Source organism: Arenibacter algicola (assembly GCF_018860365.1).
GTDB classification, from domain to species: domain Bacteria; phylum Bacteroidota; class Bacteroidia; order Flavobacteriales; family Flavobacteriaceae; genus Arenibacter; species Arenibacter algicola_B.
Genome location: NZ_JAHKPO010000022.1, coordinates 1 through 57,671 on the forward strand (window position 1 = coordinate 1; position 57,671 = coordinate 57,671).

Annotated in this window: 38 protein-coding genes (1 of these 38 running past the window's edge); 19 read left to right on the forward strand and 19 right to left on the reverse strand. The window is 39.9% G+C overall.

Annotation, left to right across the window (positions count from 1 at the left end):
• Positions 1 to 187: 187 nt before the first annotated feature.
• The 6 genes from KO529_RS17335 (at position 188) to KO529_RS17360 (ending at position 12,230) form a co-directional block, all read left to right on the forward strand.
• On the forward strand, positions 188 to 2,620 hold the full coding sequence (locus KO529_RS17335; protein WP_215949131.1) for an ABC transporter permease: 2,433 nt from the start codon (positions 188 to 190) through the stop codon (positions 2,618 to 2,620).
• A gap of 75 nt (positions 2,621 to 2,695) precedes the next feature.
• Entirely contained in the window at positions 2,696 to 5,098 is a 2,403-nt protein-coding gene (locus tag KO529_RS17340) for an ABC transporter permease (protein ID WP_215949132.1), read from the forward strand.
• Positions 5,099 to 5,245: 147 nt separating this feature from the next.
• Entirely contained in the window at positions 5,246 to 7,606 is a 2,361-nt protein-coding gene (locus KO529_RS17345; protein WP_215949133.1) for an ABC transporter permease, read from the forward strand.
• A gap of 122 nt (positions 7,607 to 7,728) precedes the next feature.
• On the forward strand, positions 7,729 to 10,146 hold the full coding sequence (locus KO529_RS17350) for an ABC transporter permease (RefSeq protein ID WP_215949134.1): 2,418 nt from the start codon (positions 7,729 to 7,731) through the stop codon (positions 10,144 to 10,146).
• Positions 10,147 to 10,198: 52 nt separating this feature from the next.
• Positions 10,199 to 10,861, forward strand: coding sequence for an ABC transporter ATP-binding protein (locus KO529_RS17355; RefSeq protein WP_111624969.1), 663 nt, complete (start codon positions 10,199 to 10,201; stop codon positions 10,859 to 10,861).
• 148 nt (positions 10,862 to 11,009) lie between these two features.
• On the forward strand, positions 11,010 to 12,230 hold the full coding sequence (locus KO529_RS17360; protein ID WP_215949135.1) for a hypothetical protein: 1,221 nt from the start codon (positions 11,010 to 11,012) through the stop codon (positions 12,228 to 12,230).
• A gap of 797 nt (positions 12,231 to 13,027) precedes the next feature.
• Here KO529_RS17360 and KO529_RS17365 read toward each other — a convergent pair.
• The 7 genes from KO529_RS17365 to KO529_RS17395 form a co-directional block, all read right to left on the reverse strand.
• The gene (locus KO529_RS17365; RefSeq protein ID WP_215949136.1) at positions 13,028 to 13,639 is read right to left on the reverse strand and encodes a gamma-glutamylcyclotransferase; all 612 of its coding nucleotides are present in this window, start codon (positions 13,637 to 13,639) and stop codon (positions 13,028 to 13,030) included.
• A 157-nt stretch (positions 13,640 to 13,796) separates the two neighbouring features.
• Complete coding sequence (locus KO529_RS17370; protein WP_215949137.1) at positions 13,797 to 14,252, reverse strand: SRPBCC family protein; 456 nt, start codon at positions 14,250 to 14,252, stop codon at positions 13,797 to 13,799.
• A 240-nt stretch (positions 14,253 to 14,492) separates the two neighbouring features.
• On the reverse strand, positions 14,493 to 15,035 hold the full coding sequence (locus KO529_RS17375; protein WP_215949138.1) for a cupin domain-containing protein: 543 nt from the start codon (positions 15,033 to 15,035) through the stop codon (positions 14,493 to 14,495).
• Positions 15,036 to 15,122: 87 nt separating this feature from the next.
• Positions 15,123 to 15,926: an AraC family transcriptional regulator gene (locus KO529_RS17380; protein ID WP_215949139.1), complete on the reverse strand. Its 804-nt coding sequence runs from the start codon at positions 15,924 to 15,926 to the stop codon at positions 15,123 to 15,125.
• A gap of 177 nt (positions 15,927 to 16,103) precedes the next feature.
• Complete coding sequence (locus tag KO529_RS17385; protein ID WP_215949140.1) at positions 16,104 to 16,451, reverse strand: VOC family protein; 348 nt, start codon at positions 16,449 to 16,451, stop codon at positions 16,104 to 16,106.
• A gap of 106 nt (positions 16,452 to 16,557) precedes the next feature.
• Complete coding sequence (locus tag KO529_RS17390) at positions 16,558 to 18,024, reverse strand: pyridoxal phosphate-dependent decarboxylase family protein (RefSeq protein ID WP_247096403.1); 1,467 nt, start codon at positions 18,022 to 18,024, stop codon at positions 16,558 to 16,560.
• A 257-nt stretch (positions 18,025 to 18,281) separates the two neighbouring features.
• Positions 18,282 to 19,361 (reverse strand): hypothetical protein, encoded by a 1,080-nt coding sequence (locus tag KO529_RS17395; RefSeq protein WP_215949142.1) that lies wholly within the window; start codon positions 19,359 to 19,361, stop codon positions 18,282 to 18,284.
• A 343-nt stretch (positions 19,362 to 19,704) separates the two neighbouring features.
• Here KO529_RS17395 and KO529_RS17400 point away from each other — a divergent pair, with 343 nt between their 5' ends.
• Complete coding sequence (locus tag KO529_RS17400; RefSeq protein ID WP_215949143.1) at positions 19,705 to 19,986, forward strand: pyrimidine/purine nucleoside phosphorylase; 282 nt, start codon at positions 19,705 to 19,707, stop codon at positions 19,984 to 19,986.
• Positions 19,987 to 20,059: 73 nt separating this feature from the next.
• On the opposite strand, the gene KO529_RS17405 is transcribed toward KO529_RS17400, so the two are convergent.
• Positions 20,060 to 20,497, reverse strand: coding sequence for a VOC family protein (locus KO529_RS17405; protein WP_215949144.1), 438 nt, complete (start codon positions 20,495 to 20,497; stop codon positions 20,060 to 20,062).
• 469 nt (positions 20,498 to 20,966) lie between these two features.
• Here KO529_RS17405 and KO529_RS17410 point away from each other — a divergent pair, with 469 nt between their 5' ends.
• On the forward strand, positions 20,967 to 21,536 hold the full coding sequence (locus KO529_RS17410; protein WP_252734464.1) for a c-type cytochrome: 570 nt from the start codon (positions 20,967 to 20,969) through the stop codon (positions 21,534 to 21,536).
• A gap of 167 nt (positions 21,537 to 21,703) precedes the next feature.
• Here the strand turns inward: KO529_RS17410 and KO529_RS17415 are convergent, their stop codons facing one another.
• Positions 21,704 to 22,630 carry an NAD-dependent epimerase/dehydratase family protein gene (locus tag KO529_RS17415; protein WP_215949145.1) on the reverse strand — a complete coding sequence of 309 codons (927 nt, stop codon included), beginning with the start codon at positions 22,628 to 22,630 and terminating at the stop codon, positions 21,704 to 21,706.
• Positions 22,631 to 22,924: 294 nt separating this feature from the next.
• On the opposite strand from KO529_RS17415, the gene KO529_RS17420 reads away from it, so the two are divergent.
• Positions 22,925 to 24,283: a hypothetical protein gene (locus KO529_RS17420; RefSeq protein ID WP_215949146.1), complete on the forward strand. Its 1,359-nt coding sequence runs from the start codon at positions 22,925 to 22,927 to the stop codon at positions 24,281 to 24,283.
• Positions 24,284 to 24,346: 63 nt separating this feature from the next.
• Here the strand turns inward: KO529_RS17420 and KO529_RS17425 are convergent, their stop codons facing one another.
• Positions 24,347 to 26,224 carry a sulfatase family protein gene (locus KO529_RS17425; protein ID WP_215949147.1) on the reverse strand — a complete coding sequence of 626 codons (1,878 nt, stop codon included), beginning with the start codon at positions 26,222 to 26,224 and terminating at the stop codon, positions 24,347 to 24,349.
• A 292-nt stretch (positions 26,225 to 26,516) separates the two neighbouring features.
• Between KO529_RS17425 and KO529_RS17430 the strand changes: the two genes are divergently transcribed.
• The 6 genes from KO529_RS17430 to KO529_RS17455 all read left to right on the forward strand — a co-directional run bounded on the left by KO529_RS17430 (position 26,517) and on the right by KO529_RS17455 (position 35,887).
• Positions 26,517 to 27,365, forward strand: a complete 849-nt coding sequence (locus KO529_RS17430) for a ThuA domain-containing protein (protein ID WP_215949148.1) — start codon at positions 26,517 to 26,519, stop codon at positions 27,363 to 27,365.
• A gap of 216 nt (positions 27,366 to 27,581) precedes the next feature.
• The gene (locus KO529_RS17435; RefSeq protein WP_215949149.1) at positions 27,582 to 28,019 is read left to right on the forward strand and encodes a hypothetical protein; all 438 of its coding nucleotides are present in this window, start codon (positions 27,582 to 27,584) and stop codon (positions 28,017 to 28,019) included.
• Positions 28,020 to 28,173: 154 nt separating this feature from the next.
• Positions 28,174 to 29,256: an efflux RND transporter periplasmic adaptor subunit gene (locus KO529_RS17440; protein ID WP_215949150.1), complete on the forward strand. Its 1,083-nt coding sequence runs from the start codon at positions 28,174 to 28,176 to the stop codon at positions 29,254 to 29,256.
• 128 nt (positions 29,257 to 29,384) lie between these two features.
• Positions 29,385 to 32,630, forward strand: coding sequence for an efflux RND transporter permease subunit (locus KO529_RS17445; RefSeq protein WP_215949151.1), 3,246 nt, complete (start codon positions 29,385 to 29,387; stop codon positions 32,628 to 32,630).
• Between the two features lie 4 nt (positions 32,631 to 32,634).
• Positions 32,635 to 34,074: a TolC family protein gene (locus KO529_RS17450; protein ID WP_252734466.1), complete on the forward strand. Its 1,440-nt coding sequence runs from the start codon at positions 32,635 to 32,637 to the stop codon at positions 34,072 to 34,074.
• A gap of 202 nt (positions 34,075 to 34,276) precedes the next feature.
• Positions 34,277 to 35,887 carry a sulfatase family protein gene (locus tag KO529_RS17455; RefSeq protein WP_215949153.1) on the forward strand — a complete coding sequence of 537 codons (1,611 nt, stop codon included), beginning with the start codon at positions 34,277 to 34,279 and terminating at the stop codon, positions 35,885 to 35,887.
• Positions 35,888 to 36,638: 751 nt separating this feature from the next.
• On the opposite strand, the gene KO529_RS17460 is transcribed toward KO529_RS17455, so the two are convergent.
• Positions 36,639 to 38,099 carry a sulfatase gene (locus KO529_RS17460; protein WP_215949154.1) on the reverse strand — a complete coding sequence of 487 codons (1,461 nt, stop codon included), beginning with the start codon at positions 38,097 to 38,099 and terminating at the stop codon, positions 36,639 to 36,641.
• Between the two features lie 31 nt (positions 38,100 to 38,130).
• Positions 38,131 to 42,237 (reverse strand): two-component regulator propeller domain-containing protein, encoded by a 4,107-nt coding sequence (locus KO529_RS17465; RefSeq protein ID WP_215949155.1) that lies wholly within the window; start codon positions 42,235 to 42,237, stop codon positions 38,131 to 38,133.
• A gap of 293 nt (positions 42,238 to 42,530) precedes the next feature.
• Between KO529_RS17465 and KO529_RS17470 the strand changes: the two genes are divergently transcribed.
• The 4 genes from KO529_RS17470 (at position 42,531) to KO529_RS17485 (ending at position 50,412) form a co-directional block, all read left to right on the forward strand.
• Entirely contained in the window at positions 42,531 to 45,578 is a 3,048-nt protein-coding gene (locus KO529_RS17470; protein ID WP_215949156.1) for a SusC/RagA family TonB-linked outer membrane protein, read from the forward strand.
• A gap of 12 nt (positions 45,579 to 45,590) precedes the next feature.
• Entirely contained in the window at positions 45,591 to 47,150 is a 1,560-nt protein-coding gene (locus tag KO529_RS17475; protein ID WP_215949157.1) for a RagB/SusD family nutrient uptake outer membrane protein, read from the forward strand.
• Positions 47,137 to 48,708, forward strand: coding sequence for an arylsulfatase (locus KO529_RS17480; protein WP_215949158.1), 1,572 nt, complete (start codon positions 47,137 to 47,139; stop codon positions 48,706 to 48,708). The genes KO529_RS17475 and KO529_RS17480 overlap by 14 nt, the downstream gene beginning before the upstream one ends.
• Positions 48,709 to 48,867: 159 nt before the next feature.
• Complete coding sequence (locus tag KO529_RS17485; protein ID WP_215949159.1) at positions 48,868 to 50,412, forward strand: glycoside hydrolase; 1,545 nt, start codon at positions 48,868 to 48,870, stop codon at positions 50,410 to 50,412.
• A gap of 130 nt (positions 50,413 to 50,542) precedes the next feature.
• Here the strand turns inward: KO529_RS17485 and KO529_RS17490 are convergent, their stop codons facing one another.
• The 7 genes from KO529_RS17490 to KO529_RS17520 form a co-directional block, all read right to left on the reverse strand.
• Positions 50,543 to 50,686, reverse strand: a complete 144-nt coding sequence (locus KO529_RS17490) for a hypothetical protein (protein WP_215949160.1) — start codon at positions 50,684 to 50,686, stop codon at positions 50,543 to 50,545.
• Between the two features lie 266 nt (positions 50,687 to 50,952).
• Positions 50,953 to 51,621: a DNA-binding response regulator gene (locus tag KO529_RS17495; protein WP_215949161.1), complete on the reverse strand. Its 669-nt coding sequence runs from the start codon at positions 51,619 to 51,621 to the stop codon at positions 50,953 to 50,955.
• 8 nt (positions 51,622 to 51,629) lie between these two features.
• Positions 51,630 to 53,504: a sensor histidine kinase gene (locus tag KO529_RS17500; RefSeq protein ID WP_215949162.1), complete on the reverse strand. Its 1,875-nt coding sequence runs from the start codon at positions 53,502 to 53,504 to the stop codon at positions 51,630 to 51,632.
• 119 nt (positions 53,505 to 53,623) lie between these two features.
• A complete protein-coding gene (locus KO529_RS17505; protein WP_215949163.1) occupies positions 53,624 to 55,798 on the reverse strand; it encodes a xanthine dehydrogenase family protein molybdopterin-binding subunit in 2,175 nt (724 codons plus the stop codon).
• Between the two features lie 4 nt (positions 55,799 to 55,802).
• Entirely contained in the window at positions 55,803 to 56,279 is a 477-nt protein-coding gene (locus KO529_RS17510; RefSeq protein WP_215949164.1) for a (2Fe-2S)-binding protein, read from the reverse strand.
• Between the two features lie 285 nt (positions 56,280 to 56,564).
• Positions 56,565 to 57,167, reverse strand: coding sequence for a class I SAM-dependent methyltransferase (locus KO529_RS17515; protein ID WP_215949165.1), 603 nt, complete (start codon positions 57,165 to 57,167; stop codon positions 56,565 to 56,567).
• 107 nt (positions 57,168 to 57,274) lie between these two features.
• A protein-coding gene (locus KO529_RS17520; RefSeq protein WP_215949166.1) for an amidohydrolase family protein crosses the window boundary here: on the reverse strand, positions 57,275 to 57,671 show its final stretch. It continues 2,906 nt past the right edge of the window; only the last 397 of its 3,303 coding nucleotides appear in the window; the start codon falls outside the window, past its right edge; its stop codon occupies positions 57,275 to 57,277.

Genomic DNA, 57,671 nt, shown 5'->3' on the forward strand with positions numbered 1-57,671 from the left:
GTCCGCCTTTTTGCGGACCTTATTGTAGGTCTAGGCCAGGATTTGGAAGTGAAACCAATAAGGTTCGGACACCTGCATGGAAATTAAAACCTACAAGGTTTTGGAAACCTTGCAGGTTTATAAGAGAAAGGAGTTTATTCATCAATGAAATAAGTGTAGAACTTATTTCTCATCAAAAACACTAATCATGTTTAAAAATCACATCAAAATAGCTTGGAGAAGTCTTAAAAGACAGCCCTTTTTTACCTTCCTGAATACTTTCGGTCTGGCCATTGGAATGGCCGGTGGCTTGCTCATATCGCTATACATCTATGATGAGATGAATTTTGATACGATGTTCAAAGATGCCGACCGCATTTATAGAATTAATACGGATACAAAATTTGGGGGTACGGAGAGCAAATCCGCGGAAGTTTCAGCTCCGATGGCGGCTGCCATGGAGAACGATTTTTCACAGGTGGAACTCACAACTAGATTTAGGAATTTGGGCAGTATGCTCCTTAGAAAGAGTGATGCGGAAGCAAACGTAAAAGAACAAGGTTCAACCTTTGTAGATGCTACTTTTTTTGAGATGTTTGGTCTGGATCTATTGGAAGGGGATGTGAAAACCGCCCTAAAAGAACCCAATACCTTAGTCCTGACCAGATCGGCAGCCCTAAAGCATTTTGGATTAAAAGACGCTCTAGGTCAACAGTTATTGTTGAACAATACCGATACCTATACCGTCACCGGAGTAATAGAGGATATGCCAGAGCGGTCATTCCTTAGAAATCATAGCGTTTTTATGGCCATGGCGGGGAGTGAAGAGGCTAAAAACCAGGAATGGACAAGTCATAATTTCTTTACCTTTATTAAGCTGATACCCGGTGCAGATATTGCCGATTTTCAGGAGCCCTTACAGTCCATGCTAGGCACATACATAATGCCTTATGTACAGACATTTTTGCCTGGGGCAACAGAAGAACAGTTGGCCGCCTCCGGAAATTATCTGTACTATAGCACAATAGCCTTGAAGGATATTCATCTGTATTCCAACAAAGACCATGAACTTAGCTCAAATAGTAGTATTCAAAATGTCTATATTCTTTCATTTATAGGCTTGTTCCTGATCTTATTGGCCAGTGTTAATTTTATGAACCTATCCACGGCACAGTCCCTTAAAAGGGCAAAAGAAGTAGGTATTCGCAAAACATTGGGGTCGGACAAATCTGCCTTGATACGACAATTTTTGACGGAATCAGGTTTAATTTCCTTCATCTCATTATTGTTTGCCTTGGTAATAGCAATTATGGCTACACCTTACTTTAATGCCCTATCTGGCAAGTCCATTTCCATACCATTTACCGATCCATTTTTTTGGATGGCCTTATTTATTGGGTCAACAGTTCTGGCTCTTTTTTCAGGAATGTATCCTGCATTTTTTATGTCCCGTTTTGTGCCTGTTAAAGTGCTTAAAGGGGCTGGAACAACTAGTACAGGGGGTGGGAATATTAGAAGTTTCCTAGTGGTATTCCAATTTGCTATTTCAGTGTTTTTAATTGTAAGCACTTTGGTGGTTTTTATGCAATTGAAGTTTATTCAAAATAAAGATCTGGGATTTACAAAAGATCAGGTTTTAATTGTAGATGATGTTTATACATTGGGAGACAAAGCCACGGCGTTTAAGGAGGAAGTGGAACAACTGGGCCGAGTGGAAAGCGCAACATTGAGCAGCTTTTTACCAACACCTTCCAGCCGCAACAATACTTCCTTTTTTAAAGAAGGCGGGGCAACAGCAGAGAACTCCATCAACATGCAGATATGGAATGTAGATGACAATTACATTCCCACTTTAAATATGGAGATTTTGGAGGGTAGGAATTTTGATAGGCAGTTTGGTACCGACTCTACAGCAATGCTTATCAACGAATCCGCAGTGGCCATTTTGGGCGTACAACCCAAAGATGCTTTGGGTATGCGAATTATCCGCAATTTTGAAGATGGAACTTCCAATTATTTTACCATTATCGGTGTCATAAAAAATTTTAATTACGAGTCGCTACGGGAAGATATTGGCGCATTGAGTATGACCTTGGGCAGGTCTACAGGTTCCATGGCCATAAAATTGGAGGCAGGGGATTTTTCAAACTCCATTGCAAGTGTTGGAGGGGTATGGAATAAAATAGCTCCGGGGCAACCTTTCGCTTATCGGTTTATGGAGGACTCCTTTAATACCACTTATGAAGCCGAACAGCAATTAGGGCGCATTTTCGTGACCTTTACCATACTGTCCATCTTAATCGCTTGCCTTGGATTATTTGGACTAGCGGCCTTCAATGCCCAAAAACGAACCAAGGAGATTGGTATACGAAAAGTATTGGGGGCAAGTGTTGGCCAAATAAGCTATCGCCTTACGACCGACTTTTTAAAAATGGTAGGGGTTGCAATACTTATTTCGTTGCCCGTTGGTTGGTACCTAATGAACAAGTGGCTCGAAGATTTTACCTATCGGATAGAAATAGAATGGTGGGTGTTCGCCTTGGCGGCATTCTTGGCAATAGGGATAGCAATACTTACTGTAAGCTATCAAAGTATTAAGGCGGCTATAGTGAATCCTGTAAAAAGTTTACGAACGGAATAGTTGAGTGAACAGTGAGCAGTGGATAGTTAGGAATTAAAACGCATATCATCAATCAAATCAAAAAACGAATAAACCATGATTAAGAACTTTTTCAAAATCGCTTGGCGGAATCTTTGGAACAATAAGGGATATACTGCCATTAATGTAGGCGGATTGGCGTTGGGTATGGCCGTAACGCTCATCATAGGTCTTTGGATCCAGGATGAAATATCCCACAATGGTTATTTCTCCAAAAAGGATAAATTGGCACAAGTATTTCAGTCGCAAACTTTCAATGAAACCACAGGTACGGGGCCAGCTATACCCAGACCTTTGGAAAGGGCTTTAAGAGATGGTTATGCAGATAACTTCAAACATCTGGTTATGTCTTCCTGGAACATATCAAGATATTTAAAGTACAAGGACAAGAGCATTTCTAAAACGGGTAATTTTATGCAGTCTGAAGCTCCTGAAATGTTGGACCTAAAAATTTTAAAAGGGGAAAAAGACGGCTTACGGGAGTTGAATTCCGTAATGCTGTCCGAATCGGTCGCCTATGCACTTTTTGGGGAAGAGGAACCTATTGGTAAGACCTTACAGGTCAACAACCAATATGATGTAACGGTGAGTGCGGTATATGAGGATATTCCCTTTAATAATTCATTTCATGATGTCGAATTCTTAATGCCTTGGGACAAATTGATCGCGACCCAAGAATGGATGAAAAATGCTATCGACAATTGGGGGAACAACTCCTTTCAAATGTTCGTTCAGATTGCCGATAACATCACAATGGAAAAAGTTACCGAGGCTATTATAAATGTAAAAAAGGATCTGAATGAAGATACGGCAGAATTCAATCCACAAATATTTCTATTTCCCATGAAAGATTGGTACCTACGGGGCAATTTCGAAAACGGAAGGCAATCCGGGGGCAGAATAAAATATGTATGGCTCTTCGGAATAATTGGGGTGTTCGTATTGCTTTTGGCCTGTATAAATTTTATGAACTTGAGTACGGCCAGATCTGAAAAAAGAGCCAAAGAAGTTGGAATCCGAAAATCCATCGGATCTCAGAGAAATCATTTAATCAATCAATTTTTGTGTGAATCATTTTTGGTGGTATTGTTTGCCTTTTTTATGGCTGTGGTAATAGTGATTATGTCCTTAAACGGATTTAATGATCTTTCCAAAAAGGAAATTTCCTTTCCATGGACCAATGGAATTTTTTGGATCAGCTCTTTAGCATTTATTTTATTTACGGCCTTGTTGGCAGGTAGTTATCCTGCATTGTATTTATCCTCTTTTAAACCTGTTGATGTTTTAAAGGGGACGTTTAAATCTGGCAGGTATGCAGGGTTGCCCAGGAAAATCCTGGTGGTTCTACAATTTACGGTTTCGGTGGCTTTCATTATAGGTACCGTAATCGTTATGCAACAGATCAACCATGCAAAAAACCGCCCTGTTGGTTATAATAAGGAAGGACTTATTCAAATACCAACATTCAGTCAAGATTTTGAAGGTAAATACGATTTAATGCGAAGCGAATTTTTAAATTCAGCTGCCGTAATTGAAATGTCGGCGTCCAGCAGTCCAACTACGCGGATTTGGTCCAACCGTAGTGGCTTTGATTGGGAAGGCAAGCCGGAGGGTTTTCAGGAAGATTTGGCATGGACTGAAGTGACTCCCGAATACGTTAAGTCTTTGGGTATGAAAATTGTTGAAGGCCGTGATTTTTCAAGGGAATTCGCTACCGATTCCAACGCTGTGTTGATCAACAGGACGGCAGTGAAATATATGGGGATCAAGGATCCCATTGGCAAGTTTTTAAAAGACAATGACGAAGAAGAAGACCCGGGTCCACCTTTGAAAATTATTGGAGTAGTCGAAGATATGATTACGGAATCTCCTTACGAGCCAGTTAAGCAAGGGCTTTATGTTTTTGACAAACATGGCAATTCTAGCTATTATAACTTACGTCTAAATCCTAACCAAAGTGCGAGTCAGAATATAGCCATTATAGAAAGGGTATTTAAAGAACATTTTCCGGATCTTCCTTTTGAGTATGATTTTGTAGATGATGAATACGGGAAAAAATTTGCCTCGGAGGAACGGATTGGGACACTTTCCGGAGTTTTCACGGCCTTGGCAATTTTGATCAGCTGTCTTGGTTTATTTGGGCTAACCTCTTTTGTGGCCGAGCAGCGCACCAAAGAAATCGGGGTACGAAAAGTGTTGGGGGCCACTGTATTCAACGTTTGGAGTATGCTTTCAAAGGATTTTCTGAAACTGGTCACTATCTCTTGTTTTATTGCGGTGCCCATTGCCTACTATGTGATGAACGGATGGTTACAGGATTATCCCTATCACATGCTCCTTGAATGGTGGATTTTCGCCCTAGCGGTTTTCGGTGCCATGACAGTGACGGTTATTACGGTAAGTTTTCAAGCTATCAAGGCAGCGAATTCGAATCCGGTAAAGAGTTTGCGAACAGAGTGAAAAAGTGAAAAGTAGGCAGTAAACAGTGAACATTAACGTAGAACAAAGAAGAACTATCAATGTGCAATAATTACGAAAGACAATAAAATTTAAATCAAATATCAACCCAGTTTCACGCCTAAGCTGGGAGGACTAAAAACGAGATTCATGTTAAAAAACCATATTAAAATTGCATTTCGAAGTTTAGCAAAAAGAAAGGCCTTTGCACTGATCAATATTGTGGGACTTTCCTTAGGGCTATGGTGTACTTTATTGATCGCCCTGTGGATTTCCGACGAGTTGGATAAAGACGCATTTCACATAAAGGGTAACCAAATTAGTCAGGTAATGACCAATGTTGGCTCCGATGATGGATCTATCAGCACATGGGACGGTACCGGATATCCAGTCGCAGAGACTTTGATGGATCAACTCCCCGAGATAGAGACTGCTGTACGTAGAACAGGGCCAAGAGGGGGACTCTTAAAAATTGGGGAGAAGTCAATTGAAGCACAACTAATTGGAACCGATATCGGATTTTTCGAACTATTTAGTTTTCCCTTGAAAGAAGGAGAACCCAAAACCTGCTTAAAAGACCTAAAAAGTATCGTTCTATCTGAAGAAATGGTTACTATGTATTTTCCAGATGGGGAAGCTATGGGAAAAACAGTAGATCTAATGCTTTCCGAAATTTCCGAGCCCTATCTGGTTACAGGGATATTCAAGAAAATTCCGCGGCAATCCACTTTAAAATTCGATGCAGTTGTGCCGGTGGACAATTTCTTGCCGATGAACAATAAAAGTTGGGGCAATACATGGGTGAAGACTTATGTACTGCATGGAGAAGGGGCGGACCTTGATCTCCTGGGGAAAAAGTTGCAACATCTTCCTGAAGAAATGGGAGACGATAAATGGCGAACACTCTCATTACAACCCCTTAATGACCGATACCTTTATTCGAAATTTGAAAATGGTCAACCCATTGGTGGTCCAATTGATGATATTATTCTCTTTGCCATCATTGCCATTTTCACTTTACTCATTGCCTGTTTTAATTTTATAAACCTCACTACGGCCTTGGCCGTTAAGCGTTCCAAGGAGGTAGGGGTCAAAAAAGTCCTTGGCGCAGGGAGGGGCTCATTACTAGTACAATTTTTCACGGAATCGGCAGTTCAAGTGGGCATCTCCGTTGTGTTCGCAGTTTTGTTGGCGGCAGTTTCCATGCCTATGTTCAATGCAATTACTGAAAAGGAATTGATAATCGACTTTTCGGACGGTCAAATCTATGGCATTTTAGTGCTTATTTCATTGGCCACAATATTGTTTTCAGGGCTCTATCCTGCTTTTTCACTATCTTCTGTCAACGGGATAAATGCCCTGAACGAAAAACTAAAGGGTAATAAAGGCGAAAATTTTTTAAGGAAAGGCCTTGTCGTATTCCAGTTCTTTCTCTGCATGCTTATGATTACGGGAACCATGGTGATCTACCTGCAGCTTCAATATATAAAGAATAGAAATCTAGGCTTGGATAAGGAGAACATTGTTTATATGCCGATGAACCATGAAACGTATTTAAAATCAAAGACATTTAAGGCCGAGTTGGCAAATTTTTCGGGAATTAAAGAACTGAGTTCTGCTAGTAGTAATTTTATTGATTCTTGGGGTACCACCTCCGATCCGGTTTGGGAAGCACAGAGTCCTGATGATGGGCAACAATGGTTTACCATCCTTACAACCGATTTTGGCCTTATGGAAATGCTGAACATTCCTATTAAGGAGGGCCGGAGTTTTTCTCCTGAATATGCCACTGATACTTTGAATTATTTGGTCAATGAGGAAGCGGTAAAAGCCATGGGGATGAAAGATGCAATTGGGAAATCATTAAGTTTTTGGGGTGATGAAGGCGGGAAAATTGTTGGGGTGGTCAAGAACTTTCACTTTACCTCCCTGCATAACCCTATACAACCAATGATTATTCGTTGTAGGCCCGCAGAACCTGACCTTGTGTATATAAAAACCATGCCCGGGAGAACCAAGGAGGCCATCGCCCATATGGAAAAAGTACACGCCCAATTTAGTAGCTTACCATTTGCCTATCATTTCTTGGATGAAACTATTGGGAATGGATACAAACAAGAGCAAAAAACACAGCAATTAGTAGGTGCCTTTACAGCCTTGGCCATCTTTATTTCCTGTATAGGTCTATTTGGACTGGTAGCTTTCATGGCCAATCAGCGGGTCAAGGAAATTGCCGTTAGAAAAGTATTGGGAGCAAGTGTTTTTGGGCTGTTTAACCTGCTTTCAAAAGATTTTTTAAAGCTTGTAGGCATAGCCCTTTTAATTGCTGTTCCCGTTGCCTGGTATTATATGAATGAATGGATACAAGGCTTTGCCTATCATATGGCCATTAATTGGTGGCTGTTTGCTTTGGGGGGAATAATGCTATTGGGAGTAGCGCTAATAACAGTAAGTTATGAGACTATCAGGGCCGTTAGAACAGATCCTGCCAAAAGTTTAAGAACGGAGTGATTAAGTAAACAGTAAGCAGTTGCCAGTGAGCAGTGAACAATGGGCAATTAACAATGAATTGGGAGCGGTGTATGGTTAGGAGTTAAATCGCATATCATCAATTAAAACAAAACACGAGAATCATGTTTAAAAACTATCTAAAAATCGCTTGGCGGAGTATCAAAAAAGACAAACTCTTTACGGTAATAAAGATTGGCGGCTTTGCCATGGGTATTGCAGCCTGCCTTTTAATAGCCTTGTTCATTGGTGATGAACTCAGCTATGACCAACAGTACAAAAACAAAGATCGTATCTATCGAGTTGTTTTACAGGGTTTTATGGACGGTGAAATTAGAAAGAGCGTTCATTTTCAATTGCCTTTTGCAGATGCCCTACAATCCGATTTTCCAGAAATACAAAAGACTGGGAAAATAAATATGAGCGAACTTTTTGGCGCCGGGAAAAGAGGTTTAAGATTGGCTGGCGAATCCCAAAACAATTTTGAGGACGGATTTGTTTTTGCCAACCAGAACATTCTCGAAATTCTCGAGATTTCCTTGGAACAGGGAAACACCAATGAGGCCTTGTTACAACCCGGGAATATCGTGATTTCCAAATCCAAGGCAGATAAATATTTCCCTCATGGGGAGGCCTTGAGCAAGACCATTGTTTTGGACAATAATACCTCAAAGCCCTATACCATTACCGGGGTAATGCCAGATTTCCCCAAGAATTCCCACCTACAGTTTAATTTTCTGTTACCTATAGAGGATACCAACATGAGTTGGACCAACCAGAACTATTTTACATATGTTTTAGTGGATGAGAATACGGATATTCCAGCCTTGGAGAAAAAAATGTTTTCTATTATGGAAAATTATGTAATCCCCGCCCAAATGGCTCGTGGCCGTGCTCCGGATTTTATTGAAATTCTGAAGACGATAGAATATAAATTACAGCCTATAGGGGATATTCATTTAAGATCGGATCTTGCAATGGGTGATGGTCTAAAACATGGCGATATTCGTTTTGTTTGGCTCTTTGGAGCCATTGCAGGGTTTGTTTTATTGCTGGCCTGTATCAATTTCATCAACCTTTCTACCGCCAAATCGGCCAATAGGGCCAAAGAAGTTGGTTTACGCAAAACAGTGGGAGCGTTTAAGAGTAATTTGGTTGCGCAATTTCTTACCGAATCGGTGTTGTTCAGTATAATCTCTTTTATGTTGGGGCTTATGCTGGCCTGGGCCTTGTTGCCTGCCTTTAATTCCATTGCAGCAAAATCTATTTTATTTCCCAGGGAGGTGTGGTGGTTTGTACCGCTTATGGTAGCTTCTGCGCTGTTTATCGGAATCTTGGCGGGAATGTACCCTGCATTTTATCTCTCTGCCTTTAGACCTGTAAGTGTGCTGAAAGGGAGCATTAGTGTAGGTAGTAAAAGCGGGAAGCTGAGGAGTGGGCTGGTAGTGTTTCAGTTTGCCACATCGGTAATCCTGATTATCGGGACACTGATCATTTACAAGCAAATGGATTATATACAGCACAAAGAATTGGGTTATAACAAGGAGCAGGTGGTTGTTTTGGAAGGGGCCAATATCCTAGGAAACAAATCGGAGAGTTTTAAGGAACAACTCTTACAGCTTCAGCAGGTACAAACAGTAACAAAAAGTGATTATTTGCCGATAGAGGGCGCCAAAAGAAACGGAAATACCTTTAAAAAGACGGGGGAGGGTATTGAGGACCGTGGGGTTCCTGCACAGATTTGGCGCGTGGATTATGATTATATAAAAACTTTGGGAATTAAAGTCAAGGAGGGCCGTGATTTTTCACGGGAATTTGCCTCTGACTCCGTGAATTCGATGATTATCAATGATCAAATGGCCCATGAATTGGGTTATGAAAATCCCATTGGAAAACAGATAAATAACGGAATGGATTGGACGATTGTAGGGGTCGTAAAGGACTTTCATTTTAAATCCTTGAAAGAAGATATAGCCCCGCTTAGCCTGGTAATTGCCAATAATGATAGTGGTGCTATTTCAGTAAAGCTCAAGCCGGACAATTTTGGGGAGTCCTTGGCCTCTATTGAAGCAATTTGGAATAAAAATGTTCCCAATCAAGTTTTTTCTTATTCCTTTTTAGATCAACAATTCACCCAAATGCACGAAGATGTGGAACGCATGGGGAAAATATTCAACAGCTTTGCCTTGTTCGCAATTCTAGTGGCCTGTTTAGGTTTGTTTGCCCTTTCTGCCTTTATGGTGGAACAACGCAAAAAGGAAATTAGTATTCGATTGGTTTTGGGGGCTCCTTTTGAAAGTATCTATAAACTATTGACCCTGGATTTTCTAAAATTGATTCTTTTGGCCATACTTATAGCGATACCCATAGGATGGTATATGATGAACCGATGGTTGGAGGATTTTGCCTATAAAATTAATATTGGATGGGAAATATTCTTTGTCGCTGGCGGAATAGCTTTGATTATTGCCGTGGTGACAATTAGTTATCAGTCCATTGGGGCTGCGCTGACCAAACCCTTAAAAAGTTTACGGACGGAGTGAACAATACAGAGCAGGGGTTAAGGGGGGAGACATCAACTAAATAAAATACATTATGCTACTAAAACTTAACAACATATTTAAATGGGTAAACTCGGGAGGACAACGTGTCTTCCTGTTAAAGGATATTAATCTTAGTGTGGAAGAAGGGGAATTTATTTCTGTGATGGGGCCCTCCGGTTCTGGGAAATCCACCTTGCTCAATGTTATTGGGATGTTGGATAATTTTGATGAAGGGGAATACAGCTTTTTGGATGAGCCTGTTCATACCCTAAAAGAAAAACACCGTGCCAATTTGTACAAACAATATATAGGCTTTGTTTTTCAATCCTACCACTTGTTGGACGACCTTACCGTTCAGGAAAATCTGGAAATGCCATTACTTTATAAAAAAGTAGGCAGCTCTGAACGTAAATCCTTGGTGGCGGATACCTTGGACCGATTTAATATAGTTGGAAAGAAAGATTTGTTTCCGGCACAATTAAGTGGTGGACAACAACAATTGGTGGGGATTGCAAGGGCGTTGATCTCATCTCCAAAACTTATTTTGGCCGATGAACCTACAGGGAATTTAAACTCTAAACAAGGGGAGGAGATCATGGAACTTTTTAAGCAATTGAATAGTGAAGGTGTAACTATAATTCAGGTAACGCACTCAGAAAAAAATGCTACCTACGGTTCGCGAATCATAAATCTGTTGGACGGTAGAAAAATATAGAGGATAACATCCGAAATTTCATGAGAATTGACCAATGAAAATAATGGGGAGAATGGATTGACTTTTCCTTCCTTGGAACTAACAAATGGCTTTATAGGAACCAATTAATGTTTTGTTTACTTTTAGGCATTCCATTGGGGCGTATAATATGAAAAACTATTTGCAGTATTTTATTAGTTTTCTGTTTGTGCTGCTAATCTATGCTATTCATATGCTGCCGGTGTCGGACAGTATGCTGAATGAAAACAATACCAAACTATCCCATGTTTTTTTGGCTTCCCAAATTAGATATCATCAGGAATTTGCACCCTTTGCTAGGCGCCCATTAACGTCTTTGTTGATCGAAGGTTCGTCCGGTATTTTTGGGGTAACCTTGGGAGAATCTTTTGTGCTTGTTAATCTATTATTATTGTTTGTCAGTGGGATATTGATATATATCATCTCCCTAAAGCTTAATGCTACAAAAGGTCAGGCTATTTTTAACCAAGTGGCCTATTTTTTGACCTTTTCAATAATTTTTGCCTTTTTTCCTCCTGTATTCAGTTATGATGAGCCGCTACAGTATTGTTTGATCTTGCTAAGTATATTGGCTTTGATCCGTGAAAAGTGGCTGTATTATGTCCCCTTATTTTTGTTGGCAATTATTGCAAGGGAAAGTACTTTATTTCTTTTGCCCGGATTGGTCATTATTTTTTCAGGTTTTAGTTTAAAGTCCAAGAATATGTGGAATTTCGGGATTAAAAGAAAATTGCTACTGCTTTTTGCTCCTATGCCCTTATATGTTATTTATTTAGGAATATTCTTGTGGGCTACCGGTATTTGGAAAGAAACGTCCGAAGTGGCTGCCAACAGGCTAAGCTGTTATTTTCAGAATTTTGGCACTTATGCCAGTTCTCTAGAATCAATAGTCTCCTTTTTCTTGGTTTTAGGTCCCGGCCTATATTTTCTTTATATGAGCCATAAGTCCAAGATATTTTCTGCATTGGAAAAAAAGTACGTTCAGGCTTTTTTACTCGCCGTGGTAATTAATACACCTATTGTAATGGTTGCTACCTTGGCCAGGGAAGCCAGATTGTTTGCCTTGCCACTTATTTTTTTATGGCCTTTGGCCGGGCAATTGTTTGGAAAGGAATTAAGGCCTTTAATAAGACCCAACTTGTATTTGGATTGCTTTAGAGATTGGAGATATAGTATGTTATTACTGCTTTTGTCCTTAATAAGTTATGCGATTGCGTTTAGGTTGTATGTACCCAGTTTTCCATCCAAGGATAATTTTTTTAACGAGTATTTATTTGTAATGCTTTTGATTATGTCGGTGCACTTTGTACTCAGGGCCTTTTTACAGAAAAGTGCCGTTACTTCCCAATAGTATTTTCTCAATACGACATTGTTTAACGCCACCCTCTAGAATTGTATTATTTGAACTCTTGAAACGAGGATGCCATGGTTGAAAAAGTTTGTGCGGGTTTTGAAATTTGAAAGTGCGACTTATATTGTGTATGTTTGGAATGGAATCAATATACTTAATATCTGTATTGATATTGTTGAATAAAACTATGTTTTCTGTTCATTATGAGAAGCAGATTATTTAATTCAAGAACCAAATATACACTTGGGCCAGAGCCCAAGGATGTAACCTTCTTGCGCTTTTTTGCCAAGGTTTATCCTTCCAATTTTTCCATACGAAAATCGAAAATTATCTTCCCGAATTTTTGAGCACCCGCGAGTGTGCTAACATAATCCTATAGACCTTACTCATTTAAAAATAATAAATATTTGCCATGTGCTCTTGCATTTGGTATAGACTCGCATGTTAAGGTTTACTTTTTTAGGATTACCGTGTTAAATTTTAAAAATTAATAAATATTTAAAATATTATCATCATGGCTAGAGGTAAAACATTAAAAGCCCCAAAAGTAGATTTAAAGACAAAAAAGCAGGAGAAAATTAAGCAAAAATTGGAAGCCAAGCAGACTAGAAAGCGTAAATGATGCCGGCTGGTTAATTTGAAAGTATCCTGTTAATTCAGTTTCATTTGGTTCATAAAGAAGATGAACAAACCCCCTTTGAGGACTACTTCATAGGGGGTTATTATTTTAGGAAAAAAGAAATTAATTATCTGTTTAGCGCATTTGTTGTGCAATTATACTTAAACTATTCCCTAACCTACTTATGTATTACAGGAGCTACTAAATTGGGGTCATGGGGTAATGTGGATTGTTCAAATTGCAGTTTGTGTTCATTTCCCATGTTTTCATAGGATGCCAATACTAAATCTAAATAACCTTTTTCTATGATACTTTTGTCCTTGTCATTAATGGCATCGTACTCATATGCTGGCAGTGCCTTGTAGGCATAGACTGTGCCGTTTTCAACATCGAATTCTTCAATACGATCTGTGACATCAATTCTGGTATATCCCAGTTCAAATTGATCAAACAAGGCCAATTCCTCTTGGGTTAAGAAATACAGGATACAGTTTAATCGTATGTCCTTATTTTCTATAATATTTAAAAATATAGACTTTTCGTAAGGTATGGTGCTATTGTTTTTAAGACAAAAGGACTCATATTTTATATATTCTGCAGGGAAATTTGGATCGTTGTTGGGGGCTACAAAGTTCCAAGCGCGCTGCATACCCCTAAGATGTATCCAATAGATAGGATCCTGATATTTTCTTCCTAGGATTTCCTCAAGACTCTCCAAAGAGGATAACATACCGTAGCCGATCATTCCAACTTTGCCTTCTTGGATTTTTATAGCGGATTTTCCATTCATTTAATTACATCCTAAAAAAGTGATAGTAAAGAAAGTCAAAATTTATTAAGAGTAAAGACCATTTCTAGGAATCTTAACTAAGATTTTTATGCCAGATACCATCATGGCGACTTACCCCAAATTTAGCTTAATTCATTAAATAATTGATTTATACTTTTTAAAATATTTCATCCAAAGCCTTGGTCCTATAATCGAATATTTCGTTGAGCTTTGCTTTAATAATTAGTTTATTGGCTATACTCCCCAAGAAGCCCAGTGGAGGTTGGTAACTAACAATATCTGTCATTAAAGTTCCATTGGGTATGGAATCTATAATATGTTGATGATGCCATATCTTGTATGGTCCAACCCTTTGTTCGTCCACAAAATAGCTATTTTCCTTTAAGTGCGTAATTTCTGTGACCCATGTGGTTTTAATTCCGAACAAAGGTGAAACCTTGTAGCTTATAATCATTCCTGCATACATTTTGGAAGGAACGTCTGTTGTAGTGATATCAAAGCCCATATAATCCGGTGTAATTTTTTTTAGATTGGCGGGGTCAGAAATAAATTTCCATACCTTCTCAATGGGGGCATTGATTTCTTGCGTTTTTTTAAATTGATAAAATCCCATAGAATGTTTTTTGTAAAACTGGTTGTGTTGTTAGAAAACCACTTTGACTTTTATAGCCATTCTCATAAAGATTTGACTTATCAGTTTAAGAAGTATAGGTGATTTAATTGTATTAAAGATAAGGCCATCTTAATTCATTTCCCAATAATGGTCTTAGATATAGGATTTGAAAATATAGCACAAAAAAGCCTTCCCATTTTTTAGGGAAGGCTAATCACGATAAAATGGTATTTATGTAATTTACACGAAGGTAATACCTTGCTTTGCACATATTTGTGCTACTTTTTCAAAATCGGGAGGACCTTCTGGGAGTTCGGCCAGTTCTTGAAACATAAATTCTATGCCGGCAGGGAAGGCAGAAGTAATCATTTTGGCCATTTCCGTACCAACTACCTTCCAGGAATGTGGAATGTTTTTGGGTGCAAATGCCACATCGCCCTCATTTAAGACCGTAGTTTCCCCATCGACCATTATTTCGACCTGTCCTTTAATTACCCTAAATATTTCATCTTCCTTGGTATGGATGTGTGGAGGTATGCCTACTCCCGGTCCCACGTTATCTACCCATTCCACTATTTGGTTTCCTGTTTCGCTGCCCACTAGCTTATGAGTCTGTATATCACCGATTACATTTAAAACATTTCCTTCCTCGTCCTTGATAATTTTGGGTTCTGTTTTTATGGAATAGTCGCCTGCGGAGGACGACTGACATTGTACCATACCGGGCATCATCATCATGCCCAACCCTATTCCGGATGCTTTTAAAAATTTTTTCCTGTCCATAATATTGTTTTTAGAATCAGCAAATTAGGCCAATACCTAAAGCAAGGGAATGTGAAAAACAGGGTATATCCTTAGATTTTGCCGCTTTTAGCTTTCTCTAAGCATGGATGGGGTAATTCCAGTATGTTTTTTAAAAAAATAGCTGAAATAATCTGGAGAGGAGAAGCCGAGTTCGAAGCAGATTTCTTTGATGGTTTTATCCGTAAATTTCAACTGGTGACGAGAGTTCATTATTCTTTTTTCGGTTATAATGGCCTTTGCGTTAACACCAATGGTTTCCTTTATGCATTCATTTAAATAGTTGTCAGATACATTGAGCATCTCTGCATAGTCGCTCACCTTATGGTTCACGGAAAAGCGTTTGTCTACCAGTTTTTTAAATTTATAAACGAGTGCCTTTTTTGCGTTGTTTTCCGATATGACCGATTTAATATTGCATTGCCCGTCACAATAGACAAAAATGGTGTTTAATAAGGAAATTATGGCATCGTCCTTATGGTTAAGTTCTGATCCTATCAGCTCATCCAGCATTTCCAAAATAGACTGAATCCTTTTTTCTATGCCAGGGGAGAGATTTATTTTAGGAATTGCATCTGTGGTAAAAAGCCTTACTTCGTTAATGTGAAGTTTGCTCAACAAAGGATTATCCAATATTTCTTGTGACAAATACAAAATATAGCCAGAGGACGAGCCCGTATTTTCCTTTCTTAGTTTCCAATCGATACTAGGGTGAAGAAAGAAAAGTGAATTGGATACATTTCTGTACGGGACCTTGTCTATTTCAAGCCATTTTACTCCGTTTTTAATCCAGAAAAGCGCATAATACCCCTCGTTTTTTTTTGAGGTGGTTTTGTTTACTACTCGCGATATTTTTATGGCTTCTGGATCCATAGTCAAAGGTGCAGCCTACTATTATTTGGTGCCCATGAGGCTGCTACAAATTTTCGGAAGAAATATCCGATATATAAATATGCAAAAACTTTGGGGGAATAGCAAGGTTGGTATGAGATAAATGCTAAGAATCCTCCGTTTATGACAGGGTGATGGTAATATGGCGTTGATGGATTACTACTGATCGGACCAAACGGCAAGTTCGTTCCCTGAAGGGTCCTTAAAATGAAACCTGTGCCCTCCGGGGAAAGAGAAAATATCTTTTGAGATTTTCCCGCCCGCTTCGATAATTTTGTTTTTTATGAACTTAAGATTGGTATGAAACAAAACAACGAGTGCACCATTTACAATTTCATTATCAGTCTTTTCAAATCCACCTTCAAGTCCACTTTCTGAAAATGCGATATAGGTGGGACCATAATCTGTAAAGTTCCAATCAAAGGAGGATTCATAGAACCTCTTTGTTTCTTTCAAGTCTTTTGCCTTGAACTCTACATAGTTGATGTGGCTGTCTTTTGCTATCATTTGGGTAGGTTTTTTGATTACAAATTGAATGAGAGTTTAATCTTGTTCGTTATTATTCGGTTCCTATGTGAGAAGGGGCCCATACTCATTAAAACTCAATTTTAACTTATTTTGATCTTAATTTTTGATGCATTTGCTTTCCTTCCCTCACTATTATTTCAATGATTTCCTCAATATCTTTTTTTGAGGTCCTAAAATTTACAATACACCCACGTAAACAATATTTATGATTTACAATGGCGTTGGAGAGAAATACCTGGCCACCTAGTTGTAGGTTATCCAACAGAGCCTCATTTAGGGTGTTTAAATATTTTTCATTCCCCTCGGATTTATCTCCATAGCCAAAAGGTACATACCTTAAGGTGGTAATGCTTAAACTCTGGGTTACAGCTTCCAATTCCTCATGATTGTTTGCCAATTGGAAAAATAATTGGGATAACCCAATATCCTCACGGATCATTTTTAAATAACCATTTCTACCTACCTGTCTTAAGGCCATCCAAACTTTTAATGCTCTAAATCCACGTGAATTCTGAAGGCCATATTCATAAAAATTTAAAGCCGGACCATGGTCATTTTTACTAAAATTGTAATATTCGGGATGCGAACTATAAGTGTCAGTGAGATGTTTGGGATTTTTTACCAAAGTGCACCCTGCTTCCAACGGGCTATAAAGCCATTTGTGCGGATCTAGTGCTAAGGAATCTGCCTCTTTAATGCCTTGGAACACCTGGTTTAATTCTGGAACAATAGCGGCAGGTATGCCATAGGCCCCATCTATATGGAACCATAAATCATAGGTCTTGCATATAGATGCAATGCCATTTAGGTTATCTACAACCCCCGTACTTACATCCCCGGCCGTTCCAACGACCATAAAAGGTTGATGACCATCTTTCAGATCCTTTTTTATGGCTTGTTCCAAGAGATCGTTATCCATTTTATTGGTGGTGTCCGTTGGGATCCATCTGGTAGATTTAGACCCGTGGCCAAAAAGAATAGCCGCCTTTTCCACCCAGGTATGCGTTGTTTTTGAACAATAGATCATTAACTTTTTTGAAGCGCTGCCAAGACCATCTTCCTTGATGTTTTTAGGGGCCTTGGCAGTTCGTGCTGCTAAAAATGCAGTAAAATTGGCCATGTTGCCTCCACTTACCAATATTCCACCATAGTCTGGCGAGACCCCAATGAATTCGGCCAGCCATTGTACTGTTTGCTTTTCAATTTCTGTAGCCATGGGGCTCAAAATGTGCGCACCCACATTGGGGTTCACCGCAGCCGCCAATAAATCGGCAAGCATGCCGATAGGTGCAGGGGAGGAGGTAATATAGCCCATAAATTTTGGATGACCGTTGAGCAGGGAATGGTTCATCAATAATTCGGTTGCATTGGAAATGATATCTTCTACGGGACTACCATTGTCCGGGAAGGGAGAAATGCCCAGAATTTTTTGTAGTGCTTGGGGTCCCTCTCCCGGGGTAACAGGTTTTTCATCTATTGTATCCAGGAATCCGGCTATTCTGTCAATTAGCTGATAACCAATACTTTTAAACTCTTCTTTGGTTATTTCCATTGATGCATTGCGATTATCATCCATATCGTTGAAGAAATAAATTATTTGTCTACTTATTTTACGCTACCAATCATAGGGCAACTATTATTAACCAATTTAGATCACCCTGGTTGAAGGCATAGTATAGCAATTTGTCCGTGCCATTTTGTTATAAGCGGTGAAATTAATTTTTTGGTTCCATCTGTTATATTCTATGGTAGGGAAGGGAGTAAGAGGGATAATTTTGGCTTCATTCTTATTTCGGCAATTATCACTCCCTAATATCCTGTAATTTCTTTTAGTTTGTTGAAAAAAGCCTTCTTTCGATCAGAACTAATAGTCCAGTCTACAGGGACACTCTGAAAACCAGAGGTATAATCTTCCCCTTTCATTCTAAAATCGAAGTAACCCCATGAAGCGTACGATTCTGTGGCAGAGAGAAAATTATAGGACTCCTTGTCAAAATCAAAATGATCGTCCTCATTGAATAGAATAGGCTTTGGAGAATAACTTTCGGACTGTCTAACCAAAGTTACCATCTCCCTTATTCTTTTTGGATCTTTTACACCGTTCCCATGCAACAACACAAAATCTGAGGAAGCAATGACCTCGGAAGAGGGAATTTTATTTCCTGAATAACTGGTACTTACTAAAAGTTTATGGCCACTTATTTCTTGAACTCTCTTAATTAGTTCCGTTACGCGCTGTGGCTGCAAAATGGGGTGGTCATATTTAATATCACATTCGTTGTTTATCTCTATCAGTATGTTTTTATAGTTTTTCTCTAGAATCCAATTGGTCATATTATCAACGGCATTTAATACAGCCTGTTCATCTTTTAATTGTTCATCCTGACCAAAATAAAAATAACCAAGTATAACTACCATGCCCAGTTCATTGGATTTATCCAATATTTTTTCAAGTCTATTTAAGTAATCCTCTCTTAGGTTGCCCAAACTGTCAAATGTAGAGTTGATCCATCCATGATTGCCATAGCCCAATGGACTTCCGCCTTGTAGGTTAAGGGTAAAAGATAACAATCCATGGGCCTTCCAATCCTCCATGGCATTTACAAATTCTGAAGTGTTCCTCTCGGCGTCCCATTTGTCCGAATCCGGATATTTAAAATTATCCCGGGTGTCGCTATTAAGATCATCAAATATTCCTTGGACCATTCGTGAATTAAAAAGCAAACCTTCAATTTTATTGCCTTTCCAATATCTTTGTTTATAGGTTATTTGATCATTGATGTAGAACTGCTCACCTTGGATACTTACAGAAGTTGTTTTTGGTTTGTAGGTATAGGAGCATAGACAGATTGTAGTTAGTAGAAGTGCAATAGTTAAGGTGTATTTCATTCTTATTATTCTTTAGCTCAATACTTTATTCTATAGGATTGCTTGTTTAAATGTAGGGAATTTTTGTTTTGTTATGGAGGCCTTTAAATTTTATGGGCCTGCTTTTTGTAAGCTGTACACACTTTAATAACCAATTGGTCAACATTAATGTTTATTCCAACAACTTCAAAAATGGTCTTTGTAATGTACGGCCAATAATATTGTTCTAATTAAGGGCAGTATTTTTAAGGAGCGAAATTATTTAGGCTAAAACAGTAGTTTGGCGGGTTTAAAAATATAGCGGATATGGCTATTCTGAACTTCCTTTCTTTATATTTGTCAGCTATTTGATAAAAGAAAATTTATGATTTCGAGCAACGAATATTTTGATGGAACGGTAAAATCGTTAGGGTATACCTCGGCTACAGGTAAATCGACTATTGGGGTAATGGAACCAGGTGAGTATGAATTTGGAACATCGTCCAAGGAAAACATGATAGTGGTGGAAGGGGAATTAATTGCTTTGTTGCCCGGGGAATCCGAATGGAAATCATTTAAGGCCGGCAGCTCATTTAAAGTAGGGGCCAACACTTCTTTTAAGGTAAAGTCTGTAGGGCAAACCTCCTATTTGTGCCAATATGAATAGTTCGAAATTTCGAGTCTAGAATTTTTGGCAATTATTTCTTTGGTAAAGGGATAATGGACTTTGTTGGACAGTTTTACATAATTTGATTGAATTCCAATTTTTCACCATCCAGTCCGCGTATGGCAAAATATTTACAGCCTTTTTCCCAGAAATTGAGGAATACTGGTTTCTCTTCTACCATGGTAAATCCGGCAGCTTTAAGTTCGTTAAAGGCTTTGTCAACATCGCCCACGTCAAAAGCAATATGGTCTACATGACCATCTTTCCTCGATTTTAGTTCCAACATTTCGTTCTTGGTAACCTGATATAGTTCAATAATTACTCCTTTCTGCTCCATCATGGCCACAAGAATGGTGTCATTCTCGGTAGGAACATCTACTTGAGAGGACATAACCCTTTTAAAACCGAGGGATTCATAGAATTCCATAGAAGCCTTCAAATTGGAGACGGGTAAACCTAGGTGTTGCAGCCCGTTAAAATTGTCCTGGAGACATGTGGTTGATTGGTTCATGGCTTTTGTTTGTGGATTACTTTGGTAAGATAACAAATTAATCGGAGCCCTTCTGAAGGTTGAAAATAGGGTGTGGTCAATGGTTGAAAGATATTTCTCGTGTAAAAAGAATGGATTTTCCTGGAATTATATTAAAGTTACTTCTTGGACATTCTATAATCCCAATAAAAATCCAGGCTTTTTGCATTGTTGTACCTATGTGGCGGCTTGGATCCAAAATAAGGGTTTTGGCCTTTTTTACATATTTTTCATTGCTGGTCAGTAGCCTTAAGGATAGCATTGTCCTAACATACTTTGTCATATTTTAAAAATGGCTCCCGAATATTTCACATACTTATGTGATTGTCGGCAACGCACTTTCTGTCTTCCTTTGTCAAGTACGTTTTAATCTCATTCCATGGTTTTATGGGCATCGGATTAAAAACTAAATGTTCTTATATCCATAAAATAAAATCTAAATTAAAAGTTTATGAAAAAAACATTTTTTATGCTTGCCATCACCAGCTTAATGTTAAGTGCATGCGGCTCACCAAAACAAAAGGAAATAGCAAAAGCAGAATTACCTAAGTCCGGTGATCGGATTCAACGAGGGGAGTTTTTGGTTGCTACCTTGGGGTGCAACGATTGTCACTCCCCTAAAGTTATGACTCCAAGAGGTCCTGTGCCCGATCCCAATAGATTGCTGTCCGGTCATGATTCCAATGAAATTTTACCTAACTATGACCCCCAATCTGTAGGGGGCTATGTGCTGTTTAATATGAACGGAACCGCCGCAATTGGACCATGGGGCACTTCCTTTGCCGGTAATTTAACCCCAGATGCTACGGGAATTGGATTTTGGTCCGAGGAGCAATTTGTGAAGGCCATAAAAGAGGGGAAGTATAAAGGGCTGGATAATAGTAGGCCACTATTGCCCCCAATGCCCTGGGAAGGATATTCCAAATTGCCAGATGAGGACATAAAGGCAATATATGCCTATTTAAAGAGCATAAAGCCTGTAAAGAATATAGTGCCACAAGCCATTTTGCCTAGTATATAGGTTATTCTTCAATAGTTGTTTTTAAACATTATTTTGTATTGCAACGGTGCCATTCTCCAAATGTTAATAAAAAGGGAGCAAAGCATTTAAGTGAATGGCACTGTATTTTTTCATTACCAAAACTTGTCGAAAAGTGTAAAAATGGTGAACACCTCCTAGGGTTCTTTTTAATAATCGGAACTAACAATTTCTTTAATTCCTTCTAAATAGGGAGTGGTCCTAAAACTAAAATGACTGTCGAATTTATCCGAATTAAAGACATAGTCTCTGTCATACTGATACATCATTTCGGGCATTTCCCTCATAATAGGTATAAATAGGCCCATTATTTTTACAATTAATCTGCTGGCAACCTGTATTCCTGGTTTTACCTCCATTTCTTTTGCAATGGTCTCTATCCATTCCTTTCCGGTAAAAGGGTTACTTGCTGTTGGCAAATGCCAAACCTGATTGAACGCTTTGGCCGAATTGCCAAGCAAGGCGGTAGCTTTTGCCGCGTCAGGAGTATAGGTAAAGGAATGTTTAAAATTTAAAGAGGCTAGCCAATTTGCTTTTTTCCCGTTACTTAAAGGTTTAAATGCCATCTCTGTCAACATGCTCGAATTTTTAATATTTGGGCCATAAAAATCTGCAGAACGGGCAATCAAAGCTTCAAGTTGTCCTTCTTTGACTTTGTCCATGATCATTGCCGCTACTTCCGCACGAATTTTACCTTTCTGGCTTGGGGGATTAATGGGGGTTTCCTCATTCATTCCATTTAAATAATTGAGGTCGTACATGTATATATTGTCAAAAAACACCAATTTGCATTTATATTCTATACAGGCATCGATTACGTATTTTATGAATTTTGGCCAGTTCTGCTGCCAAACTTTAAGGTTATACGGAAATCCCACAGTGACATACACAATGCTCGAGCCTTGGACTGCTTCAAAAACCTTAGTTCTATCCAAAAGATCAGCGGAAAAAAGTTTGTCCGTATCATTTACCTTTTGCGGATTTCTACTAACCAACCTGATATCTGTAGTATAATCTTTTAAAGCCTTGGCCAGTTCAATGCCAATTGCCCCACCAGAGCCCAATATTGTTTGCATAACTGTTTTTTTTTTTTTTGATTTATGGGATATTTTAGATGTTTCCTTTGTTATTGGTTGCTATAGTTGTTTATTAGTTACAGCAATTTCTAGTTAATATTTTTTGACCGTCAAAATAGCTTAGTTAAAATTAACATTTTTCCCTATTCTTATACAGCTGTATTAAGTTTTAATCGACATATAATTAGTGATTTAGACCAGTCTTTTAGGTTTGCGACTTTGTCAATTTTAAAATCGTATTTTAGAAGTGCCTTTATATCTTAAGGGGGCAGTATATTAATTTTGAAACCCGTAATGAATTTTAAGAAGAAAGCGACATTAACCTTATTTTCCATTGCCATTACGGCATCTAGTATTGGGCAATCTGTATCTACACCAAAGAACCCAGTTTTAAGTGACGAGGATTTTAAATTTCTGGAAACTCTAACCGAAACCATCATTGATAGTTCCCGTATTTATCCAGGACAGAAGGTTGCTGATCAAATGGGTAACAACAATACAGGAATAGTTTTGGTTAAACCTGGGGGGAGGGGGAGTTATCCTGCTTTTTGGATTCGCGATTATGCCATGTCTTTGGAATCGGGATTTATTACAAAGGAGGAACAAAGAAATATGTTAATGTTGACTGCTTCTACCCAAGCCGATAGAACGTGGATTACCAAAAATGGGTCCATGATTCCTTTGGGTGCCATAGCAGATCATATTCGGATGGACGATAGTCTGCCCATATACTTTCCTGGAACGTATAGTTTCGAGGAACAGGGAACTCCGGTGTTTGGTATGACCCCGCCTTACGGGGATCAGTTTTTCTTTGTACATATGGCCCATTATTATGTGGGGACAACTACGGATCTGTCTATATTGGATAAGGAAATTAACGGGTTAAGGCTTATAGATCGGCTCGAAATAGCTTTTAACGTGCTACCATCCAGATTGGATAATCATATTGTTACTACCACGGACCATTTTAGGGGCATCGATTTTGGGTTTAGGGATGTTATGACCATTACAGGGGATCTTTGCTATCCGTCCATATTAAAATTTAAGGCTGCCTTGGAGCTTTCCGAATTGTATGAAAAACGAAACAATCAGGAAAAAGCGGAAAAATACCGTTTTATTGCAGCCAAGATAAAAGAGGCAATACCTTTATTGTTTATGGATAGCAGGGGAATGCTTAAAGCTTCGAATGACAAAGGAAGTCAAGCGGACGTTTGGTCTACGGCCTTAGCAATCTATTACAATATCTTGAGTAATGAGGAAACCGAAAAAACAAGTAGATTTCTGTCCCAAACCTATGAAAATGGCTATTTATCCTACAAAGGCAACATTAGGCATATATTAACAACGGATGACTTTAGCGATTCCACCGCTTGGGAATTTTCGCTGGCAAAGAAAAACACCTATCAGAACGGGGCCTATTGGGGAACGCCTACAGGATGGGTATGCTATGCCATAGCTAAAACTAATTTTAAACTTGCGCAGAAATTGGCCAAAGAATTCATAGATGATTTGCGTGAAAACGACTTTAGAAAAGGGTTGGAATACGGAGCTCCCTATGAATGTTTTCATCCTTCCGGACACAAACAAAACCCCTTGTATATGACCACAGTAAGTTGCCCCTTGGCTGCGTTTAGGGCAATTGAAAAACCTTGATGAAAACTAAATTATTTTCTTCAGTCCCTGATTTGCAAGATTGTATATTGATATTGGACTTTTCTATAGAATATTCAGGTATTTCAATCTCAGCTGTACTTCTGAATCTTCAGCAACCGTTTTGGCTATTTTATCCAATTGAATATTAAATTTATAGTTGTATTTGCCCGAATTCATTAGTACGATCGAATTTAAAATCAAAAGCGCCTCACTTGGTTTGTCCGACTCATATAAGGAATTTGTCATCACGGTTGAAGGGTCCAATTTCTTAACAATACCTAGAAATTCGGCTGCACGTACCCTATTTATTAACTCAGGGTCTGTAGAGGCCATTTCCCTTATCTGGGATTCCATTCCAATGGCTTGTGGCCCAAACGTGCTACAAGCAATAATTGCCCAATATCTGTCCCATGGATCGGATGACTTTAGGGCGGTGGTAAGGGAATTCTTGGCATTATCAAAATTCAATAGGTTTAAATCGGCAATCTCAGTATATTTTTGAATTTCTTTCTTGTGTTTTTTTCCAAATTCTACAGGGTTTCCAAACGCTTTCTCGATGAGGTAATGTTCCGGATAAAAGGAAAGGTCTGGCATTTCTTTTACCCAGGAAGCGAGTTTTTCTCGCATAGTAATAAGCGTAGTTGCATACGCTGGGTCATCTGCCAGATTTTTTGTTTCATAAGGGTCTGTATCAAGATCAAATAGCATTTCGGGAGAGCGTGCTTCAAAAAAGGCCGATTGTAGCTCGTTGAGTTTTCCATCGTTGTACAAGGACTGCCATTCCTGATAGGCCAATTGCTTGTATCGATAGTTGTTCATTAATCCGTCATAATTAAATGGCTGATAGCTCCTTATGTATTTATACTTCCCTTTTCGCACAGCCCGAACCATATCATATTTTTCATCAAATCTATCGGCATAACTATAAGTCTCATTACGGGAGTTCAATTCCTTACTCTCTATATCCTTGCCTAAAAAGGCGGTTCCATCTATTTCTTTGGGAATACTAATACCAGCAAGATTTAAAACGGTTGGAGCCAAATCTATAAAACTCACAAAACCATTTATGGTGCTACCTATCTGGTTTTTTACCAGATGTCTATAATTTTTGGGAACATGGACCACCATAGGCACATGTAATCCGGTTTCATAAAGATATCCCTTGCTTCCGGGCAATACGCCCCCATGATCTCCGAAGTAAAAAAGGAAGGTGTCATCCAGGCGACCATCTTCTTTTAGTTCCTTGATAATTTTCCCGACCTGGCGGTCCATCTCCCTGATTTTATCACGGTATAGAGCATTGGTGTATTTAAATAAGTCTGTGTCGGGATGATTGGGTTGAATTTTAAAGGAATTTATATCTGTTTCAGTAGCAATAGTATCCATGCCCTGAGCAGTGAAGTGCATGCTGGATTCATGGGAAACCCCAATATTAAAAACATGAAAAAATGGCTGATTTTCAGCCCTGTTTTTCCAGCTGGCCTTTTTTGAAGATTCGTTCCAAACACCATCACTTTTAATTATATTATAATCTTCCTTGCTATTGTTGGTGGTATAATAACCAGCCTGTCTTAAATAGGAAGGAAACATTTTGAGTGAATCGGGCATGGGTACAACGGCCATCTTTCTATGAAATTGGGCCCCGATACGAGGTCCGTAGCAACCAGATATTATTGCCGAACGTGCAACACTGCAGACCGGGGCATTGGAAAATGCCCTACTAAAGATCAAACCTTCCTTGGCCAGCGATTCAATATTCGGGGTAGGAATTCCATTGTCATCAAAAAGCTTTTGGTAGTGCTTAGAATTGTCCTCGGAGGTAATCCATACAATATTTGGGGGCAGCTCCTCCTTCGGTTTTGTTTGGCAACTAATAATAGTGATGGCGCACAGAAGAATTGCGCAAGTATTGAATATTATGCTATGGTTATTTTTAAACATTCGAGTATACGGTTTGAATTTATGGCAGGCTATTTTTGGCACATGATTGTTGTTAAAGTCCCCAAGATAGCAAATCTTCTATTTCCGTGTTGTTTTTTGGGTACGTTTACGAGCCTTGTATAACGTACTTTTACGCATTGAATTTTCTGCGTTCACTATGGTAAATAAGCCTAATTTTTTGGTAAAACTCACGTCAAGAAGATATTGACTCTTAATTATACCCGCAAAACCCTTATTTTTATTGAAACAGATGTAAAGTATTCTTAATTCGAAAGAATAATAATTGCCAATTATGAAAAGCAAAAGAACCCAAATTGTTTCAGCTATCTTTTTATCGTTATTGTTTTTATCCACCTTTCAGTTAATTTCTCAGGAGCACCTTGATGTTGACCATCAAAAGAAAATGCATGAGCGCAATGCGATGGGAGACGGAACTACATTGAAGGTTTTACTCTTTTCCGGTACAGGTTGGTTCCGCCATCCGGACATTCCCATCGTAAACGGGTGGATTGTGCGGCTAGGTGCCGAACACAATATGCAAATAGATGTAAGTGAAACTGGAAGTGATATATCCAAGGAAAAACTGGGCTACTATGATGTATTGCTGTTCAACAATGCAAATGTTCTTGATAAAGTTTTTAATGAAGAGCAACGCACTGCCATAGAGGAATGGTATAAAGCAGGGGGAGCTATTGTTGGTTTACATGCATTGTTGGTGCATCAGGAAAACTGGCCTTGGATAATGGAATTGGGAGGCTGTGATTTCAATAGTGATTCTGAATTTTTAAAAGCCAAAGTGTTGGTTGATCCAAAAGCTATGGATCATCCTGCGGTTAAGGGAATGGGTAAAGAGTTTTGGTACGAAGCAGATTGGACCAACCACACCAAGTCTGTTACAGGTCTGCCTGGCGTACAGGTTTTACTAAGGGTAGACGAATCAACATACGAACCGGTTAGAGAGTATTTCAAGACTAGAGGAGGCGTAGGAATGGGAAAGGATCATCCTATAGCTTGGACCAGGGTTTGGGGCGGAGGAAGATTCTTCTATACAGAATTGGGTCATGACATTCGCTCATTGAATACGGATTTTGGACGACAGCATCTTCTAGAAGGAATAAAATGGGTAGTTAAAAAAGAGTGACAAAACGGATTATGCATTATTGGATTGGAAAAGATGACTTGCCTTAGATTATTATGCTTAATTGTCAAAAGTTGGAATCCGAAATTATTATTAATTGATTTTCAGGATGAAAGACCTTCGTTTTTCATAAAAATAATATATCTCTTTTTAATTTTAACTAATTTTAACAACTACTATTTGTGGGTATAAAATTCAAGGTCTAGTTTTGATTCCCGTATGAATCGGGCATTAAAAAAATATATACTTCTTCTCTGTATCCTTTTAATAAATGGATTCAACACTATTTATGCCCATTCAAATCTTGAAGTAGACCCTTTCTTTTCAATTTTAAATTTAGCAGCTTCTGAAAGCTCTCCTTGCGAGGTTGAGGAAGAATTAGCCCCTATTGTTTTTGCGGATACTTCTGTATTTGAAGTTCAAAAACCACTCGTGGCGGAAGTTGCGGATATCGAGGAGGAGGAAGAGGAGAGCGATGAAATTGTTTTTTCTTCTGGAACAGATTTGAATTATAGCGGACTGGCAACTGGTATTTTACACGCCCAAATGTTGGAGACTCTGTCTTCCGATCTTGAAAATGACTCCGCTTACCTTAATGCCCACGCTTTTACCACTCCATATAAGCGGTATATTAAATTTCAAGTTTTCAGAATTTAGGAAATCTAGACAGGACCTTATTTCATTAAGGCCTGTTCCCCCTTTTTTAATACTGTTTTCAATCAAAAATGAGTAAGTCCTATACTATTATAAATGGACTTGCCAAGCATTTTATTTGCTAAAAACCAATTATTCATTTAAATAAATTAAAATTATGAGGAAGTCCCCCATGATTATTGGCGTGTGTATACTATTGAGCCAATTAAGCTGTAATTCCGAAAAACATGAAAAACGAGAGGAAACCAAATATCTCGTGACCAGTCCAATAAAGAAAGATACCGCGGTTGTTAAAGACTATGTCTGCCAAATACATAGCATTAGAAATATTGAGGTCCGTGCTTTGGAAAAGGGCTACTTACAAGAAATCTCGGTGGATGAAGGTCAATCCGTAAAAAAAGGCCAACAAATGTTCCACATTATGCCAAATGTTTATGAGGCGGAATTTCAAAAAGCCACGGCAGAAGCAAGGGTGGCCGAAATAGAATATGATAACACTAAATTATTGGCCGATGGCAATGTGGTTTCTGCAAATGAGCTGGCCATGGCAAAGGCTAATTTTGAAAAGGCCAAGGCGGAAGTGATGCTTGCCGAGACCCATCTTGGGTTTACTAATATCAAGGCTCCGTTTGATGGTATTATGGACCACCTTCATGTTAGGGAAGGTAGTCTTTTGGATGAAGGGGAATTGTTGACCACCTTGTCCGACAACAGTAAAATGTGGGTCTATTTCAATGTTCCTGAGGCGGAGTATCTGGACTATATTACTAATGTTGATAGAAACAGTAAGCAAGAGGTAGGCCTTTTGATGGCCAACAATAAGCGTTTTAATCAGACAGGGGTTGTTGAAACCATTGAAGGAGAATTTAGCCATGAGACCGGTAACATTGCTTTTAGGGCAACTTTTGACAACTCCGATCGCATATTGAGACATGGGGAAACAGGTAGCATAATTATGCAGGTGCCCTATACGAACGCCCTCATCATTCCACAAAAAGCCACCTTTGAGGTTTTGGATAAAAAATATGTTTTTGTAGTTGATGACAAGGATGTTATTCGACAGAAGGAAATAGCTATTGCCGGGGAACTACCTAATCTTTTTATCATAGAAAAGGGACTTTCCGAGAAAGATAGAATAATACTGGACGGCATTCGTATGGTAAAGGACGGGGACCATATCGAAACCGAATTTATTGAGCCTAAATCGGTTATAAACAACTTGTCTCTTTACGCCGAGTAAGTAAAACTTATAGGAAATTTAAAAATTAATTGCTCAAAGCATGGATTGTTTTCCCCTTCTAGATGTAAGGAGGACAATTAAAATTCCATGGGCAATTAAATTTTATACCTAACCTAATTTCACAAAAGATGTTCAAAAAATTTATAAAAAGACCGGTATTGGCCATAGTCATATCAGTCATGATCGTTTTTACTGGCCTTTTGGCCATTAAACAATTACCCATTTCGCAATTCCCCGAAATTGCACCTACTACCGTTAACATATTTATAGCGTACCCAGGTGCAAGCGCAGATGTATTGGTGAATTCCACGCTAATACCTTTGGAAACTGCCATTAACGGTGTTCAGGGAATGCGCTATCTGGCGTCCGATGCCACCAGTGCCGGTGAAGGCACCCTGCGTGTTATTTTTGAGCCGGGAACGGATCCCAATACGGCAGTAGTAATGGTAAAGACAAGGGTAGATCAGGTAATGCCGAACCTACCGGAATTGGTGCAAAAGGAAGGAGTAATTATAACTCCCGTACAACCCAGTATGTTGATGTACGTAAACCTGTTTGCCGAAGACGAGCATAACGATGAGAAGTTTCTATACAATTATGCCTATACCAAAATAATACCCGAAATACAACGTATCAACGGTATTGCCAGTGCGCAGATATTGGGTAGTAGAAAGTACGCCATGCGGGTGTGGTTAAAACCGGATCGTATGCGTGCCTACAATGTATCTGCCGAAGAAATCATGGAGGCCATGCAGGACCAGAGTATAATAGCCAGACCAGGGAGGATCGGGCAAAGTTCCGGAATTAAATCCCAGTCTTTGGAATATGTGCTTACCTACGTAGGGCGTTACAATCAACCGGAACAGTACAAGGATATTATAGTTCGCGCCAATGCGGAGGGAGAGACCATTACCTTGGGCGATTTGGCCGATGTAGAACTTGGAAGCGAGTTCTTCGATATTTATTCCAATTTGGATGGTCGCCCATCAGCATCCATTATCTTAAAACAGACTTTGGGCAGTAACGGTAAGGATGTTATTGACGAGGTTAAATCAAAATTACTGGAGCTTAAAGAAGACCTTCCTCCCGGATTGGATTATAAGATCAGCTATGACGTTGCCAACTTTTTGGATGCCTCAATCGAACAGGTACTACATACCCTTCGTGATGCCTTTATTTTGGTTGCCATAGTTGTTTTCCTTTTCTTGGGCGATTGGCGTTCTACTCTGATCCCTATCATCGCGGTGCCGGTATCATTGATCGGTGCTTTTTTCGTAATGCAGCTCTTCGGGCTGTCCATTAACCTTATTACTTTATTCGCCTTGGTACTTGCTATTGGTATCGTTGTGGATAATGCCATCGTTGTGGTGGAGGCGGTTCACGTAAAAATGGAGGAGGAGAATCTAACGCCCTATAAGGCCTCAACAGAGGTATTAAGTGAGATTGGAGGGGCAATTATTGCCATTACCTTGGTGATGGTATCCGTATTTATTCCTATTTCCTTTATGACCGGTCCGGTGGGGGTGTTTTACCGACAGTTTTCGATTACCATGGCCGGGTCCATCGTAATATCAGCCGTTGTAGCCCTTACCCTTACCCCGGTATTATGTGCTATAATGCTAAAGAACAATCATGGGAAGCCCAAAAGGAAATCGCCCGTGGATAAGTTTATTGCCTGGTTCAATAAGGGTTTTGAACGCCTTACGGGAACCTATGTAAAACTATTGGATAAAATCGTAACCAGAAGGATCGTCACCTTTGGTATCCTATTAGCTTTTTGCGCGGGGATATTTTTTACGAACGAATCGCTTCCGGCAGGATTTATTCCCAATGAGGATCAAGGGATGATATATGCCATTATACAGACGCCACCAGGAGCTACTTTGGAAAGGACCAATGATGTTGCCCGAAAATTACAGCAGATCTGTGAAGAAATGGATGGGGTTGAATCTGTTTCCTCATTGGCCGGTTATGAGATTATGACCGAAGGGCGTGGATCCAATGCCGGAACTTGCTTGATCAATTTGAAACCATGGTCCGAGCGTCATCATTCCGTACATGAGATTATGGAGGAATTGGAAGAGGAAACCCAAAATCTGGGGGCTAGGATAGAATATTTTGAGCCGCCGGCGGTGCCTGGTTTTGGTTCTTCGGGCGGATTTTCCATGCGTTTGTTGGATAAGACCAACTCTACGGATTATCATGGTTTTGGAAAGATAAACGATGATTTTATGGATGCTTTGGCCAAAAGGGAAGAATTAACAGGATTATTCTCTTTTTTCTCGGCCAACTATCCCCAATACGAACTTAAAATCAATAATAAGATTGCCATGCAAAAAGGGGTTTCTATAGGTAAGGCTATGGAAAACCTGAATATTTTGATCGGGAGTACCTATGAACAGGGCTTTATACTGTTCGGAAGGTTCTTTAAGGTCTACACCCAGTCGGCCCCTGAGTATAGGGCACTTCCATCGGATTTGGAAAAATTGTTCGTAAAAAATGAAGAAGGGGAAATGGTGCCGTATTCTGCCTTTATGACTATGGAAAAGCGTTTGGGCCCCAATGAGATTACCCGCTACAATTTGTATAATTCGGCCACGATCAATGGACTTCCTGCACCTGGGTACACTACTGGGGATGCTATCAACGCTATTAAAGAGGTGGCTGCCCAAACCCTGCCCAGAGGCTACGATATTGCTTGGGAAGGGCTTTCGTTCGATGAGGCCAAAAGAGGAAACGAATCCCTTTATATTTTTATCATTGTATTGATATTTGTGTATTTCGTACTGGCGGCCCAATATGAGAGCTTTTTATTGCCTTTTGCCGTTATTCTTTCGTTGCCCGTTGGTGTTTTCGGTTCTTTTGCGTTATTGAAAATGATGGGCTTGGCCAATGATGTTTATGCCCAGATAGGGGTAATTATGCTGGTTGGTCTATTGGGCAAGAACGCGGTACTTATTGTGGAGTTCGCCGTTCAAAAACATAGGCAGGGCGCCACAATTCTTGAAGCGGCCATAGAAGGTTCCCGTGCCCGTTTCAGACCTATTTTAATGACTTCATTCGCGTTTATCGCTGGTTTGATTCCCCTGGTCGTGGCTACCGGAGCTGGAGCCATTGGAAACAGGACCATCGGTGGGTCGGCCTTGGGCGGAATGCTCATAGGTACACTATTCGGGGTGTTGGTTATACCAGGACTTTATTACATTTTTGGCAGTATGGCAGAAGGAAGGAATCTGATCAAAGATGAGGCCAGTGAACCTTTTTCCGAAGAATTAATGCGTACCAGTGAGGGAGAAAGTAGGACTAGGGCCAAACTGAGGGAGATTACAAAACTTTTGAAAAAACTAACCAAAGGAAAAGATGATGAAAAATAAGAGAATGTTAACCATTAAAAGGATCAGGGTGTATGGGTTGGCTTTAATTGCTGTTGTAGCCGTATATTCCTGTGTTCCTTCAAAAACGCTGTTGGAAGAAAACTCAGAGGTGCCAGATCGGTACCAAAATCAATTGGAAGACAGTTTGAACAGTGCTAGTATCCAGTGGAAGGAATTTTTTTCAGATCCCCAGCTAAGTGCGTTGATAGATACGGCCTTGGTAAGGAATCAGGAACTGAATATTATACTTCAACAAGTGGAGATGGCCAATAATGAGATCAGGACCAGAAAAGGCGAATATCTGCCCTCTGTCAATATTCAGGCCGGAGCTGAAGTGGAAAAAGTGGGTGCTTATACCAGAAATGGTGCAGTGGAGGAGCATCTTGAAATTCGAGAGGGGGAGGAGTTCCCGGAACCTCTATCCAATTTTATGGTAGGAGCTTACGCTTCTTGGGAGGTGGATGTTTGGAAAAAGCTGCGAAATTCCAAAAAGGCTGCTGTTTTCGAATATCTCTCCTCTATTGAGGGAAAGAATTTTATGGTGACCAATCTGGTTTCCGAGGTAGCCGCTTCCTATTACGAGCTAGTGGCTTTGGATAGTCAGTTGGCAATTATTGAAGAAAACTTGGCCATTCAAACAAATGCCCTTGCCATGGTGAAGCTTCAGAAAACAGCGGCGAGGGCAACGGAGCTGGCCGTTCGAAGGTTTGAGGCAGAGGTGCTAAAGAATCAAAGTCAAAAATACGGCATACAACAGCAGATCGTAGAAACTGAGAATAAGATTAATTTTTTAATCGGTAGGTCGCCACAGCCTATTTTGAGGAATTCCGAAGGTTTTATAGATAAAGAGATTGCTGCCGTTAATCCTGGCATACCATCCCAATTGTTGCAGAACCGACCGGATATAAGGCAGGCAGAATATGAACTGGCTGCGGCCAAGTTGGATGTTAAAGTGGCCAAGGCCAATTTCTACCCTTCCCTAGGGATAAAGGCAGGTGTTGGATTGGAGGCCTTTAAACCGAAATTTCTAACTAGTACACCACAATCTTTGTTGTATAACGTAGTGGGGGATGTAGTGGCCCCGTTAATCAATAGAAATGCAATTAAGGCAGCTTATGGCAATGCCAACGCTAGGCAAATACAGGCAGTGTATGAGTATGAAAAGGCTATTTTAAATGCGTATATCGAGGTAGCAAATCAATTGTCAAATATTGATAATCTAAACAAGAGTTACGAATTAAAGGAGGGACAGGTACAAGCACTAAATGAGTCCATTGATATCTCTATAAGACTTTTTCAGTCGGCCAGGGCAGACTATATGGAGGTACTTTTGACCCAGCGGGATGCCCTCGAATCCAGTGAGGAACTTGTAGAGACCAAAAAGGACCAAATGTTGGCCAAGGTAGGTATGTATAGGTCCTTGGGAGGAGGTTGGGATAGATAAAGCTTATCCAAGGGTTGCCAATTATTTTGAAGGAAAGCCATTTTACATTCGTGTAGAATGGCTTTTCCTATTTTAAGGCTGATAAGACTTTTGGATTAAGTCCAAAATGAAGGGGCGCCTCAAATTTATTTGAGGATTATCCATAAACCTTATATATTTATTGTTCCCTATATTAGTAGCTTTATTAAAACCATCCAATTATATGAAAGTATTACCATTATTTTCCCTTGTTGCTCTTTGTCTAATATCAGTGTACAGTTGCGCTGAGAAAGAGGGGAAGAAGCCACAGAAACCCAATTTCCTGTTTATCATGTCCGATGATCATGCCTATCAGGCTATTAGTGCCTATAGCGATCATTTGATCCAAACCCCAAATATAGACCGTTTGGCCAAAGAAGGTATGTTGTTCAGAAATGCCAGTGTTACCAATTCTATCTGCGCACCTTCACGAGCCACCATTCTTACCGGGAAACATACCCACATTAATGGAAAAATAGACAATCACAATCCTTTCGATACTACTCAGGTTACCTTTCCGCAGATCTTTCAAAAGGCGGGTTACCAAACAGCCATGTTTGGGAAACTACATTTTGGGAACAATCCCAAGGGCGTGGACGAATTTATGATCCTTCCTGGGCAGGGACATTATATTAACCCGGATTTTATCACCCAAAAGGGAGATACCACTATTACCGGTTATGTAACGGATATTATTACGGACATGAGTTTGGAATGGTTGGATAAAAAACGGGATCCCAACAAGCCTTTCTTTTTAATGTATCTCCATAAGGCACCGCACAGACCATGGTGGCCAAGGGCGGATAAATTTAAGGAGTACACCCAAAAAACCTTTCCGCTACCAGAAACTTTATTTGACGATTACTCCAACAGGGGTACTGCTGCCAAAACTGCCGAAATGAATCTTTTATATCATATGGAGTATAGCCATGATAGCAAGATTTGGCCAGAAACCATAGAGGATATGGGCAATGTAGTACCTGTAGTACAAAATACCCAAGCCAATATTTATAACGAATTTAATCGTGCCAACGAAGCACAAAAGCAAGAATACAAGCCCATTATCGATGCTATTAATGAAGATTTTAGGGAAAAATGGCCTTCCATGACAGATAAGGAAAAAATGACTTGGAAATACCAGAGGTATATGCAGGACTATTTGGGAAGTATTTCCTCCGTAGACGACAATGTGGGAAGGGTATTGGATTATTTGGATAACAATGGCCTAGCCGAAAATACCATAGTAATCTACACCTCGGATCAAGGTTTTTATTTAGGGGAGCATGGTTGGTTCGACAAGCGTTTTATTTACGATGAGTCCTTTAAAACTCCATTGTTGATCCGTTGGCCCAATGAAATAAAACCGGGAACTACCGAGGAAGAAATGGTACAGAATCTGGATTTTGCCCAGACGTTTTTGGAGGCGGCACAAATCACAGCGCCGGAGGATATGCAGGGTGAAAGTTTAATGCCATTGTTAAAAGGTAAATCGGCCGAATGGAACCGCGAAGCTGTTTATTACCACTATTATGAATATCCCAGTGTGCATATGGTAAAACGCCACTATGGCATAGTGACCAAGGAATACAAACTTGCCCATTTCTATTATGACGTGGACGAATGGGAATTATATGATCGCAAGAAAGATCCCAAGGAATTGAACAATGTTTATGATGACCCGGCTTATGCAGAGATTGTGAAGGAACTGAAGGAAAAACTGGCCCAACTTAGGATAAAGTATAAGGATTCCAAAGAACTGGATGATAAGTATATTGAACAATCCAAGAAGTACTAAAGGATTTCATTATAATAAATAGGTGTCAAAAAAAAAGCGGGTATTATGCCCGCTTTTTTTTGTTGGATTTTTATCCAATGGGGACCTATTGCTGGAGTTTAAATTTGTAGTACGAGCCAACCTTAGTCGGCAAACAGGCTTTTCCAAGGGAAGCAGCGTATTATTAGCGGTAATTAAATTGAAAAGTCTATATGGATGACTAAAACACCGATAACAATAACTCCTTTCCCTAGTTAGGGAAGGTCGCTTCGAAAAAGGAGAAGTGGGAAGGGGTAGGAAGCACAAACCTTTCGGTAGAATGGCACAAATATGCTAACGCGAGTGTTTCCTCATTCCGTCCATTAGGGCAGGCACCTGTCGTTTCAGTGGTCACTTCGACAGAGTCCCTTTTTTCGGGACGACGAGAAGTCGCACAAGTAAGGTTTTAGTGAAGGTTTATTTGATCCCCTAGTTTGTAGAGTAGTATAGAGCACAGTTGATGTTTTTGATTGAGCTACTAGTGCGATTTCTCCTCCCTCTGGTCGATCGAAATGACCGGGATGGTCACCGCGACGGGGGGAGAAGCTGGAAGGGGTAAGAAGCCCTTGCTCGCGACAGCAGGAGTCACTTCGAAATGAGGTGCTTTTCGCACCGATTGAGAAGTCGCACTAGCTGGGTTTTTAATATTGGCATTTATAGAATTGGTAGTTCCAAGTTAAAACCTAAAAGCCCTATCAAACCTAGAATCTATACTAAGCTATTTTTAAGAATTTTATTGTCGACTTTTTTCTTGGATCATTTTTTGTTCAAAAGCAGCGTCATATTCATTGTTCTTTTGGCTTGGAACCAAGGCATTGGTTGCTTTGCGCCACTCCATTAATTTCTCAAGGAGTTCCAGTGTTTTATCAGGATTTTGTTCGGCAATATTATTTTCTTCACTTGGATCCGATATTAAATTGTAGAGTTCCAATGCGCCGTCTTCAAAATATTCATGTAATTTCCAGTCTCCCGAAATAATTACGGAACCTGGGCGGGTACGGAACAAGGGGTCGCGGCTACCGTCCTGTAAGCCCTGATATTCCTGAAGGTAGATGGGGAAATGAAAGAATAGGTCTCTTTTAACTTGGGATTTACCCGAAAATATAGGTTCAAGGTCAATACCGTCCATTAGCGGAGCTTTTTTATCCGGACTTGCTATATTTTGTAGGGTGGGGTAAAAGTCCATATTGCTTACACGGGCTGTAGCGCTGGAATTAGGTTTTATTTTTCCGGGCCATTTTATCAGTAATGGTACTCGGATTCCTCCTTCATAGTAAGAACCCTTCCCGGCACGTAAGGGGTTTTGTTCGGATATGGCCCTAATTCCTCCATTGTCCGAGGTAAATATTACTAAGGTATTTTTTTCCAGTCCGTTTGCCTTTAACGAGGAAAGTAGTTTGCCCACGTTTTCGTCCATGGAGGCCACCATAGCGGCATAATCCGGCCTGTTTTGTCCATTAGAACCTTTCTTGTCCTTAAATTTTTCAATCAGTTTCTCTTTTCCCATTATTGGGGTATGTACCGTATAGAATGGTAGGTAGAGGAAAAAGGTAGTATCCCTATATTTTTCTACAAAAGAGATGGCCTCTTTGGTAATACGGTCTGTTAAATATTCCCCATCAGGTCCATTGGTAATATGGTCTATCTTATAAGGGGAAAAGTACCCCCCTTTTCCAGGATTGCCCTTAGCGCTTCCACCAACATTAACATCTATCCCCTGTTCCTTTGGGTCATTGCCTACATGCCATTTCCCGAAACTTCCGGTGATATATCCGGCGGACTTCAGCATTTGTGGTAGTGTGTATATGGTGTCATTTAAGTGGTCCGTGTTTTTTATAGGGATAAGTTTTCGTGTCTTTGAATTTCCTCTGTCCGATGGGCTTACCGTATAAACGCCATGTCTCGGAGTATTAAGTCCGGATAGGAGGCAGGCACGGCTGGGTGCACAATTGGCAGCACCTGCGTATGCATTGTAAAATATCATACCCTCTTTGGCCAAAGCATCCAAATTGGGTGTTTCATAATACTCGCTACCCATAAATCCTAAATCCTTCCATCCCAAATCATCTACATTTATTAGAACTATATTGGGAAGTGCCTTGTTTTGATGGTTTTCTTTAGGGGATTTACAGGATAGGATGGAGCACATTATTGCCAAAACAATGGCTGGGAGGTATGGTCTTATTGGATTCATTTTTTTATGGCTAATTGGTATTTTATTTGATTTAAGATGCCTTTTCGACCTTCTCGGTTGAAAACTGCTTTGTATACTCTGTTGGACTTTTGCCGTACTCCTTACTAAAACATTTACTAAAGTATTTTTGATTGCTGAACCCGCACATATAGGCTACTTCTGAAACGTACATCTTGTTCTTCTTTAACAATTGTGCCGCCCTTTTTAAACGTATCTGTTTAATGAAGTTTACTGGTGTATCGTCCATAATGGATTGTACTTTTCTATATAGGTTGGCCCTGCTCATCCCCACTTCCGAGGCCAGGAACTCTACACTCAGTAAATTGTCATCCATAGAATCTTCTATAATTTGAACAAGCTTTTTAATAAACTTTTCATCATGGGAATCCACTTCAATTTCTTTAGGTTCTGTAGTGATTATTTTGCTATACTTTTCTTGGAGTTCTTTTCGGGTTATAAGTGCGTTTTTTACTTTCCATTTCACAAATTCTAAGCTAAATGGTTTTTCAATATAGTCCTCTGCCCCTAAACTGAGACATTCTATTTTTGTTTCTTCAGAATTTTTTGCTGTCAGCATAAAAATGGGAATAGTATTCACATCATTATTTTCTTTAACCCTTTTAAGCATGGACATGCCATCTTCTATGGGCATGAGTATGTCGCAAATAACCAGCTGGGGTTTATCTTTAATTATGGCGTTATAACCCTCTTGGCCATTGGAAGCTTCAAGTACATAGAAATCATGCTTCAATTCTTCCTTGACCATAAACCTCAGGTCATCATTATCCTCAACGAGTAGAATTTTGGGCTTATCTGACTTTATGGCTTGTGATTTCTCTTCAAATTCAGAGGAAACCTCCTCGATAACCTGAAATTCGGAATTATGAATAAAACTTTTTGTTAGTGGCTTGCCCGTATTAATTCTCTCTTTTTTATCGAAGGCATTTTTATTGATAGGGAGAAAAAAGGTAAACTCTGTGAATACGCCTTCTTCGCTTTCAACCCTAATGGCTCCGTGGTGCCTTTCAACAAGTTTTTGGACCAGTTCCATTCCAATTCCGGTACCAGGAATTTGATTACTATAGGCCTTTGTGGCCTGATAGTATCGGTCAAATATATGTGGAAGATCCTTTTTAGGGATTCCAATACCGTTATCCTTTACACTGCATTTAATGTATTTGCCATTTCCCCTTAGCTTTACCATAGAGAATAGATCATGGGTGTTGGCAAATTCAAGGGCAACATGTATTTCTCCTTTTTTAGGAGTGTATTTAAATGCATTTGATAAAAGATTAAAAAGGATTTTTTCCAAAATGTCTACATCGTACCAACCCCTAATTTCTTCTTTTTCGCAGTTGAAATCGTATTTTATTTCATAAATCCTGGCAAAATCGTTAAAGGCATTTTTTATAATGTCTATGTCCTTTACAATATCATTTTTTGAAATGTTCAATTTGAGTTTGCCTTCGTCAAATTTTCTGATGTCCATTATTTGATTGATCAGCCTATGCATTCTAAGGGTGTTGTTGTAGATGCGTTGGGAGGTAAGTGGACTTAAGGTAAAATTCTTTTCTTTGACCACTTTTTCTATTGTTCCTAGTATTAGAGCCAGGGGTGTGCGCAATTCATGGGAGATATCCGTGAAAAATACCATTTTCATACGGTTTATCTCATTGTCTTTTTCTCGGCTTATGGTCTCTGTGACTAAATTTTTCTTCAATGTATACCATCTTTGCACTAGTAAAAAGGTGATGTATATGCAAATAGCCAAAAGTACAATGTAAATGAAGTAAGCTAAGTTACTTCTCCAATAGGGAGGTGCAATCACGAAACTTAGTTCTGCTGGCGTAGTATTCCAAACCCCGTCGCTATTGGAGCTTTTTACCTTAAAGGTATATTTGCCAGGGGGCAGGTCATTATAATTGGCATTTCTGTTCGAAGCTTTGGTGTGGTGCCAAAAGTCATTGATGCCTTCCAACTTGTAGGTATATTCATTTTTATTTGGGGCGGTTAAATCTAAGGAAGAAAATTCAATGGCAATGTTATTGCTGTTGAAGGGCAGTTCCAGTTTTTTGGAAGGCCCTATGGTCTGTAGGGGCAATGAAAGGTTCTCCAAGGCGGATTCTGCAGATTCATTGCCAAGGATATTGAATTGGGTGATTATAGTATTAGGTAAAAGATCGGATTTCTGAAAATTTTTAGTGCGAACACTGTAAAATCCTCCTGGACAACCAAAATATAGTGTCCCGTTTTCGTCATTGCTATGGGAATTAAATATAAAATGACTTTCGGCCAAACCATCTTCAATCCCAAAATTCACGAATTTTTTTTCTTGGACATTGAAGCGGGAAATTCCCCTATGTGTACTGAGCCATAAATTCTGGGACATGTCCATTTCAATACTGGAAATGGTAGATGACACTAAGCCTTCCTTTTTGCCAAAGGAATTTATGGTTTCATCCTCGGCGTTGTAAAAATTTAATCCACCGCCCCTTGTTCCGATCCATAAGTTTCCTTGGCCCGTTTCCAGTAGGCTTAGAATGGCATTGGAAGAAAGGCCATCTTTATCATTAATGGTGGGATTGAACGTTTTTAATTCTTCATTAATCAGATCAACCTTAAAAAGTCCGTCTCCCCTGGTGCCGATCCATAAATTTTGCCTTCTGTCCAAGTGCATTACCGAAACGTTCTTTCCCATTAATAGGGAAATGGTCTTTTGTTTAAATTTGGAAATGTCGCTCCCGGAATGTACAATGTTGATTCCACCTCCCCAGAGTCCGACCCATATTTCATCTTTGTTTAGGGGGATAATGTCTTTAATGCCTTTTGAAAATTGTTGCAGGGTATCTACTCCTAAAGTTTGATTTGTTAGGGTGTAGTTGTTGGATTTTAAAAGTGCTCCGCCAAACCCGATTAAAAGTTCCTTGTTTTCATAATCTTTTTTTACAACAGTGTAATTTTCAGTGGTTCGAAGTAATAGTTCATTGGTGTTTAGTGTCTTGTTGAACCGGTAAAGCCCTTTTTGATTTATGGTCATTAAAAGCTCTCGGCTGTTTTCTTTTATTATTGATTGAGGGAAGAAATTGGTCAAATTTTCATCTATACCTGTATATTCGAAAATGGAAGTTCTTCCTATATATTTATTTACACCTTTGTTGGTGGCAATCCATAGGTTGTTATACCTATCAAGTGTCAAGGAGTTGATTCTACTTTGGGAAGATCTGTTTTGATTGTTGGAATTATTTATATTTTCAAATGAATATTCATTATTTTTCAGGGTTCCCTTTATTAAGCCGGAATGCGTTCCGATCCATAGTGTTGAGGTTGTCTCTTCCAAGACCAATGTGGTAATTTGGGGCAAAAGGGGTGTGTTACCTTGAAAATGGGTATAGGTTTCCAATATTTTTAATTTATTGTCGGCCTTACCATAACCTAGGAGAAAAAGGCCTTCTTTGGTACTTGCAATAAAAGTGTTGTTTTTTGTATTGATGAGCGTTTCGGTATTTTTTAGAAATCCAGACTCGATTAATTTATTATCCTTTCCTAAAGCAATTATGCCGTTGGGTGTGGCCAGCCAAATGCGCCCAAACTTGTCTTCTGCAAAATGATTGATTTGTTTATCGTTGGCCCAAATGCTATTATTTTGTTTGTAATTAAATTCGGTTTGAAATTGGATGTTTTCGACCTTTTCATTGGGAATTATTTTTACGATTCCAGTATTTCGCAAATTGGCCCAAATAGTGCCGTCCAAAGATTTTCCCAAAACTTTTGAGGTATTGTTTTTGTAATAGCCTTTGAACCAGTTTGTTTGTCTGTCGTAGAAAATTAAGTAGCTTTCACTTCCTATCCATAAGTTTCCAAGATCGTCTTCAACTATAGAATTTATAGTGTTGTTGGGAATCGAATGTTCATCAAAAACATCGAATTGATTTTCCATTAGAGTATGGCCATCATATCTGTATAGGCCACTATCTGTACCAAGCCAAAGAAAACCCAGGTGATCCTCAAATACTATGTTGGTCTTTTTGTTAAAGGGTACACCGTCTACATTTAGTTTTTGAAGGTTAGTGATATTCCCTTGGGCCAAACAGCTTAAGTGAATTAATAATGCAAAAAAGTAAAATGGTATGTACTTCATAGCTTGGAGCTGTTACCAGATATTAGCCGGGGGTTTTAATGAATAGGTCTGTATAAGACCATAATAATGTTAATAAATGTTAAAATTAAGGGTCCTTATTCCGAAATAAGGGGATCTAATGTCAAATATTAAGGGTAAATATGTTGCAAATTAGGCTATTCAGGCCTTTAAATCAAGGAAATGCAACATTATTGCACCAAATTGGGATTTATACTCCTATGTCCCATTTTATATTTACACCATGTCGATTGTTGTGGAATAATCGATCTAATTATTAACCAACAAACACCAATATGGAATTAAAAAGAATTTTATTACTTCTACTGTTTTTCAGTATAGTATCGCTTCAAGCTCAGCAAATTATAAGCGGAACGGTCGCCGATGAAACAGGTCAGCCCCTTCCTGGGGTGAATGTCTTGGTCAAAGGGACTACTACAGGAGCTGTTGCGGATTTTGATGGAAATTACTCCATTGCCGCGTCTGAAGGCGCTGTTTTGGAATTTAGGTATTTGGGCTTTATTGCTCAAAGTGTTCAGGTAGGAAAGTCTACTACTATTGATGTAGTGCTTCAGGAAGATGTTTCCCTTTTAGATGAGGTGGTGGTCATAGGCTATGGTACCTCTACCAAAAAAGATTTGGTATCTTCTGTGGCTTCTATCAAATCGGACGTCTTGGAAAACCAGCCCGTGGCTAGGGTAGACCAGGCCTTACAAGGTAGGGCTACTGGGGTGGAGGTTACCTCCAACAATGGAACACCGGGTACGGGTGCTACCATTCGTATTAGGGGTAATAGCTCCATTAACGGGAACAATGATCCGCTTTATGTTGTGGATGGATTTATAGCCGGTACTGGTTTTAATCTTAATACTATAAATGTCAACGATATCGAATCTGTTGAGATTTTAAAAGATGCCACTGCTCTTTCCATATACGGAACGAGGGGTGCCTCTGGGGTAATATTGATTACGACCAAAAATGGTAAGGGAATGGCTCCTGGTAAGCCAGTAATTGCCATTAATCATTACCAAAGTATACAGGAAACGGCCAACCGGATCAATATTCTGGGCGGACGGGATTTTATCGATTATAAAAATGAATCTTATCAGTTTGTACCGGGACCTGACGGTTTCGGGTTTACGGATACTTCCTTACCATTGGTGCTGGATCCTGAAAATACTACGACAACCGATTGGTTGGATTTAGTAGAGCAACCAGGTTCTATCTCCAATACCGATCTATCCATTACCGGTAATTCTGAAAATGCCAATTATTTTATATCTGGAAACTACTACAATCAAAAGGGATTGTTAAGGGGTTCTGGTTTGGAAAGAGTAAACTTTAGAACCAATGTGGATGTAAAGGTTTCCGATAGGCTTAAGACCGGGATCAGGACAAACTTGACCCATTACAAAATTGAAAACAATAAAGTAGATTATGGCAACATTGTTTCTAGCGTATTGCCTATACGACCTGTTTACCTTGAAGATGGAAGTTTCTCTTTTGAAAATCCTATAAGTGCTGGTCTGGAACGAAACCCGGAAGCGGATATACAACATAGAGTGGATCACGACTTGGTTACCCAAATCATTACGAATGCCTATGCTGAGTATGAATTGGCAAAAAACCTTTCTTTTAAATCTACTTTTGGTGCACAGTTAAACTATGTAAAGCAGAATAACTACTTGCCTGGGATTCTTCCCGAACGTGTAAATGGTGGTTTTGGTAGGATCAATACCAATTTCTCCAAGAGTTTATTGAATGAGAATACCTTAAATTATAACGTGGATTTGGGGAACCATTCCTTAAAAGTATTGGGAGGTTTTACTTGGCAGAAAGACAATAACGAAAGTACGTTTGCCGAAGCCGATAATTTTCCTAATGACGTAGTTTCGTTTAATAACTTGGCATTGGGTGATTCAGAAACAGCACTGGTTGGTTCCGGATATGGACAACGCACCCTGACTTCTTTCTTGGGTCGTGTCAACTATGGTTACAAAAGTAAATACTTGCTTACCTTGGTAGGACGTTATGATGGGTCCTCTGTATTTGAGACAGGTAATAAATATGCCTTTTTCCCTTCTGTGGGTGCAGCTTGGAACGTTGATGAAGAAGAGTTCATGGCAGATTCCAATCTAATCAACAGGTTTAAAATAAGAGGTAGTTATGGTATTGTGGGGGAACAAGGCGTTGCCGCTTACAATTCCATAGCCACTTATGCCAATACAACGACCGTCTTTAATGGTTCTCAGGTAAATGGAGTACTTGTTGGACAAGTTCCCAGTAGTGGTTTAACCTGGGAAACAACCAAGCAAATGGACATAGGTCTGGAACTTGGATTTTTGAACAATAGGATTTCCTTTGAAGCCGATTATTATAAAAAGACAACAGATGACCTACTATTGTCCGTGGCCTTATCTGGCCAGGTAGGAGCCAATTCAACTACCCAATTACAGAATTTAGGATCTGTAGAGAACAGGGGCTTCGAATTTGGTCTAAATACCATCAATGTACAGAATGATAATTTTACTTGGGAGTCCAATCTTAGTATATCTTCTAACAAGAGTGAGATATTGGAATTGGATGATCAGGAATATATCTCTTTGCAATCAACAGGAAATCAAGGAGGTAACTCTGCTAGGTTGATTGTTGGGGAGGCACTGCCAACCTTTGTAGGGGCTAGATACCTAGGTACCTATAAGACTGCTGAAGAGATTACGGCAGATGGTAGGGCGGGTCGCTCGTTTATTGGTGGTCCTAGATATGAAGATGTAAATGGTGATACCAATATTAATGACGAAGACTTTCAGGTACTTGGTAGTCCAATACCGGATTTTTACGGAGGATTTAGAAACACCTTTACCTATAAAAATCTATCCTTGGATGTATTTTTTCACGGAAGTTATGGTGCCGAAATCTGGAACGTACGAACACAGACAGCATACTATGGTAGGGGTGAACAAAATGTGGATCCTATCGTATTGCAACGTTGGATAGCAGGAGTAAATGAAACTTCCGATATCCCAAGGGCGGGACCATCCAATAGTCTATTTAATGTAAATAGTGATTTGAACATAGAAGATGGTTCTTATCTAAGATTAAAAACTATGTCTCTGAACTATAACATTCCTATGGAAGCAAAAGGGCTTGGAAGTGTATTCAGCTCAATGAATGTTTATGTAACCGGAACTAACCTTTTCCTTTGGTCAGACTTTACTTTGGGAGATCCAGAAGTAAATGCTTTTACAGCGGGTAGCGGACTAGGTTCTGTTTCCCAGGGTTTTGCTTCAGGCCAATATCCTTATGCTAAGACAATAACCCTAGGTGTAAAACTAGAATTTTAAAAAAAAACAGATATGAAAACTAATATAACGAGCAAATTTTTGATGTTGCTTATGGGCTTAATTATTTTGAGCTCATGTGACAAGTTTCTGGAAGAAGATTTAAGGGACGAGATTACCCCGGATTCTTTTTTCACCAACGATAAAGAAGCCGAACTTGCTGTAAACGGTGTCTACAGGTTATTTCACAATAACAACCTTTACGCACAACGCGGACTGGACAATTATTACACAAGCGGTGCCGACATACAGGCGGCCAGTAGAAACGTGAACAATGAGATACACAATTACCTTATACAAGAAGGTACGGCAGATGGCAATGGTACCTGGATTTACCTATATCGTGTGGTAAACAATACTACCGAGTTTATCTCGAATATTGAAGGTAATGAAAGTTTATCGCAAGAAGCCAGAGATCAAAGAGTGGGAGAGCTTTTGTTTTTAAGAGCGTTGGCTTATTATCACTTGACCAATCTTTGGGGAGACGTTCCTTTTTATACCGAGCAATTACCAGTGCCAGAAAGGTCCACACTAGGTAGAACGCCAAAAGCGGAAATAAGAAGCGCTATGAAAACAGATTTGGCAAAGGCTTTTGACTTGTTGCCGACCTCTTATTCCGGTGGTAATTTGGGTAGGGCTACTAAATGGGCAGCAGCAACACTTAAGGCCAAGTATCATCTTTTTGATAAAGAGTGGGGATTGGCGAAAATTGAATGTGATAAGGTAATTGATGAAAGTCCACATAGGCTCTTGGATGATTATGCCGATGTATTCGATCAATCGGATCCAAGCAACCAATACAATGATGAATATATTTTTGTAATCGATTTTGAGGCAGATTTAGTAGGTGAATTGTCTACTACAAGAACAGATGATTACAACCCACGTATAAGGGACGAACCTGCAAACCGTAATAAAGATACCGTGGTAAACGGGGTTTCCGGTTCCAAGGTTAATATATTTCAAGGCCTTTTGCGTGAACGAAGTGAAGATATGACCGGTTATGGTTGGTCAGTGCCTTTGCCAGAATTTGCCTTAAGGGAAAATTGGCAGGATGGGGATTTACGCTATGATGCTACTATTGTTACCGAATATTTAGGGTGGAAATTATCTTTCCCATACTTTCGTAAAAATTGGAATTTGGACCAGGAAAATTCATTGCGTGGCAATCACCCTGAGAACTATATCGTATTCCGTTTAGCTGACGTATATCTTATGGCGGCTGAGGCTGAAAACGAAGCCAATGGCCCAGGTAATGCCTTTGCCTATGTGAATAAAGTAAGGGAACGCGCTTTTGAACCAGATCAACCTTGGAGCGGAATGTCACAAGTTCAATTTAGGGAAGCCATGTACGATGAACGAAAATTTGAGCTAAGTGCAGAAGGACATCGCCGAATGGATCTTATTCGTTGGGGTATTTTGTTGGACAGGGTTAAGACGGTTCAACATAGGGCGTGGAACAATCCGGCTGCCAACATACAGCCTTACCATGTTTTATTACCTATCCCACAGAATCAATTGGAATTGAATCCAAATTTATTGGAGTCGGATCCTACCAACAATGGGTACAGATAATGCCAAAATTAAGTTACTTCCATGGGGCAAATTTAATCTGCCCCATGGTTTTTATGATACCATTTCAATGATGAGACAACCTTCTTATTTAGTTATATTTTTATTATTGATTATCGGCTTGTCCTCTTGCAAAAACAAGGGACAGCTAACAGATGCATCCAAAACTGATAGCACCCAGGAAAAGGTTGCCAAACCCAATATTGTTTACATCTTGGCAGATGATTTGGGTTATGGGGATCTAAGTGCGTACGGACAGCAGAAGTTTACCACACCCAACATAGATAAGTTGGCTGAGCAGGGAATGCTTTTTACCGAACATTACTCCGGGAGTACGGTATGTGCCCCGTCTAGATCTGCATTGTTGACAGGTATGCACACAGGCCATACGTTTGTGCGAGGCAATAAGGAAATACAGCCCGAGGGGCAGTATCCCATTCCCGATAATACCTATACATTGGCGGAGGCCATGAAAAAAGCTGGTTATGCCACCGGTGCTTTTGGTAAATGGGGGCTTGGTTACCCAGGTTCGGAAGGAGATCCATTGAACCAAGGGTTCGATACTTTTTTTGGGTACAATTGCCAACGCCTTGGACATAATTACTACCCACGTCACCTGTGGGCCAATACAGATTCCTTGGTGCTGGAGGAAAATTCAGGGAAGCAAAAAGGGATTTATGCTCCCCAGCTTATCCATGAGAAAACTTTGGATTTTATTGAATTCAACAAGGATAATCCATTTTTTCTCTATGTAGCATCTATTATACCACATGCAGAACTTGCAGCGCCAGAGGAAATAATGCAAAAATACAGAGGCAAATTCCCTCCTGAAAAGGCCTATAAAGGTGTGGATGATGGACCTGAATATAGAAATGGGCCTTATGAATCACAGAAAGAAACCCATGCCGCCTTTGTGTCCATGATCCATATTTTGGATAATCAAGTTGGTGAGATTATGGCGAAATTGGAACAGTTGGGTATTGCAGATAATACCATAGTAATGTTTACATCGGACAACGGCCCCCACACCGAAGGTGGTGCCGACCCGGATTATTTTAATAGCAACGGTCCGTTCAAGGGAACCAAGCGGGATCTTTATGAAGGAGGAATCAGGGTTCCGTTAATTGTTAAATGGCCCGGACACGTTAAACCAAATACTAGAACAGATCATGTATCTGCATTTTGGGACGTATTTCCAACATTTGCAAGTATTGCCGATATGGAAGTCCCACCTTCTTTAGATGGTGTTTCCTTTTTACCTACCCTTTTGGGAGAGGAAAAAGAGCAAAAAAAACACGAATATCTGTATTGGGAGTTTCATGAGAAAGGTGGCAGGCAAGCCATTAGAAAAGGCAATTGGAAAGCCGTGAAATACAATGTTTTTGCATCGAACGAGGACCAGATGGAACTTTATGACCTTGATGCCGATATTGGAGAAGAAAATAATGTTGCCAAGGAATATCCGGAAATTGTAGAGGAAATGAAATTGCTTTTTAAGGAGGCAAGGACACCTTCCGAAGTATTTACTTTTGATCAAGGCACCTATTTGAGTGTAGAATAAAAAATTATTAGTAGTTAGATTAGTTTAGTTTTTAAAGAGCCCTATCATTATGTATAGGGTTCTTTTTATTAATTTGTTTCGTCCATTACAACAGATCTATAAGTGTTGTTTAGGATAAAAAATTATTTTTTCCCACTATAGAATCCGTAAATAGCAGCGATGAAAAATTGGTTAAAATTATACTTCATTTGGTGCGCCTTTAATTGGGCGGGGGCACAACAAAATCCTGCAATAGAGGTCCAAATAAATAAGAATACCCATTTCCAGACCATTCACAATTTTGCAGCCTCCGATGCTTGGGCTGCCCAGTATATAGGCTTATGGCCCAATGAAAAAAAGAAACAAATGGCCGAGTGGTTATTTAGTTTGGATAACAATCCGGATGGATCACCAAGAGGAATTGGCCTTTCGGCATGGCGTTTTAATATTGGGGCAGGAAGTAGGTCCCAAGGTGAAGAAAGTGGCATAAAGGATCCATGGAGAAGGGCCGAAGGCTTTTTACAGGATGATGGGAGTTATGATTGGCGAAAGCAAGCAGGACAACAGTGGTTTTTACAAGCGGCAAAAGATCGGGGGGTGGACCAATTCATTGCTTTTGTCAATAGTCCGCCAATACAATTGACCAGAAACAATAAGGCACATTCCGATGATGGCTTGGCGGCCAATTTATCCCAGGATAACTATGTTGATTATGCCCACTTTCTTGCGCGGATACTAAAACATTTTAAGGATAGTCTAGCAATAGATTTCGATTATATGAGTGCGTTCAACGAGCCCCAGTGGGAGTGGAAAGGCGGACAGGAAGGCTCACCTTGGAACAATAATGAATTGGCCAATGCCACAAGGGTAATCGATTCCGTTTTTACCCAACAAAAAATAGATTCCAAAATAGAACTTACGGAGGCCGGGGCCATAGACTATTTAACAGGGGAAAAAGAAAAGCATAATAACAGGAGCAACCAAATTGAAACTTTTTTTAGCCCTGAGAGTCCCAACTATATAGCCAATTTAAAATCGGTGGCTCCAAAGGTGGCTGCACATAGCTATTTTACTACCTGGAATATTTCAAAACTTAAAAAGGAAAGGGGGCGAATCGCCGAAAAACTGCTTAAGTATCCTTCTTTGGAATATTGGATGAGCGAATACTGTATTTTGGAGAACAATGAGGAGATTAAAGGAAAAGGCAGGGATTTGGGCATGCAGACGGCACTTTATGTGGCCCGTCTTATCCATGCCGATCTAACCATTGCCAATGCCAGTGCTTGGCACTGGTGGTTGGCCATGAGTCCTTACGATTTTAAGGATGGATTAATTTATGTTGATAAGGAAAGCAGGGATGGGAATTTCTACGGCTCCAAATTACTTTGGGCCTTGGGAAATTATTCAAGGTTTATTAGGCCCGGGGCCAAGAGGGTATCGATTGCCTATGATGATTATAATACAGAGGAAAACCTAAAGGCCGGGGTGTTGCTATCCGCCTATAAAAATATCGATAATAGCCTTGTGGTTGTTGCCGTAAACCAGCAGGAAAAAGCTATCGATTTAAAGTTGAATAATACCGATTTACATTCAACCAGTATGGAACGCTTTGTGACCAATAACCAATATGACCTTCAAAAAATGAACGATAATGTCAGGGATGGGGGTAAAATTGAAATAGCCGGAAAATCTGTGACGACCTTGGTTTTTAATTTAGCCGAATAAAAATCCCTTTGCTGGCGTGAGCGTTACGCCCGTGTCACATGCTGGGCCCAAACTAGAGTTCTTTTAGTCTTTTATGCACTTAATAAAAATATGGGTTGGTCTTCCTTTACATTCACTATTTCGTAAAGTCCTACTTGGTCAAATTCAGCATGTACGGTTTCCCTGTCTTAATAAAAGGTTTTTTGGCACCTTCATGAAATTCGTACCGGTCTTTGCTGATTGGTTTTCCTTTGCCAGAATGTAGGGCGTCCTTGGTTGTTATTGTAAAAATCATATAACCGTTTTTGCCTTCGTTTCGGGTATTTTACAAGCCCATTCAAAAGGGAAAGCCTTCATTGGATTTGGAATGGAGCGGTCCAGGGTTGGAAGGGGAGAGCAAAGCGGCAAGCGCGTTTTATAAACTATAAGAAATGGCGGTAATATAGAATTCAATAAATTTTTGCATAAATAAATACGACAATGGTTATTGCTGTATTTGGGTTCACTGTAGGATAAAAAGTGTAAGCGCTCTTGGAGCTCATCGTTATAGTTGATTTTTATTTAAATCAGCCCCATGTTGGAAGCTATATAAACTAGATGGGTGGTATTTGAGGCATCGAAATAGTCCTTTAATTTACTGATATTAGCCTCAACTGATCTTATACTATTGGGTGAAATGCCGTCCTCTTTGAGCAATATGCTAATTTCATTCTGTTTATAGCCTATGGCCAATAAGGACAACAATTTTTGGTCATAATCATTCAGTTCCAGGGTGTTTTTTTGCTGTAGGGCGGCAGTTGCAATGGGGCAGGTGTAGGATTCGTTTTTGGCAATAGCTTCAATACTGTTCTGAAGCTCTCTTAGTCCGTTCAAACCCTTGCAAACATAACCATCAATTTTCTGGTCTTCAAATAAGGATTTTATGGTGTTGTGGTTGTCTTCCACAGAAAAAACCACCACTTTTATTTCTGGATAAAATTCTTTTATAGCCGTAATAAGTTCCTGGCCGTTTTGAAGTTTTTTTTTATTCCTGGGATCGTCGAAGGACAAATCGGTTATTAACAGATCATAAGGCGTGCCATCGAGGATTGCCCTTTTCAGTTTCAAAAGGGCTTCGTCACAGTATTGGGAATGGCCAATATTGTTGTATCCCAATGAATGAAGCATGGTGGTAACCCCCAAATTATTGCTGTCTATATCCTCAGATATAAATATTTTATCAAATCGCATATGTATTTTTAAATGGCAAACTTAATTGTAGCCGTGACACCTTCGTTCGGTTTGGAATCGAAATTAATATTTCCGTTTATACCATTCATGCGGTTTTCCACATTCTTAAGTCCATTTCCTGAATAATTCTCCGTTGTATTAAAACCTACTCCATTGTCCACATACTTAATTACAACTTGTTTATTGTTCTTGGTACAGGTAATGGCGACCATGGAAGCCTGACTATGTTTCTTCATGTTGACCAGTAATTCTTGCAGTACCCTATATACCTCAATTTTAGCTTCTGCAGATACGTTGTCCCAAAAATCCGAAGGCAGTTCCTTGGTTATTAATTTAGTTTTGGGAGAGCTATAGGAATTAAGAAGGGCCAAAAATTCCTTTTCAAAGTTTTCACCTGTATCAATGGCGGTATATTCCTTGCTGATATCCCTTATTCTTTTATAAATAGTGTTTAAGCCTTCCAGAATTATGACCTTTTCGGAAGCCACTATTTCCTGAGGGTCTTTTTGTACTTGGGTCATGAGGTAAAAAATATCATTGCCAAGTTCGTCGTGCAATTTTTTAGAAAGGCGTAGCTCGGTCTTATAGGCCACCTCCAATTGCTCCTTTTTTTTCTGTTGATTTTTATAAAAGACCACAAACACAATAACAATAATTGAAATTACTGTGGCGGACAGAGCCATAATATTCTGTTTTTCTTTATTGGCAACTTGGGCCAATAGCATAAGGTTCCTTTTTTCTAAAGTGTCGTTGTCATATTTCGTAGCGGCATAAATAGAACGAACGGCCTGTTTTGTTTTTTCAAGCTTGTTCTGCACCTTGGAATAAAAGATGGCCTCTTCGGAAACATCCTGTCCTAAGGATTTTTTTAAGGGCAATAGTAAATCCAAAGCTTCCAAAATAGCGACGGAATTATTTAGTTTTTTCGAGTAGGCAAAGGCTTTTTGGGCATAGGCCAAAGCCAAGGGTTTATTGGTTTCAAAATAATATTCTGCCAAATGAATGGTACTGGATATTAATCCGGAAACCGTATTTAATTCCTGCCGTATTTCCAAGGAGTTTAAGAGGAGGGACTCGCTCTCTGGGTTATTCTTGTTTTCCAACCACTTAAAATGGCCCATATTACAAATGGCGCGTGAATATTGAATTTGATTATTCCCTTTGGTACTTCGTGCTATGCTATCCAAAATGCTAAAACTGGAATTGTATCTGCGCAGTTCCGCCAGGATATTAGCTCTTGTGATGGTAATAACCGACAAATTTTCTGTTGTTATGTCCGCGGAAGGATGTGCGTTTAGCAAGCTAAAAATTTTGTCGTTCCAGCGGAGGGCTTCCTTGTCGTTTCCTAATTCTTTCTGACAGACCGAAATTGTTTGATACAGACCGGTGATAGATTCTATTTCATTGGAGCCTTCCAGATATTTTAGACCCTCGGTTGCGGTTATCATACCGCCATTGTAATCGCCCAGACTTTTCTGAATGTTGGCCATATCCAGCAATCGGTCTCCAGTTCCAATACTGTCATGTAACTTTAAATTCATTGAATAGGTTTTGTCAAAATAGAAGTAGGCGGAATCCAATTGATCCAATATTTTATAATAATATCCCAGCCTCCAATAGGCATTGTTTATATAACTACTGTCCGATGCCAATTTGGCCTTTAAGAGCAATTTTTTGGAATGGACAATAGCGTTTTGGTAGTCCTTCTTTTTAGCAAAACCCCCAATTTGTTTTTTGAGTTGTTCTAATGAGTCTGTTGGTTTTTTAACTGTAGCAGAATAGTAGTAATTGGAATTTGCAATGCCATTTTCAGAGAACAAAGCTGCTATACAACAATTGTAAATAAGGACAAAAATGAGGGACAGGCCAAACTTAAATTTCATCCCCCCAAAATACAAAAAGCCTTCAGATTATTGAAGGACATTTCTGATTTAGAGATCAAAATAAATAAACCCATTTTGTAATAGCTCGGGTTTTTTTTCGGTATTATATTTGGAAAGAATCAACTGTTCAAAGCTTGCAGCACGCGCTCTGGTGAGAAAGGCAAATGGCGCAGTGGTTTCCCCGTTAATCTCAAAAAGGCATTGGCTATGGCACAGGCCACCATGGGTGTTGCAGTTTCTCCTACCCCTTCGGGAATTTCTGCCGATTCAAGGATTACAGTTTCAACACTATCAGGGATATCCTGCATCCTAAGTAAATTATAATCGTGATAATTGGACTGTTGTACCCGGCCGTTCACAATGGTAATTTGTTCTTTGAGAACACTGCTCATGCCCATAATGATGCCACCTTCCATTTGGGCCTTTACATTGTCTGGTTGCACCACCACCCCGGCATCCAAGGCAATCCAAAAATGGTGTACTTTGATATTTCCTGTACTTCGGTCTATCGATATTTCACACACTCCTGTTCCCAAAGACCCGTGTTCCACAAAGGCCATGCCTTTGGCCCTACCTTCAATAGAAGGGGTATTCCAACGGGAGATTTCTGCAGCTTTTTCCAGTGTAGCCAATGCCCGGGGTGCTTTGGCCATTAATTTTCTCCTAAGATCCAAAGGATCTAAATTTTGGTCCCGTGCAATTTCATCCAGCATACACTCAATGGCAAATTTGTTGGGGCCATGTCCTACGGCACGCCAATGTTTTAGGCGAATGCCATTGGAGGCTTCTCTCCATTCCGCAAATTGGTTGGGGATATCATAGTGGTCATTGGCCACTGCACTGGCCACCAAGTTTCCTCCGTCTCCTACCACAGCGTGCGAAAATGACGTGATGTTCCCATTATAATCTGTGCTGGCCGTAAGTCGCTGTAAGGAAAGGGGGCGAAAGGCGCCATAGGTAACATCGTCCTCCCTGGACCATATTAGTTTTACGGGAAGTGGTGCCATTTCTTTTGCCAGGTAGGCACATTCCTCCACAAAATCGTTCATGCTTCTTCTGCCAAATCCACCTCCCAAATATTGCAGGTGTACGTTAACATTTTCCGGGGCTATTCCGAGAATTTTGGGCACTCCCAACTTGGTGTCCGTACCCTGCTGGCTACCTACCCAAACTTCGGCACTGCCACCATCTTCCGCAACCTTCACCACCGCATTCAGCGGTTCCATTTGGGCATGGTATACATAATCGTTTTTATAGTCCACCATATAGGTTTTGGCGGCCGTTCTTTTGGCCTTGGCAACATCGCCAATTTCTATGATGACCTTGCCCTTTTCTTTTTGTGAGGCTATTTTTTTATAGGTGGTATATACTTCCTGTGAGTTGTGACCGCTTGCCTTGGACTCGCTCCAATCTATTTTTAGGCTTTGTTTGGCATTCAAGGCCTGTTCCAGGGTCTTGGCCACGACTCCTATGGCATAATCCAAGGGGATTATTTTTAAAACCCCCTCCATGGCCAGAATTTCGGCTTCATTGGTCAGGCTGGGCCTTGAACCGTGGAGGTTGCCTCTTTCCAAAACTCCGTAAACCATTCCCGGCAAACGGATGTCTATGGCGAACATGGCACTACCGTCTACCTTGGCAGGGATTTCGGTACGGGGAATGTCTTTTCCGACCAGCTGGAAATCCTTGGGATTCTTTAATTGTGCTTCGCTAAGGTCGGGTAGTGTTTCTGGCATTTCCAAAAAAGGAACCAGGGCTCCGTAACTTATTTTTTGGTTGGTTTTTCCATGAAGTACATGACTATTGGATGTTGTAAGTTCCTCTATGGGTACTTCCCAATGTTTGGCAGCACTGCTTATTAAAACATAGCGGGCCTGGGCGCCTGCTTTTCGCATAACATTGTAGTAGCTATTTGTTGTCCTGCTGCCTACCGTAAACATTAGCTTACTGCCCGGGGCCCATCCCGGGGAACCGTAGATCTCCGATTCTTGTGGGGAAAATTCCACCTTCACCATAGACCAGTCGGCATCCATCTCCTCGGCAAATATAAGTGGTAAGGAGGTCATGGATCCCTGTCCCATTTCGGCCGCCGGATTATATATGGTAATTAAGCCGTCCTCGGACAATTTCACCCAGGCCGTAAGTGGCTGTTGGGCGAGTTGTTCCTTAATTTTTTTTGGATCTTTGCAGGATATCATTTGCGGCAGTATACCGGATATGCCGATAAAGAGAGCCACCCCAGAGGATGATTTCAGAAACTTCCTTCTACTAATTTCGGTTTTCGTTTTAACCATGGCTTTAGTTTTTAATGGATGTTGGGGTTTTGGAGGCCAATTCAATGGCCTTGATAATACGCAGGTAGGTGCCGCAGCGGCAAAGGATGCCGTTCATATGGGTCTTTATTTCCTCCCTTGTGGGATTGGGATTGCTTTCCAAGAGGGCTACGGCCTGCATGATCTGCCCGGACTGACAATAACCGCATTGCGGTGCTTGGGCCTCGATCCACGCTTTTTGTACGGGATGATCCCCGTTATTGGACAAACCTTCTATGGTCTTAATTTTTTGTCCGCCGGCATAATTGTCTACTTGAAGAAGACAGGCCCGCACAGGTTGATTATCAATATGCACCATACATGCCCCACATTGCCCTATGCCACAACTATATTTGGTGCCGGTAAGGCCCAAATGTTCCCGCAATACCCAGAGTAGGGAAGTGCCTTCAGTAACTTCTACTTTATGTTTTGTGTTGTTGATATCTAGTTGAAACGTAGCCATGATACACAATGTTTTCTATTAAATTACTGAAAAAGAAGGATGTAGCCTATTTGGGGCTTGAAAATTTTTTGGAAAATCGGGCATTTGTTAAAGTGATAGGAATAGTGCTGATGACCCTCGCGGGGAAGATTGCATATCCTGAACGCCATGACTTTTACCCAGTTCCCTTCATTTCACCTAGGACTTAGGCTTCCAATCCCTTCCGTCGTCCACTACTAGCGGAGGATCTCCATCGCTGGCGCGATCGTCACGCTCGTGCCCCTCGCTGCCCAAACTAGAGTTTTTTTAGTTTTTCTTGCACTTAATTAAAAACATGGGTTGGTCTTCCTTTACCTCCACAATTTCGTAAAGCCCAGTTTGGTCAAATTCGGCGTGTACTGCTTCCCTGTCGTAATAATAAATTTTGGCACCTTCATGAACTTCGTACCTGTCTTTACTGATCATTTTTCCTTTGCCGAAATTTGGGGCATCTTTGCTTATTGCAGTAAAAACCATATAACCGTTTTTGCCCAGTTGGTGATAGCAGTCTTGGATTAGTTTTATTCTTTCGTTCTTGTTCAAAAGATGGATCAAGGCATGACAAAAAATGCCATCATATTTCTTTTCATCAAAAGGCATAGCGGAAACAGATCCGTGATAAATGGTCATGCCATTTCCATAATGTTTTTTTGCTAGTGCAATGGCTGTTTTGGAAATTTCTATCCCTGTAACATTAATGTCGTTCTCTATAAAAATTTGTGCGTTACGACCGTAACCAATACCTGGAACTAGCACGTTTTTAACGGATTGCTTTATAAAAATTTCTTTTGTTATAACAGCTGATTTTGCAGGTTCAAAGCCCCACATTGCCTGTTTTCCAATAAAATTCGTTTCCCAAAATTCTGACATAACAGTATATTTTCTATACAAATGTTGTCATTGAAAAATTCAACAAAAATTCATCGCAGGCTTATGCGGACTGCGTGCCTATTCAAGCTGGTCTTAAACGCACTATATCAATGTCCTACCTCACAAGAACATCCCGTATGCGTTTCCCCATGCCAATCAAAAGCAGGGGCGTAGTCGCTCATCTCCCAATAGAAAGGGCTTCTAGGCTTGTCATAGTTCCCTACCTCGTTCATAGTTTCGGTATCGTATAAACGTCCATTGATCATGGTATAGATTATGGAGTTGGAATTTTGAATATCCTCCAAAGGATTTTTGTCCAATACGATCAGATCGGCCAATTTCCCTTGTTCCAAGGAACCAAGTTGATCTCCCATTCCTAGGTATGAGGCTCCATTAATAGTGGCTGCTTTTAAGGCTTCCATATTGCTCATTCCCCCTTGGGCCAACATCCAAAGTTCCCAATGTGCGCCAAGGCCTTGTAATTGCCCATGGGCACCGAGGTTT

Coding starts and splice junctions, on each gene's coding strand:
- KO529_RS17335 (WP_215949131.1), top strand. CDS start 188: ATGTTTAAAAATCACATCAAAATAGCTTGGAGAAGTCTTAAAAGACAG.
- KO529_RS17340 (WP_215949132.1), top strand. CDS start 2,696: ATGATTAAGAACTTTTTCAAAATCGCTTGGCGGAATCTTTGGAACAAT.
- KO529_RS17345 (WP_215949133.1), top strand. CDS start 5,246: ATGTTAAAAAACCATATTAAAATTGCATTTCGAAGTTTAGCAAAAAGA.
- KO529_RS17350 (WP_215949134.1), top strand. CDS start 7,729: ATGTTTAAAAACTATCTAAAAATCGCTTGGCGGAGTATCAAAAAAGAC.
- KO529_RS17355 (WP_111624969.1), top strand. CDS start 10,199: ATGCTACTAAAACTTAACAACATATTTAAATGGGTAAACTCGGGAGGA.
- KO529_RS17360 (WP_215949135.1), top strand. CDS start 11,010: ATGAAAAACTATTTGCAGTATTTTATTAGTTTTCTGTTTGTGCTGCTA.
- KO529_RS17365 (WP_215949136.1), bottom strand. CDS start 13,639: ATGAATGGAAAATCCGCTATAAAAATCCAAGAAGGCAAAGTTGGAATG.
- KO529_RS17370 (WP_215949137.1), bottom strand. CDS start 14,252: ATGGGATTTTATCAATTTAAAAAAACGCAAGAAATCAATGCCCCCATT.
- KO529_RS17375 (WP_215949138.1), bottom strand. CDS start 15,035: ATGGACAGGAAAAAATTTTTAAAAGCATCCGGAATAGGGTTGGGCATG.
- KO529_RS17380 (WP_215949139.1), bottom strand. CDS start 15,926: ATGGATCCAGAAGCCATAAAAATATCGCGAGTAGTAAACAAAACCACC.
- KO529_RS17385 (WP_215949140.1), bottom strand. CDS start 16,451: ATGATAGCAAAAGACAGCCACATCAACTATGTAGAGTTCAAGGCAAAA.
- KO529_RS17390 (WP_247096403.1), bottom strand. CDS start 18,024: ATGGAAATAACCAAAGAAGAGTTTAAAAGTATTGGTTATCAGCTAATT.
- KO529_RS17395 (WP_215949142.1), bottom strand. CDS start 19,361: ATGAAATACACCTTAACTATTGCACTTCTACTAACTACAATCTGTCTA.
- KO529_RS17400 (WP_215949143.1), top strand. CDS start 19,705: ATGATTTCGAGCAACGAATATTTTGATGGAACGGTAAAATCGTTAGGG.
- KO529_RS17405 (WP_215949144.1), bottom strand. CDS start 20,497: ATGAACCAATCAACCACATGTCTCCAGGACAATTTTAACGGGCTGCAA.
- KO529_RS17410 (WP_252734464.1), top strand. CDS start 20,967: ATGAAAAAAACATTTTTTATGCTTGCCATCACCAGCTTAATGTTAAGT.
- KO529_RS17415 (WP_215949145.1), bottom strand. CDS start 22,630: ATGCAAACAATATTGGGCTCTGGTGGGGCAATTGGCATTGAACTGGCC.
- KO529_RS17420 (WP_215949146.1), top strand. CDS start 22,925: ATGAATTTTAAGAAGAAAGCGACATTAACCTTATTTTCCATTGCCATT.
- KO529_RS17425 (WP_215949147.1), bottom strand. CDS start 26,224: ATGTTTAAAAATAACCATAGCATAATATTCAATACTTGCGCAATTCTT.
- KO529_RS17430 (WP_215949148.1), top strand. CDS start 26,517: ATGAAAAGCAAAAGAACCCAAATTGTTTCAGCTATCTTTTTATCGTTA.
- KO529_RS17435 (WP_215949149.1), top strand. CDS start 27,582: ATGAATCGGGCATTAAAAAAATATATACTTCTTCTCTGTATCCTTTTA.
- KO529_RS17440 (WP_215949150.1), top strand. CDS start 28,174: ATGAGGAAGTCCCCCATGATTATTGGCGTGTGTATACTATTGAGCCAA.
- KO529_RS17445 (WP_215949151.1), top strand. CDS start 29,385: ATGTTCAAAAAATTTATAAAAAGACCGGTATTGGCCATAGTCATATCA.
- KO529_RS17450 (WP_252734466.1), top strand. CDS start 32,635: ATGTTAACCATTAAAAGGATCAGGGTGTATGGGTTGGCTTTAATTGCT.
- KO529_RS17455 (WP_215949153.1), top strand. CDS start 34,277: ATGAAAGTATTACCATTATTTTCCCTTGTTGCTCTTTGTCTAATATCA.
- KO529_RS17460 (WP_215949154.1), bottom strand. CDS start 38,099: ATGAATCCAATAAGACCATACCTCCCAGCCATTGTTTTGGCAATAATG.
- KO529_RS17465 (WP_215949155.1), bottom strand. CDS start 42,237: ATGAAGTACATACCATTTTACTTTTTTGCATTATTAATTCACTTAAGC.
- KO529_RS17470 (WP_215949156.1), top strand. CDS start 42,531: ATGGAATTAAAAAGAATTTTATTACTTCTACTGTTTTTCAGTATAGTA.
- KO529_RS17475 (WP_215949157.1), top strand. CDS start 45,591: ATGAAAACTAATATAACGAGCAAATTTTTGATGTTGCTTATGGGCTTA.
- KO529_RS17480 (WP_215949158.1), top strand. CDS start 47,137: ATGGGTACAGATAATGCCAAAATTAAGTTACTTCCATGGGGCAAATTT.
- KO529_RS17485 (WP_215949159.1), top strand. CDS start 48,868: ATGAAAAATTGGTTAAAATTATACTTCATTTGGTGCGCCTTTAATTGG.
- KO529_RS17490 (WP_215949160.1), bottom strand. CDS start 50,686: ATGATTTTTACAATAACAACCAAGGACGCCCTACATTCTGGCAAAGGA.
- KO529_RS17495 (WP_215949161.1), bottom strand. CDS start 51,621: ATGCGATTTGATAAAATATTTATATCTGAGGATATAGACAGCAATAAT.
- KO529_RS17500 (WP_215949162.1), bottom strand. CDS start 53,504: ATGAAATTTAAGTTTGGCCTGTCCCTCATTTTTGTCCTTATTTACAAT.
- KO529_RS17505 (WP_215949163.1), bottom strand. CDS start 55,798: ATGGTTAAAACGAAAACCGAAATTAGTAGAAGGAAGTTTCTGAAATCA.
- KO529_RS17510 (WP_215949164.1), bottom strand. CDS start 56,279: ATGGCTACGTTTCAACTAGATATCAACAACACAAAACATAAAGTAGAA.
- KO529_RS17515 (WP_215949165.1), bottom strand. CDS start 57,167: ATGTCAGAATTTTGGGAAACGAATTTTATTGGAAAACAGGCAATGTGG.